Origin of the sequence: Clostridium sp. D5, from assembly GCF_000190355.1 — a bacterium.
GTDB lineage: Bacteria > Bacillota > Clostridia > Lachnospirales > Lachnospiraceae > Faecalicatena > Faecalicatena fissicatena_A.
Genome location: NZ_GL870809.1, coordinates 661,503 through 717,489 on the forward strand (window position 1 = coordinate 661,503; position 55,987 = coordinate 717,489).

Sequence of the window (55,987 nt, forward strand, 5' to 3'; positions counted from 1 at the left end):
TCCAAATGGTTTCTGATTTCCCGGGATATAGAGGTGCAGTTCTTGCCTACAGCGGTGGCAATCTGTTTAAAGGACTGCTGCTCGGAAAGCATTTGTGAGATTGTGATTCTGTCTTCTAATGATAAATGTGTTTTCTTCATAATGAAATCCTCCAATCGTATTCCCAGACACGACTGGAAGAATCATACAAAATTTGTCACACTTAATGCAACATTTCGGATTCTTAAAGTAAATGCAACCGATAATGGACATAGGGGTTGCATTTACTTTGAAAATTTACATTATAAACAAAAAAACAATTAGTTTCAAAAATAAGGTTGACTTTTTTAAAAGGAGTAATATAATGAGCTTAAAGTAATCAGTAGGTGCACACCTGAGAAAACTTATTTTTTTTGCCGTATTGTGGAACCCGTTCCATAATACGGCACTGGCAAACAGTAAAATTTTTTTTGGACAATGTGGAACGGGTTCCATATTGGAAACAACAAGGCAGGATTCATGATCAAGGAGGATAATTATGAAGACAAGAACTTTGAAAAGACTGTTATCAGTGGTTATGGCAGGAACAATGGCTGCAGGCCTTCTCGCAGGATGCTCCGGAGGTAAAAAAGAGGAGGCAAAGGCAGACGGCGGGGCAACGACTATTAAATTCGGCATCCATGTAGCTAATCCGCAGGAGCAGGAAGCTGTTACATATAACATTGTGCAGGCATTTAATGAAAAATATGACGGAAAATACAAGGTGGAATTCGAGGCATCAGACAAAGAGTCTCATTCCAAGAATATGAAACTGGAGGCTTCAGACGGAACACTCCCCCAGATCTTCTGGCTGGATGCCAGTGAGGCTCCCGAATACAGCGACTCTGGTGTTCTGATGGATTTATCCGATTTCTTATCAGAGAACGCTGATATCCAGACGGCTCTTGGCGGCATGGAGAATGCATTCCAGGATGATAATGGACAGTACGGTCTGCCATATCAGTGTAATGTCCAGGGAATCTTCTACAACAAGGATCTGTTCGACAAGGCAGGAGTTGAGTATCCTACAAACGACACTACATACGAAGATTTTATCGGGATGATTAAGAAGCTGAAAGAGAGCGGCGTGACTCCGCTGTCCATCGGAAGTAAAAACAGTGCGTATGCGATGTGGGAATTCAATGAGACGCTTGCCAGATATGGCTGGGCAGAAAATATTGACAGCATTCTTTCGGGAGAGAAAAAATTCAATAATGAAGACCTGACTGCCTGCTTTGAAAAGTTAAAAGGGATCGCGGAAGCAGGAGCATTCCCGGAAAACATGGCTACCATTGAATACTTCGATGCCAAGCAGCTCTTCAATGAGGGCAAGGCAGCAATGTTCGGCACCGGCCAGTGGGACTGTGCAGAGTTTGATGAGAACATTGGAGAGAACGTTGGTTTCTGGTGGGGACCGAAATTCACCGATACAGATTACAATCAGGATATTGCGATGAAAGTTCCTTCCGCGCCAATTGTTGTAAATGCGGAAGTTGCAGATGATGATGCGGTAAAAGAAGCAGTTTTTGAATTCCTGAAATTTTATTATGGAGAAGAGGCTGCAAAGATCTCCTATGAAGGTTCTATTTTCCCGGCAACAAATTATTCTGATGTAGCTGCAACAGACACACAGTATTCTATGAACGCCATGCTGGAAGCCCTGGGGGCAGGATGGGAAAGCCCGGAGGCGGCACCGGATCTGACGGTGGTATCTGCGGTACAGGAGGCACTTTATAACTCCATGTTTGGCGTAATGCAGGGAACATATGAACCGGCAGAGGCGCTGGATAAGATTGACGAGGCACTGTCCTACAGTAAATAAAAGGAAACAGGTTTATACGCGTGAAGCTCAGGTCCCTGCCGTCCTTGCGGCGGGGCGGGCTCTTACAGATGGATTCAGATGATTGGAGAAGGATATGCGCTGGTTGAGCAAAAGAAGATATAAAATAGGCCTTCTGATTCCGACACTGCTTGTCTACAGTGTATTTATTGTCCTGCCTATTATAATCGCAATCGGGTACAGCTTTACAAAGTATTCGGGTATTGGCAAGGCAAGATTTCAAGGATTTCAGAATTATATCAGGCTGTTTCAGGATAATGTGTTTTGGATTTCACTGAAGAATACAATGATTATTTTCGTACTGGCATTTATCCTGCTGTTGACACTATCATTTTTAATAGCACTGCTTTTAAATAACCGGTTGAAAGGAACTGATTTTTCAAAGGCACTGATATTTTCCCCCGCAATTATAGCCCCCATTATTGTGGGTATTATATGGGTATATATCCTGGACCCGAATATTGGCGTAATTAACAATATTCTGGATGCAGTGGGAGCATCGGGTCTGAAACAAAAATGGATCGGCGGGGAGACATTTTCACCCTACAGCATTGCCATCATTTACTTCTGGCAGCAGCTTGGATATCTGGTCACCATTTTTATTGCCGGGCTGAAGATGATTCCGGAAGACGTCCTCGAGGCAGTGAAGATCGATGGGGCCAGCGGAGTACAGAAGGTCCGCTATGTCATTATCCCGATGATGCGTACGACGATTTCAACGGTATCGGTTCTGATTATTACGGGAGTATTTAAGATTTTTGAGATTGTACAGCAGACAACAGGGGGCGGCCCGAACCATCTGTCGGAGACACTGGTGACTTACAGTTATTCCATGACATTTTCCAGCAGTGATTATGGCTATGGTATGTCGCTTGCGACCATTACATTTCTGCTGTCACTGCTGATTACAGGGATCTATACGTTCCTGACCAGAGAGAAAGAGAGGTAGCGGGATTATGATCAACAAAAAGAAGAAAACAGCGATGTATATTCTGATGGTTCTGATTACGCTGCTGGTTGTTTTTCCGTTTATCTGGATGCTTGTACTGTCCTTTAAAACAAATTCGGAAATACTGTCCGCTCCGCTTTCTCTGCCAAATAGCCTGAATGTGGAAAACTATAGAAATGCGTTTAAAACTTTGGATTTTTTAAGCCTGTATGGGAATACACTTTTTGTCTGTGTGATTTCGCTGGTCATTGAATTGATTATTACATTTTTCAGTTCCTTTGTGCTATCAAGAATGGAGTTTAAGAACAGAAAAGTTGTTTCCTTAATATATGGGTTTTTAATTATGGGGCTTTCGATTTCACCTTTTATTCTGCTTTTTCCGGTTTATAAGATTAATGTGGCTTTGGGATTAAGGGGATTGTTTGCTTTGATCTTCCCGTATGTGGCGACATCCATATCTTTTAATACACTGCTGCTGGTGGGATACCTGAAGTCACTTCCGACGGAAATCGATGAGGCTGCTGTGATTGACGGATGCAGTATCTGGGATCTGATGCTGAAGGTAATTCTTCCGATGGCAAAGCCGGTGATTGCGACGATCGTCATATTTAACGTACTGTATATCTGGAATGAGTATCCGTTTGCATCGGTCATGCTGAGAGATATTTCCGACTATACGCTTTCCATGGGGGCATCCTTCTTCAAGGGAACCTACACGGTGGACTATGGCGGAATTGTGGCATCCAGCGTTTTGATTATCATACCGGAGCTGATATTCTATGGCCTCTTCCAGAAGAATATTGTGGAGGGCATGACTGCCGGGGCTGTGAAGGGTTAACGGGGAAAGAAAAGATACAAGCTTTCCGTGCACTGATGATATGGTGTAAAAAGGATCAAACAGCAGGTAAGACAGATGGCTGGTAAATAAATTATGTAAAAAGAATTAGGAGGAGATACCATGAGTAAAGTATCAGGATTATTTCAGGATCTGACAACAATAAAAGAGGCCAGGAACGGAAGGCTGGCAAGCTGGGATCAGAGAGGTAAGAACCAGGATTACTGGGAGATTCCGGCAAAGGAGAGCATTACACTGGGAGAAATAGAAGGCCCCGGATGTATCACACATATCTGGATGACTTCATCCTGCCGTAAAGTAAAAGCGCCCAGCATCCTGGACCCGGTGCAGAATGCGTCCGCAGCACCGGTTATGGAAATTCATCCGGCACTGGGGGTAATCTGGGACGATTACGACCCCTTCTATTACAGAAAGGCACTGATCAAAATTACGTGGGACGACCAGGATACACCAAGCGTTCTGGCGCCCTTCGGAGACTTTTTCTGTATTGGGAACTGCTATCCGGGAAATTTTTCTTCCCTTCCGTTTAATGTGTCACTGAAACCGGAGGAGGCAGGACGCTACGGTGCACCCTGTTCCGTATCCTGTTATTTCCCGATGCCGTTTAACAAAAAGGCAAAGATTGAGATAATCAACGAGAACGAGCTTCCGTTTATCTTATACTTCAATATAGACTATGAGATGTACAAAGCCCCTCTTGATGAGAATACTGCATATTTCCATACAAGCTGGCACAGAGAGAACCCGTGTGACGGATGGGGGCCGGATATCCAGGTGAATTCGCCGGAGGTCAATAACGTAACGAATTTCAAGGGAGAAGGCAATTATACGGTTCTGGATGTGGAAGGAACCGGACACTATGTAGGCTGTAATCTGTCGGTGAAACATTACCAGGGAAGCTGGTGGGGAGAAGGAAACGACATGTTCTTTATTGACGGAGAAGAGTACCCCAGTCTGAACGGTACCGGGACAGAGGACTATTTCAACCATGCATGGGGGATGCAGCGCAATGCATTTCCGTTCTTCGGGACCATTGTGCACGAAGGAGACACGGATGGGTTCCATGTATCCTACCGCTTCCATATCACGGATCCGGTCAGGTTTGAGAAACGACTGCGTGTAACGATTGAGCACGGCCATGCCAACCATCTGTCCGATGACTGGAGCTCCACTGCGTATTGGTACCAGACACTTCCGACCGCAAAGCCATTGACCATACTGCCGGTGGAAGAGCGTCTTCCGAACGTGCCGGTACTGCCCGAAAGAAATCTCAAAATGCCTCAGTTAACAGAAGAGATGCAGGCAGCCAGGGAATCTTATAAGAAACGCTGGGAGGAATATTCCCCTGCAAGACAGGAGCAGTTCCGTATAAAAGAAGACAAGGCGCGCAGGGAATCAAAGCTTAATACAGAGTTTGCGAAAAAACTGAGAGAGGAATATAAGTAAATGAGAAAACTGGAGGCGTCTTATGTCTAAAGAATTAATGCAGCAAAACATCGATAAGGCCCAGAGGGAGATTGACGCTAAAAAGGAGCAGGTAAAGCAGGGGAGAATGCGCCAGTATTATCACTTTATGCCGCAGACCGGCTGGCTCAATGATCCAAACGGATTAATTTACTACAAAGGGAAATATCATTTTTTTTACCAGTATAACCCCTATGAGGGCTTCTGGTCCCGTATGCACTGGGGACACGCGGTAAGCGAAGATATGCTCCACTGGGAGTATCTGCCTCTGGCACTTGCGCCCAGCGAGAGCTATGATGACCACCATCAGGGGGGCTGTTTTTCGGGAAGTGCGATTGAGCACGATGGGAAACTGTTTCTGATGTATACCGGAACTACGAATAATGGGAGGGGATTTGAGCAGTCCCAGTGCATCGCATACAGCGAGGATGGCATCCATTTTGAAAAATATGCAGGCAATCCGGTGCTGACTGCTCCCGAAGGGATTCCCGGGGACTTCTTCCGGGATCCAAAACTCTGGAAGCATGAGGATACATATTATGTTATCTGCGGTGCGAACAAAGACGGGATGGCACAGGCGCTTTTGTACAGGTCAGACGATATGCTCCACTGGGAATTTGTGAATATACTGGCAGAGAGCCGCGGTGAGTGGGGATATATGTGGGAATGCCCGGATTTTTATCCCATTGGAGACAAGTATGTCCTGATGTTTTCCCCCATGGGGGCGAAGGAAAGAACCAGCGTATATCTGGTGGGAGATTTCGATTACCAGACCGGAAAATTTTACTATACCGTAACCGGGGAAATTGACTGGGGATTTGACTATTATGCGCCTCAATCCTTTCTTGCTCCGGATGGCAGGCGGATCATTGTAGGATGGGCCAATGCCTGGGACTGGATGCCGTTCTGGAAGGACTGGGGACCAACCTACAGGGAGGGATGGTGCGGGTTCTTCAATCTTCCGAGAGAGGTTGTGCTCTGTGAGGACAGTACACTGAAGTTTGTTCCCATACGCGAATTGGAGCAGCTGCGCCGGGATGTACAGTCAGAAGAAACGTGTATCGTAGAAGATAAAAATTCTTTTTCGCTGAAAGACGGTGCGGTCTATGAACTTAAAATGAAAATTAATCTGAAAGAGACGACTGCGAAGGTGATCCGGATGGATCTGAGGTGCTCAGGAGAACGGAAAACAGTCATCAAATTTGACCTGAATAAAGGGGAAATCAGCTTTGACAGAAACCAGTCCGACGGGTGGAGCAAAGGCATTGCGAAAAGCCCCATTAACCTGATGAGAAAAGATATCCTTGATATTCATATATTTTCGGACCAGAGTTCCATTGAGCTCTTTAGCAATGACTATAAGAATAATATATCCTGCGATGTATTTACGGATGATGAGGAACAGAAAAATTCTATCTTGGCCGAGGGCGGCCGGATATATTTTGAGGAGCTGAAATTCTGGGAGCTGGAAAGGGCATGCGAATAAAGGCAAGGCCTGGCTGGTGTTCCATCCGGAGAGTAATTATAAAAAGAAACTCCATCAATGATATACTGCTGAAGAAGCAGAAGCATACCCAGGGGTAAACCACGGTTATGCCCTGCGGGATCATGCATATCATTGATGGAGTTTTTCACTTTAAAAGTTACTTGCGGTATGCAAATCTGGGGACACCGTCCTCCGTTGGAACCTGGACTTCTCCCTGGATCAGCGGTTTGGCATAAGCAATAAATGCCTCTCCTACATCAGTGCCATCTTTGGTGATCCATTCCGCCGGAACTGTTTTTTCCCTGTTGCAGATCTGGTTGACATCGGCTGTTACGTAATCAACGGTGTAGGGCTCGTCCTTGATTTTTTTGAAAGCAATCATCTTGCCTGTCTCGCCTTCCAGAGCGGATTTTACGCCAAAAGCTCCGGAAGCAATGGCTTCTTTTTGGTCTGTACCGGAGAGCATGGTACTGGAGCACCGCTGAGATACATTCAGTTCAATGGAACGGACTTTAATGCCTAGCCTGTCCTTTATCAGGTTCTCCAGATACTTTCCGGAGCCGGTCAGCATCTTGTGTCCAAATGCGTCTACACCAACGTCACTGGCAAGCTCGCAGACGAAAGTGCCGTTTTTGTCGTGAATGCCTTCGGATATACATACGACAAGGTTGGGTGTCTGTTCCAGTGAGTCCTTTACTTTCTGAATGAATGCTTCCTGGTCAAATGCGGCTTCCGGGAGATAGATCAGTACCGGATTGTCTCCCTCGAACTTTCGGGCCAGAGCGCTGGCTGCGGTCAGCCATCCTGCATGGCGGCCCATGATTTCTACGATGGTGACTGATTTTTTATTGTCATAAACAGAGGCATCGAGGGAGATCTCTCTGACTGTAGATGCGATATATTTGGCGGCGCTTCCAAAGCCCGGAGTGTGGTCTGTCTCCACAAGATCGTTGTCGATTGTCTTCGGAATTCCGATGACTCTGATATCGCTGTTGGTTTTGACTGCATAGCGGGAAAGCTTGCTCACTGTATCCATGGAGTCGTTCCCTCCAATATAGAAGAAATAACCGATGTTTAATGCGTCAAACTTCTCGAATAGCTGCGGATATACCGGATCGTCCAGATCCTCGGGAAGCTTATACCGGCAGGAGCCGAGATAGCAGCCGGGAGTCACCTTGATCAGTTCCAGTTCACCGGAACGCTCCAAGGGGTCCATATCCATATAATGGCCTTCCAGGAAACCTTCGATACCGTTGATCATACCATAAACAGTGCCAAAAGAATCTTCCCGGTTCAAAGCCTCATAGACAACTCCGTACAGGCTCGCATTGATGACCGCGGTCGGTCCGCCGGACTGGCCGACGACAACATTTTTCTTCATAAATAATCCCTCCAAAGCAATTTTCGTTTTATGTCATATCTATAACTATAATAGATATAGATATATTTTACAACCGGTACAAAAACGGATTTTATGATAAAACAGTTGGAAATTTGGTAAATGTGCAGTATAATTGCTGTATCTGAGTAAAGAGGTGTTGTTATGAAGTATATATCATTTGCAATTCCATGCTATAATTCTGAAGCATATATGGAAAAGGCGATACAGTCAATATTAAAAGGCGGGGAGGACGTGGAGATTATTATTGTGAACGATGGCTCCACGGACAAGACGAAAAAGATTGCCAAGCACTATGCGGAACTGTATCCGACGATTATTAAGAATGTAAATAAGGAAAACGGGGGGCACGGCGATGCCGTCAATGCGGGGCTGGCCCATGCCACAGGCAGGTATTTTAAAGTCGTGGACAGCGATGACTGGGTGGATGAGGAAGCTCTTATGATGATTCTGGAAGCTGTCAGGGGATTCGTGCAGGCGGAGATTGAGGTGGACATGATTGTCTCCAACTATGTATATGAAAAGGTTGGAGTGGAGCATAAGAAGGTGATCCATTACCGCAATGTGCTTCCGCAGAACCAGATCTTTCACTGGGACGATATCGGGCACTTCCACCTGGATCAGTATATCCTGATGCATTCTGTCCTCTACCGGACAGAGATGCTGAAGCTTTGCCAGCTGAGGCTGCCCAAGCATACATTTTATGTGGACAATATATATGTCTACTATCCGCTGCCTCATGTGCGGACAATGTATTATATGGATGTTGATTTTTACCGGTATTTTATCGGGCGGGAGGATCAGTCTGTAAATGAAAAGGTGATGATCAGCAGGATAGACCAGCAGATATTCGTGACCAAGTGTATGATAGGCATGTATGAACTGAGGATGATATCCAGCAGAAAACTGCGCAGGTATATGATCAATTATCTCGCTATCATGATGACGGTTTCTTCTATTTTATGTATCCGCTCAAAGAAAAAGGAGAACCTGGATAAAAAGGCAGAGCTGTGGCAGTATCTGAAAAAGAAGGATTACGGTGCTTATATGAAGATACGATACGGAATCCTGGGACAGACGATTAATCTTCCTGGAAAATCGGGCCGTAAAGTGTCCTCTATGGCGTACAGCGTGGCAAGAAGGCTGATTGGGTTTAACTAGGGGACTTTTTGATCCTTCGTTATAAAAGAAGTATACGCACAGAAAATATTTTTAACTGAAAAAGAGCATAATTTACCAGCCATGGTACATACTAGTAATAAAAAAGAGGAGTGTGTATTATGGCTGTTAATTTTTCAGAAAGTAAGACAAAAGAAAACCTGATGAGAGCATTTGCCGGGGAGAGCCAGGCAAGGAACCGATATACGATCGCGGCAGACAAGGCAAAAGAGATGAAGATGTATACCATTTCCGATATCTTTTTGTATACTGCAGACCAGGAGAGAGCTCATGCAGAGAGATATTATGAGTTGCTGAAGGATCTGTCCGGTGAGACAATATTTATTGACGGAGGGTACCCGGTAGACCAGCAGGCAACATTGGCTGAACTTCTGCGTGCTGCGGAGCACAATGAAAAAGAGGAGTACGAGGACGTATACCAGGCATTTGGCGATACAGCAAAGGAAGAGGGGTTCCTGGAGGCTGCCTCAGCATTCTATCAGATCGCAGAGATCGAGCATACCCACCAGGTGAGGTTTGGAGAAGTAGCGGGAATGCTGGAAAGCAATCATTACTATGCGTGTGAAAATGAAAGTAAATGGATCTGTACCAACTGCGGATACATTCATGAGGGGAAACAGGCTCCGGCCGTATGCCCGGTATGCCGTCATGCGCAGGGATATTTTCTTCCTTATGCATTCGCTGCATATAAAGGGGAAGGCAAATAGCCAAAAATGACTGCCCTGGTAAAAGGGAGAAAAATTGTTAATTGAATAGCCTTAAAGGAGCCGAATATGAGCCAGAAAGTTGAAAATCTGCTGAACCTTGCATTAGATGCTACGGAAGAGGAGCGCGTGAAGTCACTGGAACTGGATGTGGGATATAACCCGATTGACAGGGAGTGGGACCTGGTTATTAAATATTCAGGCTCCCTGGAACTGGTGCGGGAGCTGGCCTCGGCCGTGACAGAACTGACAAATGAGTATGCGGTTATTACAATACGTGAATCTCTTATTGACAGGCTGGCGGCTATGCCGCAGATAGAGTATATCGAAAAACCAAAGAGGCTGTTTTTTCAGGTAGCCAACGGAAAGAGAGTTTCCTGCATCAACCCGGTGCAGCGAACTCCTTTTTCTTTGATGGGAGGCGGTGTATTAACAGCCATAGTAGACAGCGGAATAGATTATGCGAATGAGGACTTCAGAAATCCGGATGGAACGACAAGGATACGGGCCCTGTGGGATCAGACAATTCCAGGGAATCCGCCGGAAGGCTATGCCATCGGTACGGAATATACACAGGAGCAGATCAATGAGGCGCTGAGACAGGATACCAGGCAGGCAAGGGAGCAGATTGTGCCGAGCCGGGATATCTCCGGCCACGGTACGGCGGTGGCGGGGATTGCAGCCGGAAACGGAGCGGGCAGTCCGGGGCGCCAGTACGCGGGAGTAGCACCTGCCAGCGAGTTGTTGGTTGTTAAGCTTGGAATTCCCCAGGAAGAGGGATTTCCCAGGACAACGGAACTGATGCTGGGGGTGGATTTTGCCGTGCGCAAAGCCCTGGAATACCAGATGCCCGTGGCCGTCAATATAAGTTTTGGAAATACATATGGTTCCCATGATGGAACCTCTCTGCTGGAACGTTTCCTGGATGATATATCAAATTACTGGAAGTGCGCCATATGTGTGGGCAGCGGGAACGAAGGAACCACTGCCGGGCATACGTCGGGGCGGCTGACGGAAAATGTGGATGAATTTGTCCAGCTGGGTGTTCAGGTTAATGAACCTACGGTCAATGTACAGCTGTGGAAATCCTATGTAGATACGGTGGATATCTCTCTGATCAGTCCGTCAGGAGTGCGGGTGGGGCCGATTCAGGAGATTCTGGGGCCTCAGCGGTTTATTCTGGGCAATACTGAGATCCTTCTATATTATGGGGAGCCGAAACCGTACAGTGTCAAGCAGGAGGTCTTTATTGACTTTCTGCCGAGGCAGTCTTATATAGACAGCGGGGTATGGCAGATTGTTCTGTCACCGCGCAGGGTCGTGACGGGGGAATACGAAATGTGGCTGCCCAGCCAGAGTGCACTGAATATAGGGACCGGATTTTTATTTCCGAAGAGCGACACGACACTTACGATTCCTTCTACGGCACTTCGGGTGATTACCGTAGGCGCATACAATGCGCTGACTTTCAGCTATGCGGATTTTTCGGGGAGGGGGCCGGCGGCAGTCTATGAATATGCCGCGGTGCCGAAGCCGGATCTGGCGGCTCCGGGGGTGAATGTGACCACTACGGTGTCCGGCGGAGGCTATGCGGCTTTCAGCGGGACTTCATTTGCCACGCCATTTGTGACCGGAAGCGCGGCACTTCTGATGGAGTGGGGGATTGTGAGGGGGAATGATGCGTATCTGTATGGGGAGAAGGTGAAGGCATATCTGCGGAGAGGGGCGAAACAGCTTCCGGGATTTGACCAGTGGCCGAATAATCAGATGGGGTATGGGGCGTTGTGTGTGCGGGACAGTTTGCCGATATAAGAGTTGGTTTATTGTATTGATGAATTAACAACCAGGGAATATTGTTGCAATTATTATTACAAAGGATGTACCAGCTTCAACATACAATGAAGCTGGTATATTATTAATAAGCATTTATGATTTTCTACTGAATGAAGGTAGTATGGAAATGATGTGGAGAGTAAATCTAATATGATGGAAGATATCTCTAATACTTGTCTCAATCCAGAGTGTTTTGGTGCTGCGAATTATCCCTTACGGTTTGGCAGAACCTGACTGTAACCACTCCGCCAGAATCCCAGTTGCCGAATTCCATCTCTCCTGCGTGTGTCTCTACTACCTGTGCGGCAAACCAAAGGCCAAGCCCATGATGCCCATCAGAACTTCGGGCCGTATTCCCACGCCACAGACGTTCTGTTGCATGGAGTAACGCCGCTTTGCCAAAGCCGGTGCCCTCATCACACACTGAGATCTGCCATCCCTTATCTAACATACATCCTTTCAAATACACATTTCCGCCTGCCGGTGTATGCTCAATGGCATTTTGCACCACATTACCCAAGGTCCGTAGTAAATGGGCCTTTTGAACGTATACAGTACCTTTCAGGTCGTTTTGTGTTTGCAGGCAAACCATCTTCGCCTCTGCAATAGCTATAGTATTCTGGCAGAGTTCGTCAAACAAAGCGGACAGACTGGTGCTTTCAAATGCCTCATCCGTACCGGCAGAAGCTTCTAACAGACTGGCAACATACTGCTTTGCCCGCTGATTACTTGCGATAATTGTCTCCATTTTTTTGCGGCTGCTTGCGGATAGTTCTTCATCCAGTAAAAGCTCGGCATTGCCGCCTACCAGGGTAAGCGGGGTTTTAAGATCATGTGCGAGTGCGGCTATTTCCGCTTCACGTTCCTGCTGCGCCGCCCATTGAGCGGACAGCGAACTATACAATGCCTTCCGCATATCTTCCATGGCACCCAAAGCCTGATCATACTCCTGTATGCCGGCCTGGGGAATGATGAAATCCAGCTCCTGTGTGCCGATTTTTTCACTTACCTCAGAGAACAGCTGCAGTTTGGCGGCGAGACACCGGCGAAGCCACAGTGTATTAATCAGCAGACAAAGCACCAATGCCACACCAAGAGCCCCCCACCATAAGTATTCAAAAGGGGGCAGGGCAGCGCGCAGCACAGGGCTGGCAAATTCTTTCCGGTACTGCCAGCGGATGATTACAGTGCTGTCATCTTCATAAGTGTACCGTGAGACACTCACATCCTGGCTTCCCTCCTGCCAAAATCCGATTAAAGATTCCAGCTCTTTTCCCTCCACATTACTTTCCAGTACTATGCCGCTCTGGTCAAACAGAGCATATTCCGCCAGAAAATCGTCACCGGGGGAAACGAAAGTATTAGGTTTTGCAGCCAGCATTTTCTCAACTTGCTGGTTGGCAGTATATCCCGGATAAACAACGCCGGTGTTTTGGAGCAATGTGGCGGCAAAAAGCCATACCAGGCAGCAGAACAGCATACAGCCAAGCATCACGACGGCAAATCGGAAAAGTACAAAAGAAAGACTTACAGAACGCTGTCTTTTCGCCATTTATAGCCCACCCCCCAAACAGTTTCTATTGAGTTTATTCCTTCGGTCTTTAGTTTTGCACGGATATTCTTAATATGTTCGGCAATGGATGATGGATCACCTTCGGCGTCAAAGCCGAAGACCGCTTCGTACAATTGTTCTTTGGTAAAGACCTGACCGGCGTGCAAAGCGAGATATTCACAAATGGCATATTCTCCTTTGGTAAAGGGCAGGGGATTCCCCCCAGCAGCGGCCATTTTTGCCTGCATATCAAATCGCACACCGCCCCGGTTGAGGGTGTGGGCCGGCTGGCGGACTTCCCGTCTTAGATGGGCGTTTACCCGGGCACGCAGCTCTGCAATACTGAATGGCTTTTTAATATAATCATCGGCACCAAGGCCGAAACCCTGTACAAGTGCCGCATCTTCCGCCCTGGCGGTTAAAAACAGGATGGGACAATCTACCTCGGCACGGATACGGCCGCAAACGGAAAATCCATCCTCGCCCGGCATCATCACGTCAAGCAGTAAAAGATCATACTGCTGACAGCGGGAAGGCTGCAATGCGGTGCCATCCGTTTCGGTGTCTACCAGGTGGCCGTCCTTTTCCAGGGCGGCTCTCACCAAATCCAGCATATCAAGGTCATCATCGACCACTAATACTTTCCGCATAATCTATCCTCCTATTTTCCTCTTATATGAATTTCCCTTTATATGATTTTACCCTCCCGTTTGTCAAAACGGCGGATTGATAAAAAACAAAACATTGAAGCCATAATGTTTACAAAAATTGTTTTCTATATAGAAACACCCTTTCTATAGTATCACATTTTTTTACTATGTTTTAGATCTTTCAGCAAAAAGAGAGAAAGGCAGCCACATAGTAACAGGATGATCATACTCATCATTATTTTACCCGCAGAAGTCAGATGATAGCCTGAAAGATTAAATACAGCTGTAATGGGATAAAACTGCTTTAAGACGTCCGACATTCCCGCAAACAGCCCGGCAACGGAATAAATTTCAGTAAATACCAATGCAGGCCAATATCCTTTTTTCATACGTGGTACAAAAGCGATAATAGGAGAGACCGCAAAAAATACACCAACGCCATCCAGAAAATACTCTTTTAAAGCACTTAAAACCAGTTCTGCCGACAAAGTGTTAAAATGTAAAACAGCTTCAGCCAAAAATGTGACAGCGAAGAGCAGCAGGTAAAGAAAGATACTAAATGCAAAAGTAAGTATCATTTTTGCGGTGGTTAATTTTGCTTCATTTATGGGAATCAGCCGCAGAGATTTTAATGTGTCATCATCTTCTTCCCGACAGATCATATAACTTCCCAAAAGAGCAATGACCGCGGGCAGAATAAAAAATGTCGCCCACGGCTGGACCTCATCCATATACCAGCCCGCATTATCTATATACCGGGAACCGTCATAAACAGTTTTTAAACCATAATGTACATCCGGGCCTTTATACATATCCAGCCCGCCTGTAAAAACAATGGCCGCTATCAGAATCGCTGCAAACATTGTAATCCAGACAATATTTGAACGGCGGATCTTTTGAAGTTCTGCCCAAAGTAGTAATTGCATGCCACACACCTCATTTCTTTCTTCTAAGCGCCATGCCGGCAAATAATATGGAAATCAGATCCCAGATTATAATACAGAGAAATGCGAAAAATATATTAATTTCCTGTGTAAATACAAGCCCCGGAATCTCTTTATTTCTCATGATGATAACTGCCATGCTGGACAACGGATGCAGATACATATTTACTGACATAATGAAAAAGCCGGAAAAGGCATATACCAGTGTGATACAGGCCGGAAGGATGTATCCTTTCTGTGAAGCTGCGATTGCCAGAATGGGCAGCAATGTAAAAGCAGTAAGAATTCCCATCTCCAAACATTTTTCGAGTAGGAATAAAACGCTTCCCCATTCAAATACAACACATCCGGAAATTACGCTGAACATAATAGAAGCAATGGCATTGATCATCATAAAACACACAGAGTAAATCAAAATCACGAAAAATTTACTGAAAAAATATCCCATTTTGCTGACAGGTACAATCCAGAGCTGCGTAGTTACTTCATACTGATTTTCTTCGCGCATAAGCATAGCACAAAGTATTCCAAGAACAACGGGCAGAATAATCCAAACTGTATAGCCGAAGGCAGACCATTTATAAAACTGGATTGGATCAACACCTGTTCTCCCTAAATAATGGAAATACAAAAGTGCAAAAAACGGCATAATCAGGGCGGCCGAAAACGTGAGCCAGACAAATCTTCTGCGGCGCAGTTTAAGAAATTCTGTTTGAATAAGTTTAAGCAATGCCTTTCCCTCCTGTGATTTTTTTAAAATAGTCCTCCAGAGTATCTTCACAAAGCACGGAGCTGAACACAGTTACATTCTGCATGACAAGGGCTTTATTGATTTCTCCAACATCCAAAGCAGTGTCATAAAGATGCAGGGTATGCTTGTCTTTCACAGCGTAATTTTTTATGTTAAATTGGTCCTCTAAGATCAGTGCAGCCTTTTGAACATCTGAAACTTGCATCAGAATATATTTACTGTTCTTTCTTTCCAGTTCGCTCATGCTGCTTTCCTCCAAAAGAACGCCGCGGTGGAGGATTCCGATATCATCCGCTAATAATGAGATTTCCGAAAGGATATGGCTGGAGATCAGAATGGTCTTTCCGTGCAGGACACTCAAATTTTTAATAAAATCCCGCATCTCTGCAATACCGATCGGGTCAAGTCCGTTGGTCGGTTCGTCCAGGATCAGCAGCTCCGGATTGTGGAGAATCGCATTCGCTATACCAAGCCGCTGCTTCATACCAAGAGAATACTTACTGAATAACTTTTTATCTTTATAGGGCAGGCCGACAACTTCTAAAGCATTTTTTACAGCATTAGGGGAATTCAGTTCCCGAAGCTTTGCGAAAATCTCCAGATTTTCTGTCCCCGTCAGGTTGGGATAAAACCCTGGTGTTTCGATGATAGTACCGATATGGGGATATATGCTTTTCTCATGGCCTTTGATATTTTGTCTGAATACATCAACCTGACCGGATGTAATAGAGGTCAATCCCAGGATCATCTTCATAATTGTGGTCTTTCCGGCCCCATTGCGTCCTAACAGGCCATAAATCCTGCCCTTTTTAACATGAAGATTCACGGAGTTGACGACTCTCTGGTCACCATATTTTTTTGTCAATTGTTTTGTTTTAATCACAGAATCATAGTTTGCTGCGTTTGTCCTGCGGGATTTTTTAGAATCTTGATTGGTTTCTGCAATATTAATATTGTTCATAACTTCCTCCTTAATGATTATTGCTTAGTTACCGGCCATCTGTCTTTGGTACAGGAATGACATTGAGTATCCTTCTACAGGGTTACCTCTTCTATTTTTTATTGCTGTGGTATCGGCAATTTTTATGATAACAACAATTTTTAAGGAATTTATAAAGAAGCCATGAAAAAACAAATTGGGATAGAACAGGGGAAGTAACAAAATTATAGATTTTGCGCAGGATATTTTATGTTTCTTTCTAAAAAAATATGGTATTTTAATGTTATCAAATCAATGCCGGTGTTGATTAGCGATCAACAAACAAAACCAGTTTTCCAGGAGGGAAAGTAATGAAAAAAAAGATAATTGCGTTAATGTTAGTGGCCGCAATGTCTGCAGCGATGTTTGCAGGCTGCGGAAATAATAAAACAGAAAAAAATAATTCGGACGGGTCAGAGAAGACGGCTTCGTCAGAAGAGCAGGTCGACATAACATATTGGACGCTCGGAACCAGACAGGAGTCAATGGAACAGATTGTAAGCGAGTTTAATGAAGAATATCCAAATATAAATATTATATTTTCCTATTACGATACAGATGCCATCAAAGATGCATGCAAGGTAGCTGCACAGGCAGATAATCTTCCTGATATGTGGTATAACTGGGGCGGCAGTCTTGGTGCCTATTATCCTCAAAATGGGTGTTCCAAGGACCTGACAGAATATGCTGCCGCAAATGGATGGGATGAAAAATTTAATTCAGGCGCTTTAAGCCTTTGTGAATTGGGCGGACAGCTCAGCGGATATCCAATTGCCTATAATGTTGTCGGGATGTTTTATCGAAAAGATATCTTTCAGGAGTATGGTATTGAGGTTCCGACTACCTTTGAACAATTCGAGCAGGCATGTGCCACATTAAAGAAAAATGGCGTTACGCCAATTTCCACGGGCGGGCTTTACGGATGGCATACGATGAGGCTGGTAGAACAGTTTGTAGAGTATTATGCAGGAGCAGACGGCCACGATAAGCTTAATTCTTTTGACAGCAGATGGGATCAGGAGAATGTAATAAAGGCACTTGCCAAGTATCAGGAGTTCTGCGAAAAAGGATATTTTCCGGAGGGCTTTATCACATCAGATCCTAATGATACCCTGATTTCACTTGCAAATGGAAATTGTGCGATGGACATCCAGGGACAATGGTATGACTTTAATATCCTGGATAATGATCTGGATATGGATCAGTATGGATGGTTCCCATTCCCGAATGAAACAGGACGTATGTCAGCCTTTACGGAGATGGTTCAGTTTAATGCAGATATGGATGACGCGAAACTGGATGCATGTATGAAATTCATGGACTTTATGGAAACAGAGGAACATGCAGCGGCTGATCTGGTCAACAATCCACTGCCGTTTGCCAATGCAGTTATGCCGGGAGATGAAAGACCTCATGTCAGCGAAATGTATGAATACAGCAATGAAGGCGGTACTTTTACAATCACAGACCAGGCGTTCCCGACGGCAGTTGCGGATGTATTATTTGACGGACAGGCTGGTATCTGCAATGGAACAGAGACACCGGAGAAGGTTGCAGCAGCAATTCAAAGTGCAATTGAGGAATATAAATCTGCAGAGTAAATAGAGCGCAAAAAAAGGGCATGTGGACGGCAAAAACTGCATGCCTTTTGGTTTGCGGCAAAGTGAAAGGAATGTGATTTGTTATGGTGAAAAAACGAAAAATAGATTGGGGAGCTTATGCATTTTTACTTCCGGCATTGATTATTTATCTGTCAGTTATCATTTTTCCGGTTTGCTACTCGATATATATCAGTCTCCATAATGGTACCGGAATAGGAAAGATGGATTTTGTGGGTTTGGAAAATTATGTACAGATGTTTTCGGACAGTATTTTCCTTACCGCATTAAAGAATAATATTTTATGGATTATACTTACGGTAGTGCTTACGACCAGTATATCGCTGCTTTTGGCGGTGGCTTTGAATAATAAGTTCAGGGGCAGAACATTTTTTAGAGCATTTTTCTATTTTCCGTGTGTCGTCGCTCCGATTGCAGTAGCCCTTATCTGGAGATGGATTTACAATCCAAACATAGGTTTTATTAATGAATTCTTAAAGATGATTGGAATTAATTATACGCAGACATGGATATCTGGGGAAAACAGTGCCTTTTTCACAGTGCTTATTGCAAGTCTCTGGCAGGGGATCGGGCAGCCGATGATCTTATTCCTCGCGGGGCTTCAGACAGTGCCGGCCGATATTCTTGAAGCGGCATCTATAGACGGGGCCGGTTCATTTACCCGGTTCTTCAAGATTACGGTACCTTTGATGAAAGAAACATTTATCATGGTTATTGCCACACTTATCATATCATCCATGAAGGTTTTTGATGTAGTAAAAGGGTTAACAAACGGCGGGCCGAATAATGCAACACAGATGTTGTCCACCTATATGTATTCCCAGACTTTTTCCTATAACAATGTTGGGTACGGCACGGCAATTGCAGTATTTATGGTGCTTATGATGCTGGTGATTGTTATACCGTATATTGCATTTACCGCAAGAGAAAAATAAGGAGAAAAGATGAATAGCAGAAAAAAGAAAAGAATTATTAAATATGTGTTATTAATTTCATTAGCAATTATCTGGGTAATTCCTATATTTACGCTGTTTGCAACGGCAGTAAAGTCAAAATCTGATTTTTACAGCGGGATCAGTTTATTTGAGCTTCCCGAATCATTTGCATGGAGTAATTTTGTGAATGCTTTAACTGAGGGACGAATTCTGCATTATATGAAGAATGATCTGCTTGTCAGCTGTATCAAAGTCCCATTGGGGATTTTTGTGGAGGCATTGGCGGCATATGCGATTACAAGGCTGAATATAAAACACCGCACCGCAATTTTCGCGTTTTTTCTGATCGGTATGATGATTCCGATGCAGATAGCACTTGTTCCAATTAATATTGTGTTTAATAGTCTCCATCTGACAAATACCTTTTCCGGGCTGACATATGTATATATTGGTTTTGGGATTTCCTTTGGGATACTTGTACTGAGGGGATTCTTTATGGGGATTCCCAGGGAAATTGACGAGGCGGCACGTATTGACGGTGCTAATAAATGGAGGCTTTTTATCAGTATTATTCTTCCCATGGCAAAACCGGCGGTTGCAACCCTGATGATTACGGACTTTCTCGCGACATGGAATGAATATTTGCTGGCAACTATTATCATTACGGATAATCAGTATAAGACGGTCCCGGTAGGACTTATGACGTTTGTCGGTGAACATGGAATGGATTATGGATATCTGTGTGCCGGCGTGTGCGTTTCCATAATACCGGTGTTAATCGTGTATCTGGTTTTCCAGAGACACTTTGTGGAAGGTATGGCTGGCGCAGTAAAAGCATAGGACAAGGAGTATAAGGATGAGCAGCTGGATTAATTATAAATTTGAAGTGCCGAAAGAGCGCAGAGTAAGGTATATCGTACATACTGACTGTAAAAATGAGGCGGATGATCAGTTTACATTATGTCATGCACTGATGACAGACAAGCTGGACGTAAAAGGGATTATAGCCGGTCATTTTGATAAGGGGAATGGGAACAGATTCCCGGAAAAGAAGACTGCCTGTGCAAGTTATGATGAGATAAAAAAGATAATGTCACTCATGGATCTGACCGATCATTATCCCGTATTTTTAGGAGCACCCGAGGGTCTGCCGGATGAAACAACGCCGATTATAACAGAAGCGGCGGAATTTATTGTAAAAGAAGCCATGAAGGATGACCCCAGGCCTCTTTATATAGGAATGCAGGGAGCGATTACGGATCTTGCAAGTGCGATCTTAATGGAACCTGAAATCTGCAGCCGGATGACCTGTATCTGGATCGGGGGAGGAGATTATCCGCTTGGGGGACCGGAGTTTAATCTCGCAAATGACATTTGCGGAGCCAATGTTGTCTTTCAATCAGAGATGCCGGTATGGCAGATCACAAAGAGCGTATATAAAAAGTTTGCAGTATCCCTTGCCGAACTGCAGACAAAAGTGATGTGCCGGGGGAAAATCGGACGTTATCTTTTTTCACAGATGGCGGAGTTCAATAAAAACAGTCTTCAATTCCGGGACTGGCCGCATGGAGAGATCTGGGCATTAGGCGATGAAGGCTGTATCTGTGCACTGCTGGAGGAGCATGAAAAAACAGATGGATATGAGATGATACCCGCGCCCCGGATAGAGGCGGATATGAACTACTCTGAGGGTGGAAAAGGAAAAAAAATCAGAGTATACAGGGACATGGATGTCAGACTTGACCTGGAGGACTTGTTTGCAAAACTGGAGATCAATTATCCGCTATAAGAAGATAAGGAGAATAACATGGAATCATTTAGTACACACGCCCCCCTGTTTCGGGACCCCATATATGATGGTGCGGCGGACCCGGCTGTTATATATAACAGAGAGACGGCAGAGTGGTGGATGTTTTATACGAACAGACGCGCGTTTGCACCGGTCGGCGGCATTGCTTTCATGCACGGTACCGATATTGGTATTGCCGTCTCAAAAGACGGCGGGAAAGAATGGGATTATAAAGGGATTGCGGCCGGTCTGGATTTTGAGGAGGGCAGAAATACATTCTGGGCTCCTGAAATTATAGATGATGGCACCAGATACCATATGTATTGTTCCTATGTAAGAGGGATAGCGCAAACATGGGAAAGAGCGCGTGACATTGTACACTACACATCGTCCGATCTGTTCCATTGGGAATTCCAGGCCATTCTAGAACTGTCATCGGACAGAGTCATTGATGCCTGTATTTATCCGCTCAGGTCCGGGGGATGGAAAATGTGGTACAAGGATGAACGGGATGATTGTCATACTTGGGCGGCAGTCAGTGAAGATTTGTATCAATGGAGAGTAACGGGAGCAGAGATTACAGATTGCAGGCATGAAGGACCGAATGTATTCTTTTATGCAGATTATTATTGGATGATTACAGATACCTGGAGCGGGCTTGCAGTATACAATTCGGCTGACGCAGCAAACTGGGAAAGAAAAAATGTGATATTAAGCGGGGCAGGGACAAGGGCAGATGATGGATTTTTTGGCAGCCATGCAGATGTTGTGGTCTGTGGTGACGTGGTATACATTTTCTACTTCGTTCATCCTGAAATGACAGCGGAGAAATGGCAGACGGATTCTGCATGGCAGACGTACAGTAACCGCAGAAGTTCTATCCAGGCCGCCAGGCTGAAATTCGATGGAAACACTTTCCAATGCGACCGGGATTCCGGGTTTGTGCTTGAACTTCGTACATCGAATCATAGTATTTCGTAACTGGGACTAGCCGCCGCGCCTGCATCTTGGTACAATCTGTAATATAGATGAATAAATTTTTCGGCTGCAGAGGGAGTGAAAGAAATATGAAAACACAGATGAATACGTGGAATTTGAAGAAAAAAATTATCTTTTTCCAGACACTTATGATAGCGGTTACATCCATGATTATTCTGGTGGTTTCTATGACTTCGGCTGTTTATTATATGAGGGAACAGGCAAAAGAGATGGCAAGAGGTAATTTGGAAACGCTGGCGTCCAATTACAATGATACCCTTCTGCAGTATCAAAAACTTGCTATGGCTCTTGTTATCAGTAAAAGTGCACAGGATTACTGTAAAAGCAGTGAGAGTTCAGGCAGCCAATACGAGGCTCTGGCGGAAAAATTGTATGATGATATGCAGAACATGCTGAATATGCAGGGAAATATGAATTTTGCAGTCGTGATGCAGGGGAAAGCAGACGGTTATGTTTATAAAGGCAACAGCAGTCTTTTAGATACAAGATTCATTTCAGAATACCAAAAAGATTATGCAGGAAGCATTCCAATGAAAAAAGACAGCTCCATACGGATGAGTTTTGGGGAAGGATACTTCAAGAGAAGTATTCATACGCTTACAATATATCATCCAATATACTCAACCTCCACATCATCTGTATCAAACGGAGAAATAGGAATGCTGATTCTTAATTTTAAGGATAATATGCTGGATCAGCTTTACAGTAAAGAGAATCAAAGCGGCGGCCAGAGAAATTTTTTAACTGATGAGGCGGGAAACGTAATATTCCAGGATAAAAATGAACAGGTTTCTTATCGCGAAAAAATGAATGGTACAACCGGCAGCTTTCAGAAGTCTGGAAAATTGATCAACTATCAGAAGATTGGAAGCTGGGGGTACTATCTGGTAGATGAAATCCCTGCGAAGGAATTGTATACAGGAAGCTTTGGCATTCTGCTGATTCTGCTTCTTGTGATTGTCGGAATGATGCTTTTTTCTATTTTTACACTGCGAAAGATGATAATGACATTCTACCAGCCCATGGACAGAGTGCTTCTTGCAATGGATGATGTGGCAGAAGGACGTTTGGAGAAGCGTTTGGATGAGGATAGTATCGATGCGGACAGCAGGAAGCTGGCAGCATGTTTTAATACCATGATGGACAAAATACATATGCTGCTGGAGCAGGTAAAGCAGGAACAGCATCAGTTGGAGCAGACAAGGTTTAATGCGCTGTACTCGCAGATCAAACCGCATTTTCTATACAATACGCTGGATTGTATTCACTGGCAGGCGGTGACAGACGGAAACAGGGAGATATCCGTGATGGTAAAAGCGGTGGCGCAGTATTATAGATTATGTCTGAGTAAGGGGAAGGAGATAATACCGCTCAGTCAGGAGTTAGAGCATATCAATGCCTATTTGATTATTCAGAATATGCGCTATGACAATATAATTGAGCTGGAGAATCGGATTCCGGAGACGTACTTTAATCTGAAAATACCCAAAATGACACTGCAGCCGCTGATTGAGAATGCAATCTATCACGGCATACGCGTGAAAGAAGGCAAAAAAGGGAAAATCATTCTGGGAATCGAAGAAATAGAGAGCGCTGTTAATATACTTGTTTCGGATGACGGTGCGGGTATGGAAGAAGCAAAATTACAGGAAATGAATCTTGGAATATCCGAGTATAATGAAAAACTTGGCTATGGTGTCGGAAATGTTAACAAAAGGATAGAATTGATGTTTGGATCCCAATATGGTATATCGTTTGCACAGAATGAACCGGAAGGGATTACAGTGAAGATACATCTGCCGGCAGAACAGTAGGGGAGAGCAGGAGGAACCGTATGTACAAGCTTTTAATTGTTGATGATGAAGCGATGATCAGAAAAGGAATACAAGTTGGAATAACCTGGTCAGAATTGGGAATTAGTGAGGTATATGCGGCGGCATCTGCTGCCGAGGCACTGCGTATTATTCATGAAGTTCATCCGCAGATTATGATTACGGATATCAGCATGGCTCAGGTAACGGGGCTGGATCTCATTCATCATATCAGGACAGAGATGCAGGATGAAGAGATGCGGATACTGGTCCTTACGGGATACGATCGGTTTGACTATGCGCAGCAGTGCCTTAGAATGCGGGTTCAGAATTTTCTCCTGAAGCCGGTGGATGAAGAGGAGCTGGAGGGGACCGTATCGAAAGAAATCGCAGAGCTGGAACTGCTTAGGAAGCAGAGAGAAGCCGAGAGTAAAATGATCCGAACCGAAGGCACAAAGCGGCAGATGGTATTGGAGGACTGCCTGCGTGCCCTTGCTCATAACAAGACAATTTCAAAAGCACAATACCCAAAAGAACTGCAGAATACAGGGAAAAGACAGATGCAGTTAGCGGTCATTCTCCCGCAGCTGGAACTGAAGGATACCAGGGACGGTGAAAAGGAATTCCATCAGCTTACAATTAAAAATATCTGTATGAACCTGATTGATGAAAAAGGAGCCGGATTTACTTTTATGGATTTTGATGGGAATATTCTGGTTGTTTTTTTAGGAAGCGAAATAACGAATGATGATACAAATATGACAGTCCTGGAACAAAGTTTTACAGAACGAATTCACGAATTGGAAAGAATACTTGAGGATGAATGTGATGCAAAAATAAAAGTGGTTTTGGGCAGTGAGATAGATGTAATTGAGAAATTGTACATATCTTACAATGATGCATTTTATCTGTTAGAGCAGGAAGAAAAAAACTTTCAGGATATTCTGCGCCCGGAACAGGAGCAGAACCGGGAAAAAATAATATCCGATGTATATGAAAGCTTTAAGCAGGCCGTGATTGCGAATGCGGCAAATAGAAATTACGTCATGCACATTTTTGATCAATTCAAGCAGGCAGTGGTGTCCTATAACCTATCCAGAAGGCAGACCCAGAAATGGTGCTATGAGCTGTTTGCGGACTTGTATTTTTCTTATGTGCAGGAGACGGGGGAGCAATCCGGGGGAAGATTAGACGTTCTGGTAAAAACGCTGATTAGCGCAGACCGGGAGGAAGCGACAGAGATAACCGGAAGATTCATAGAAGACCTGCTTTCAAAAGAAGACGGGCATCAGCATGAAATTATTACAAAAGCGAGAAGATATATTGATGAGAACCTGGAAGAAAACTTATCTGTGGCAGCCCTGGCTGAAATGTACTTTATGTCGCCCAACTATTTTTCCAGGCTTTTTAAAAAGGTTATGGGGGAAGGCTGCAATGAATATGTTGTAAACCGCAGAATCGAAAAATCTAAATTACTGCTGGAAACAACATCCATTAGAACCAGCCAGATCTCTGAGGCGGTGGGCTATAAGGATACGAATTATTTCTCATTGGCGTTTAAAAAGAATACGGGGTTATCGCCTACAAAATACCGCGAAATGAAACAGAAATTTAGGTCAGTATAACAGTAAGTTAATTATTATTTGATGTACTAGCATCTGGAAACGTATTATGCTAAAATATGTTAAAAGCATGAATGCATTTCTAAAACTTCTAAACGGGCAAGCCCGAATCTGGTATCATTTCTAATGACAGATATCAACAAAAGAAATCTCAATGCTTTGGATTCTATTTTAAACAGCAGAGAGGTTTCGGCTATGGACAGCAGGGTATTTGGAGCCTCCTGCGCAATTACGAAGGAGGCAGATATATGCAGAAAGACACAAAAAACACAAGAAGCAAGGAAACAGTACAGCAGATCAAAGATGAGCCGGTAAGTGAAATTGAGAGTGGGACGCACGTGAAGCGTACTTATAAGTCCAGGCTGTTCGAAATGTTATTCAGCGAAAAGAAGGCATTACTGGAATTGTATAATGCAATGAACGGAACAGATTACGAGGATCCCCAATTGCTGGAAATCAATACCCTGGAAAATGCAATATACATGTCAATGAGGAATGACCTGTCATTTATTATAGATTCCCGTCTGGCGTTATATGAGCATCAGTCCACTTACAGTCCCAACCTTCCGCTGCGCTGCCTGATGTATGTGGCAGACTTATATTCAGTCATCACGAAAGATGCAAACTTATATGGGACAAAGGCTGTAACGCTCCCAACGCCGAGGTTTGTGATCTTTTACAATGGTACCGGGAAAATGGAGGATGTGAGAGTATTGAGGCTTTCCGATACATTTACAATTCCGGAACAAGAGTATGCTCTTGAGCTGACGGCAGTCATGTTCAATATAAATCAGGGGCACAATAAGAAGTTATTAGATACATGCAAGACATTGAAGGACTATTCAGTGTATGTAGCGAGAGTAAGGGAATACGCCGGAAGTATGAGTCTTGAGGCGGCAGTGGAAATGGCAATCACAGAATGCATCAGGGATGATATTCTGGCAGAATTCCTAAGAAAGAACAGAGCGGAGGCGAAAAGTGTGAGTATCTACGAATATGATGAGGAAAAACACATGCGGCATGTGAAAGAAGAAGGCCGTCAGGAGGGCTTGCAGTCAGGCCGCGAGGAGGGCTTGCAGGCCGGTCGCCAGGAGGGGCTGCAGGAAGGCCGTCAGAATGGCTTGCAGGAGGGAATACGGGTATTGATAGAGTTTTGTAGGGAATTGAATTGTTCCAGGGAGTCTTCCAAAGATCAGGTAGCAGAAAAATTTGGATTGGATCTGGTCCAGGCTGAGAAATATATGGTTAAGTACTGGAAAGGCCAGCGTTAGGCAGCAGTGAGATCCGGGCAGGTTATAAGGACGAATATCAATACGGCAGTGCACCAGAACAAATATACGGTGAACAGGAATGTCATGTATAATGCTGGATAAAAAGAACATCCCCACAAGACAAGCAAGTGTAAAGCTTCTTGATTGTCCTGCAGGGATGTTTTTATTTTGTGCTATAGGGTACTCCCAGTTAAGGGGGTGTAGTTTGGTGGGTGAAAGTCTCCCGCTCTAACGCAGCAAGCGAGTCCTGAGTGGACAGCAGAGCGGGTGTCTGCTTGAGGTGCAGCAACCTACTAAAATTTTTTGTGATTTCCAACAAAATGGTCTTGCAAAAAAGGTGGGGAAAGCCGAGTTCTATCATAAATGCCTGCAGGGGATCTGCAGGGCAAAAAAGCAGATATAAATATTGACCTCTTTGGGCCGGCAGAAAAAAATGGTCAAAAAAGACCTGCAATTATGATCGATAAGAGGACAGCCGGCCGGCAGATAATAGGATAGAATACTATCATAAGCAAAATGGAGCAAAAAATAAAGAAAAAAGAGGTCAATCATGGAAAAATTAAGAATATCAAAAAATGGCCGGTATTTTGTGAATGATAATGGTCAGCCATTCTGCTGGCTGGCAGATACGGCGTGGACCCTTCCGCAGCGGTTGAAGTGGGATGATATCGAATACTATATGAAAAAAAGAAAGTCGCAGGGATTCACAGTACTGCAGATTGTTGCGCTCGATCCGGAGCGTGATGAAGAGATGCGCAGCCCGGCTGGAGTAAAGGCACTGAAAGAAAACGATCTGAATAAACCGAATGAGGAATACTTCCGCTATCTGGACTGGATTCTCGACAGGGCAGAGGCGTACGGATTTTATGTTCTGCTGCTTCCGGTATGGGGGCAGCTTGTTGTAGGTGAGAACTGGATGGGTGAGACTTTCGGAAAAACGGTGACAGCAGAAAATGCCTATCAATATGGCCGGTGGATTGGAGACAGATACAAAGAGAAAAATAACATTCTCTGGTGCCTGGGAGGAGATCGGCAGCCGATCCATAAAGGGACGGACTACCGGGATGTCTGGCGCCGTCTTGCAGAAGGGTTGGCAATTGGAATAACCGGGCGGGAGCTAAAATATAACCGGGAGCCTGAGGTCTGGAAAGAACTGCTTATCACGTATCATGCCTGCTACGAGATGGAGACTGGCGAGTGTTCCACCATGTCATATTGGACAGATGAAGAAGCCTGGATAAGTTTTATTATGCTCCAATCAGGCCATGGAAAAGGGATCAGAAACTATGATCTGGTGAAAAAAGAATATGACCGGCAGCAGACAATGCCTGTGTGGGACGGGGAACCGGCCTATGAGATGATGCCGACGAGCTGGCCTGTGATGACGGAATTTCACGGTTCCTGGATTGTGCGGAAAAGGGCATACTGGAGCCTGTTTTCGGGGGCGTTCGGATACACCTATGGCCACGCGTCCATGTGGTGCAGTATTTCGGAGGCAGAAAGAAATGAGGGGACAACATACACATGGGCAGAGGCACTGGAGGCAGAGGGGGCAAAACAGATGAAATATCTCAGGGACTTTCAGGAGAGCTATCCTTTGCAGAGATGTGTTCCGTGCCGGGAAGTATTGGTGTCGCAGGCAAAAAAGCCGGAAGATATTCCAGATGAACATAAGCAGGCCTGCTGGCTCGAAGATTCAGGGCTGCTGTTTGTCTATTTTCCGCAGGGCGGTTCAGAAGAGATTGACATCAGCCGTCTGGAGCCGGGGAACGTGTATATTGGCTGGATGAATCCGCGCAGCGGCAGGATGGAGCAGGTCCGGGAGACAGAGCGTAAAGATGCCGCCCTTCATTGTCAGGCACCGACAGAGGGCGTTGAGGAAGATTGGATTCTAATTCTTTCCAAACATAAGGACGCCGTCAGAGTCGACTGCAGATCTTATGGCTGCGGGGAAGAGGAAAGGGCAGTCCAGAAAATATTTAACTGGAAAGAAGAAACAGAATGACAAAAATATATGCCGGATATTTGCTGTTTTAAACCAGACCGTATAAAAGAATTCTTTTATATAAAAAAATAAGGCCATGTAAAACAAAAAAGGAACAGAATCAAAGCATTGAGGACTGTATACTTGCCATAACGGATCAAAAATAATATGAGGTGAAGATATGGCAAAAAAAGTATTAGGTGTTTCATTTGGCAGGAAAATGAGTAATTGTGACATTATGGTAAAGCAGGCACTTATGGAATGTGAGAAAGCCGGATGTGAGACTGCATTTATCCGGGCCGATGATCTGGAAGTTGAAAATTGTACGGGATGCATCGCATGTACAATTGGAACCATGACTGGCCGAGGGCGCGGATATTGTATAAAGCACGATGATTTTGATATTCTGGATGAATGTGTTATGCAGTCGGATGCTGTTATTCTGGCTTGCCCTACATATGAGACATCTGTAACCGGAAGGTTTAAGACAATCTGTGACAGAATCGGACCAAGCCATGATATTACCTTCCGTAAAGCAGCCTATGAGGAAGGGCGGGCGGCAGGAAAACCAGAATCAGAATTACCGGATGCCAGATCATTTAAGAAGAGAACCGCAGCTCTGATTTCCGTGGGCGGGGCGATGACGGAGAACTGGATTGCCCTGACACTACCGATGATGTTTGAATTTACATTCCCATTGGCCATCGATGTGATTGATTCGGTCGAATATTACGGCGCTATGGCACATGAGTCTGTTCTTGGATATCCGGAAATGATGGAGCGCATGTCAAAGGTGGGACAGCATATTATGGAATCTTTAAATGCTGAAACGGAAGAAGAGAGAGTCCGGTGGAGAGGGGAGGAGGAAGGCGTCTGCCCTCTCTGCCATACGCGTATTTTGCAGGTCTCCCATGATGCAAAGACTGTGGATTGTGTTGTCTGCGGCAGCCATGGCGATCTGTCTGTCGAGGATGGGAAAATAAAGGTACATTTTACAGAAGGGGAATTAAACCGTTCCCGCCTGAGATGGGGCGGAAAGGCAGAACATTCTGAGGAGATTAAAACCCGGGCACAGCCTTCCGGAACCATAAAAAATCTAAAGGCATTGAAGGCCCCATATGCTGCATTTGACAGACCCCCGTTTGAAGTGGACAGGGACAGCTATGGAAACTGTAAGGAGAGATATGGAGAATTGGATGGAAAAACTGGAGAACAATGAAACTGATAATTATATTCTTCCCTTTTTATGGATGAAGGGGGAAGATCAGACGATCATCCGCACGGAAATAGAAAAAATTTATGAATGCGGTATCCGTGCAGTTTGTGTAGAAGCCCGGCCCCATCCGGAATTTGGAAAAGAAGGATGGTGGAAGGATCTCGGCGTTGTGATTGAGGAAGCAGAACGCCTTGGAATGAAAGTATGGATTCTGGATGATAAGCATTTCCCAACGGGGTATGCAAACGGACTGATTTCGGAAAAATATCCGGAGAGGAAGAAACTCTATTTAAACTATGAAGTGTGTGATGTTAATGGAACCGGGGAAGAACTGTCTTTTGATATCAATCAGATGAAGGCTCCGGGAGTGGTGTTCTGGGAGCCGGACAAAAAGATTAATTTTGAAGAGCGCGCCGAAAATAAAGTGAAAAAGGTACTGCTAATCAAGCTTGGACATGATAAAACGATCTGTGAAGGGTGCCGGGATGTGACGGGACTTGTGGATGAAAATGGGGAACTGACGCTTCAGATCCCGGCAGGCGCATACCGGATTATGACAGTATATACAACCCGAACCGACGGGGGCAGCGAGGAGTATATTAATCTTTTGGATGAGCAGTCCTGCTATACACAGCTGGAGGCAGTATATATTCCACATTACGAGCACTTTAAGGACAAATTCGGGACAACCATTGCGGGATTCTTTTCGGACGAACCGCAGTTCGGCAATGAGCCGCTCTTTCCCTGTGACTCTGTTGTAGGTAAAGAGAAGATGCCGATTCCGTGGAGTGAAGATGCCGAAAACTGGCTGGAGCAGATATTTGACGGCGAATGGGGCGTTTATCTTCCCTATCTGTGGATGGACACAGAAGAGATGGAGGAATGCCCGCGCATGCGCTATGAATATATGAATATGGCATCCAGGCTTTATCAAAGGAACTTCAGTAATCTGCTTGGAAACTGGTGCAGTGAACATGGTGTGGAGTACATCGGGCATGTGGTGGAAGACAACAATGCACATTCCAGACTGGGAATGGGAACGGCACACTATTTCCGGGCCATGGACGGACAGCATATGGCCGGGATTGATGCAATCGGCGGGCAGATCGCCTTTGGTGCACCCGTACAGACAAGGCACAATATGGTGGATATCGATGGAGAATTCTTCCAGTACCTTCTTGGCAAGCTGGGGGCTTCCAGTGCACATCTGGATCCGAAGAAAAAGGGCAGGCTGATGTGTGAGCTGTTTGGGGCAGCCGGGTGGAGGACAGGCGTGAAGGAGATGCGTTTTATACTGGATCATCTTCTTGTACAGGGAGTAAACTGCCTTGTACCGCATGCATTTTCTATGGCGGAATATCCTGATCCGGACTGTGCACCTCACTTCTACGCCAGGGGAAATAACCCGGAGTACCCTTATTTCAAAGAACTGATGCTGTATGCCAACCGGATGTGTGAATTATTGAATAACGGGAAGCACAAGGCATCTGTGGCGGTACTGTATGATGCAGAGCTGGAGTGGGGCGGGTCTTATATCCCCATGCAGAAAGTATCCAGAGCGCTGACAGAGCATCAGATTGATTTTGATATAACGGCCATTGATATGCTAATTGAAACAGAACGCTATCAGACGGAGATCAGAGACGGGAAGCTGACGATTCATGACGTAAGATTTGAAGCTTTAGTAGTACCGCCTGCACAGAGGATACCTCTGGTATTTGCCGAGTGGATGATTAATCACCCGGAAGTAGAAGTGATCTTTTTAAACAAGGTGCCGGAATGCATTGTGGATGCATCCGAATCAGATAGCAGGGCACTGCTTCAGAAAATAACTGCGAATACAGAAGTGATGCCTCTTGCAGAGCTGGCTGCGGGGCTGAAGAAAAAAGGATATTATGATGTGGAGCTGAAAGAAGAATATGCAATGCTGAGTGTATATCATTATGAGAAAAAACAGGATGTATATATGTTTGTAAATGAATCCGCAAAACAGACATATCATGGCACGGTGATCCTCCGCTCTGAGCAGCCCCTGGCCGTCTATGAGGGACTGGAGAACAGGTTCTTATCACTGGAAACAGTAAAGGAAGAGGAACGGCAGGCATTTGAACTGGAATTACTGCCCGGACAGTCAATTGCAGTGATAGAGGGAATAGAGGGAAGCGGACTTCCGGTATATAAACCCCTGTCTCAAGTATTAGGACAAGATATAGTAACGCTGGATATTGCAGCGGACTGGGAAGTTTTTACGGCAAGAGCAATTGAGTATCCCCAATTTTCGGACGGCCAAAAGATGGACAAGCTCATACCTTACTCCAGATTAGACAGCAGGTTTTCCGGCATTATTGCATATGAGAAGACGATAGAGATAGACGCGTCTGGCAGGGTATATTTTCGGGCACAGCATGTCAATGATGTCATGCAGCTATGGGTAAATGACATTGCCTTTGAAAAAAAGATTGCAGACCCCTTTGTATATGATATAACAGCGGCTGTAAAACAGGGGGAAAACCACATGCGTATTGAAGTTGCAACAACACTGGAAAGAGAGCAGGTCAAATATCCTGCGCCGCCTTTTACCTTCAGCTTTGAAAGCAAACTTCCGACGGGGATGCATGGGGATGTTCAGCTTATCATAGAAAAATGAGGAGGGCAGCATGCAGAGCGAAAGCATTGTGACGTGTCAGTTTTCAACAAAACCGAATAAAGAAATGCACTTTCATCAGGACATAGAGATTATCTATGTCCTTGATGGCGTTTTAGAAGTTATTTTTGAAAAAGAGAAAAAGCTGTTAAAAACGGATGAGTTTCTTCTGGTAAACACAAATGTCCGGCATTGTTACAGGTCAAAAGGAGAGGTGCTGGTCGGCAGCATATTTATTGACTATATACAGCTGATGGGGATGTTCGGCGGCGGGAGCGTGTATTTCCTGTGCAATTCTGCAGAAGAAAAATCAGAGAGCTATGACAATCTGCGGTATTTTATCCGGCAGCTTTTTAATTATTACCATACGGATGAGGGGCAGGGAAATATTTTAAGAAACAGCATTGCATACCAGCTCCTTTATATTCTGACCTCGGAATTCATCGTGAAAAAAGGGATGAGGCAATACGAGTCCCTCAGGGGAATCTCGGATGAGAGAATGAATGACATCCTAAATGAGCTCATGACGAACTTTCGGGAGCAGATCACGCTGCAGGGACTGGCGGATAAACTGTATCTGTCCAATGCTTATCTTTCCAAATATATCAAAAAGAATTTTGGAATGAGCTTTTTGAAGCTGTTAAATAACATCAGGATGGAGCATGCGGTTAGTGAATTGATCTACAGTGACAAAATGATTGTGCGTATTGCGCTGGACAGCGGATTTCCCAATCTTACAGGATTTAATCGGACGTTCCGGGAAATTTATCATATGACACCCGCAGAATACCGGAAAGAAACACTGGAAAAAAGGGAGACGGTTAAAAAAGAAGAGGCAGATAAAGAAACTTTAAAAAGAGTCGAAAACTATCTGACATATAATAAGGTGGAAGTAAAACCGGCAGAAGATCTGGCGGTGACCTCTGTGGAGGCGGATGCACAAATAAGCAGGGCCATGGATTTTAACTGGAACCAGATGCTCAATGCCGGGAGAGCAGAGGATCTTCTGCGCTTTGATTACCGTGAGCATGTCCGGTACCTGATTGATAAATTAAAGATAAAATATGTAAGAATCTGGAATGTGATCTCTGATGAGATGATGATTCAGCTGGATGAGAATAAATCAGAATACAATTTTAACCTGCTGGATAAAGTCTTTGATTTTATACTGCAGATCGAAGCAAAACCGTTTGTCGAGATGGGATTTAAGACAAAGGAAATCTATGAAAACATCCAGCACAATATTACGGGCGGCGGGGATTTGAATCAATTTAAAATCTTAGAGAAAAGCAAAGGTTTTCTGATAGAATTTGTGAAGCATCTTGTGAAACGGTACGGTGTGGAAGAGGTGGAAACCTGGTATTTTGAACTGGAAAAAAATCCGGTGCTGAAAACGAAGGTAGACCCTTCTTCCTACGCAGAAACCTTCCAGAACCTGTATCACATTTTTAAGAGTTATATCCCCAATGTTAAAATCGGCGGCGCGGGCCTGTGCCTGAATTATGTGGAAAAGGATTTTGTGGAAAATATCAGAATCTGGAAGAAAAAGAATCTGAAACTGGATTTTCTGTCCATTTATTCTTACCCGTATATTATGAATGAAGATCTGCTGGACGGGGGACGAAATGCATATTCTTCGGATGAAAGTTATCTGTATAATCAGATCCGGGAGGCGAAGCGAATCTGCGCGGAGGAGGGCTTTGATATCCCCAGGTTTTTTGTGACAGAGTGGAGCAATACCCTTTCCAACCGGAATCCCATAAATGACAGCTGTTATAAGTCTGCATATGTCATGAAAAACCTGATTCAGAACAGCCAGGAGGCGGATATGATCGGCTACTGGGTTGCGACAGATTTATTCTCTGACTACTACGATACAAAGCGCATTCTTTTTGGCGGCTGCGGGCTGATTACGCGGGACATGATCCGAAAATCGGTCTTTTATGCATACAGTTTTTTAAACAAATTAGAGAAAAACCTGCTCTCTAAAAGCAGGAATGCGATTATAACAGGCGATAATAAGAAAAGGTTTTCCATTTGCTGCCATAATTACAGGCATTTTAATTTCAGGTATTACCTGCAGGAAGAAAACGAGATTCCCTTTGAAAGGCTCAATACTTTATACGAGAATAATGAGTCCCTGCAGATCAATTTTAAAATTAGAAATGTACAGAATGGCACTTATCAGGTGAAAAAATACTATGTGAACAGAGATCATGGCGATATTCAGGCGGAATGGGGGAAAATTGGGTATTACGATGATCTGTCTGCCACAGAGATTGAGTATTACAGAGAGATCACTCAGCCGGGAATGCAGATTGAATCGCTGGAAGTGACAAATGAGGTGCTTGAAATAGAGACAATTTTGAAGGCGCAGGAGGTTCAGACAATCATTATTACCGAACAATAGAGAGTAAAAGACCGGTGAGGGCAAAAATGAAGAGCTTATATTTGTCCGTAGAATAAAAAAGCATGTATGGCCGGAAAACAGAACAAATTATAAAGAAATTATAAACAAATAGAAATAAGTGGGAAATAAGCCTGCGTGTTAAGATTTCATTATCAAGAAATAAACAGCACGGGAGGAAATTATGGAAAACGAAAAACAGGCACCAATACAGGAAAGAACCGATAAAAAGTTAGGATTTTTCTATAGCTTTGGGGAAGTTGGTTCGCAGCTCAGCTGGTATATGATTAATACATATCTCACATTATTTTATACGGATATTGTCGGCTTATCGGCATCGGCCATTTCGCTGATTATGCTGGTTGCCCGCATATGGGACGCTGTAAATGATCCGATGATGGGAGCGGTTGCGGACCGCACGAGGTCAAGATGGGGGAAATTCAGGCCCTATCTAATGTTCGCGCCGCCATTTTTGGCTATTTTCAATCTCTTAACCTTTACGGTTTTCCCGGTAACCGGAGTCTTGAAAATTGTAATCTGCCTGATCTGCTATATCGGCGCAGGCATGGCTTATACGGCGGTCTATGTGACATACGGCGGTCTGGTAAACCTGATTGCCAGGGATTCACAGGTACGTATGAATTACACCTCGGCAAGAGCGGTTGGATCTGGTGTGGTTCAGATGATTCTGTCGGCAGTGGCGATGCCAACGATATTATATTTCAGCAAAGGTGACACACCAAATGCACACGGTTATTTTATGACCACGTTAATTTGCTCCATTATATTATTACCCTGCTTTTGGCTTTGTGCATGGAAATGTAAGGAAACGGTTTACGTACAGCCGGTGGTGGAAAAAGCAGAAAGAAAACCGGTCTGGGTTTCCCTGAAGCTTTTATGTAAAAACAAGATGCTGATGATTACGGTGTTCTGTGTATTTCTGGGTGCGATGGCAATCATGGGACGCATGGCAATGCTCACATATTACGTAATCTATGTGGTAGGATCTTTTACAATGATCGCGCCAATCTACACCACTATGACCATCTTCCAGCTGATTGGGTGCGTAATGCTTCCCTGGGCTACGGCCAGATTTGGAAAGCGCAACTGGCTGCTGATGCTGAACTTTATCCAGATCATTGCATTTGTCATTATGTTTGTCGTACCTGCGAATAATAATCTCTTTTTGATCGCGGTAAGTGCTTTTATCGGACTTGCAAATTCTGCAAGCAATATCTGTACAGGAATGCTTTCCGACTGTATTGAATACGGGGACTGGAAATACGGAATCCGTGAAGAGGGGCTTACCTATTCTTACATGAGTTTTGGCGTAAAACTGGCGACGGCGGTGTCCGGTTCCGTATGTGTACTCCTCCTTGCGGCATCAGGGTATGTTCCGAATGCAGATCAGACGGAAGCAGCGAAGATGGGAATCAATGCAGTGGTCAACCTTGTGCCTGCAGCATGTATTTTGATTTCAGCCATTCCGCTCTTCTGGTATAAGCTGGATAAAAAGAAGATGGATCAGATTCGAATCGAACTGGACGAGAGAAATTCCAAATAAAAAGTTGAAATACATCAGGTCAAAAATCACACAGTCGGATTTTGACCTGATTTTTTAAAATCCAAAAAGCGGACAAAACAGGTCAAAAACGCACCGATATTTTGGTGAATCATTCGTAGGTAATCCGGTGAAAAAAAGAATACAATGGGCACAGAATAAAGTGTATAAGGCGAAACAGGAGGAAGATATGGATAAATTAAAGATTGGAATTATAGGCTGCGGAGGCATTGCGAATCAGAAACATTTTCCGGCATTAAAGAATAATGCGGAATTAAATGAAATGACTGCATTCTGCGATGTGATTGTGGAGCGGGCGGAAAAAGCGGCGGAAGAGTTTGGAGCCGAAGGTGCAAAGGTATATACCGATTACCGTGAGCTCCTGGCAGATCCGGATGTGGAAGTGGTACATATCTGTACGCCGAATGTGTCGCACAGTGAAATTGCAATTGCGGCATTTGCGGCAAAGAAACATGTATATTGTGAGAAACCGATGTCTCATAATACGGAAGAAGCTGAAAAGATGACAGAAGCATGGAAACAATCCGGCATGCAGTTCACGATCGGCTATCAGAACCGTTTCAGGCCGGAGGTACAGAATCTTCATGCGGCATGTGAAAAAGGCGAGCTTGGCGACATCTATTATGGAAAAGCACATGCAGTCCGCCGGAGGGCGGTCCCAACATGGGGCGTATTTATGGATAAACAGCAGCAGGGCGGCGGCCCGCTGATTGATATCGGGACCCATGCGCTGGATATTACTCTGTGGTGCATGAACAATTATGAGGTGGACAGTGTATCGGGTTCCGTATTCTACAAATTAGGCGGACTTCCTCAGGCGGCGGAAGGGAATCTGTTTGGACCATGGGACCCGGAAACTTATGAAGTGGAAGATTCTGCCATTGGATATATAAAAATGAAAAATGGGGCGGCGATTCATCTGGAGGCAAGCTGGGCATTGAATATGCTGAACTCCCGGGAGGCATCCACGACACTCTGCGGTACAGAGGCCGGGGCCGAGATCCATTCCGGAATGAGTTACCAGAAGAATGAACTGATTTATAACCGCGGCAGAAACGGACAGCTGATGGAAGAAACAATCTCACCGACCGGAAGCGTCGCATATTTTGGCGGTGGCGGCGGAGAAGAGGGGACCATCGACTGCAGACAGTGGCTGGAAGCAGTTCAAAATGGCACACAGCCGCTCGTAAAACCGGAAGAAGCGCTGGAAGTGACAAGGGTACTGGATGCCATTTATAAATCAGCGGCAGAAAACAAAGAAATTAAGTTTTAGCAGAGGAGGAGCCATAAAATGGGATTCGCAATGAGAATGAATTTTGTGGATGTGGTCGTAGACGACAGCCTCAAAAATTATCATGTTGACGGGAAGAACATGGGGTATCAGTTTGATATCCGTTTAAGCTACTATCGGGGGCATTTCTTATCTGTAATTGATGAGTTTGCGGTTAAGGTTGACGGTTTTGAGGTCCCGTCCGAGAGAATTAAATTCTGTCTGAATGGAAAAGAGTTCAGTCCGGTGGAATTTGATAAATGCTATACAGAATTCTGGCAGGCAATCAAGCCTGCGACCATCCGTGTATGCTTTCCCGGCGGGCTTCCAAAAGGAGAACACGATATCGACGTGGTACTGTTTTTCCGCTCACCATACATGCCGATCGGGCCGGATCATCAGTATATGCCGGTTGACAGCTGCGGAAGCAAAAGATTAACAATCACAGATTAGGGGGAAAAATTATGTCCAGAGTAAAAACAGGTATTACATTATTTTCGTTAGGTTCCCCTTATCTGAAGGGCGAACTGGATTTGGAGGGAGTGATACGCAAGGCAGCCGAAATGGGGGCGGAGGGGTATGAAATCGTGGCGGCCCAGATGATCCCCTCTTATCCGTATGTATCGGATGAATTTGCAGCATTTATCAATGAATGCAAAGAGAAATATGGGATCGGGCCGGTTTGTTATTCTGCCAATATGGACCGCGGAATGCTGAAAGACCGTGATCTCACAGAGGATGAGATGGTGGCACGGGCGATTACAGACATCATCTCAGCCAATAAACTCGGGTGTACTGTTATGCGTGAGCAGTACCTGCTCTCACCCCGGGGACTGGCAAGGATTGCCCCGTATGCCGAGGCTTATGATGTACATGTAGGAATCGAAATCCACAACCCGGAGAGTCCGATTACACAGTCGATTCTGGACTATGTGGATGTGATTGAAAGATCGGGAAGTACATACATAGGATTCGTGCCGGACTTTGGCTGCTTTGCAACAAAGCCCAATAAACCATACTGGGACAGAGCGCTTGCGGCAGGGGCAGAAGCAAAGCAGCTGGAAAAATGTGCACAGCTTCGATATGATGAGGTGCCGATGGAGGGGGCCATGAAAGTCATGGGGCCTGATATAGAAAAATGCCCTGCACTCGGCGCTGCATTAAACAGTATGTACGGATTCGTTCAATTCAAAAAGAGCTGTGCGGCCGAACTGGAAGGATTAAAGAAAATCATGCCGTACTGCTTTGAGATGCATGGGAAATGCCATTATGTAGACGAGAATCTGCATGAAGCATCGATTCCTTATGAGGAGATCATTCCGGTGATTGCAGATTCTGAGTTCGATGGTTATATTGTGACAGAGTACGAGGATGAAGGCGGTTATGACAGTATCGAACAGACGGCAAGGCATGTGGCTATGGTGAAAAAACTGCTTGGGCAATAAAGGACTTAAAACCGGCAATGCCGAAATAATCAGGCAGGCAGGCTGTATTAAAATTGTGACGGCTGGTATATATAAGGAAAGGAAAATAGTATGAACAAATTAGGAAAGTACAACAGAAGTGTTTCAATTATCGGTGTTGGATGCACACCATTTATGTACACGGTGGACGATCCAAAGACAGACGGATTGACGGAGGGGGAACTGTTTGGCTATGCAGCATTAAAAGCCATGGAGGATGCCGGTGTAAACCCTCAGGATGTTGATTTTTATTTTCATGGTCAGGCAAGCCCCTTAAATGGTTCCAATTACCTGACACCAAATATTCAGATCGGGAACTGGTTCGGTATGAAAGGAAAGGGCTCTATTCATCACTCGGAGGCCTGCTGTACCGGATATCTTGCGATTGAACAGGCGGTAAATGCGGTTGCTTCAGGGAAGTACAACTGTGTTTTATCGGGCTGTGTAGAGTTTGGCGACAGTACCCCGTCTCCGGCGGACAGCGTGGAAACCCCAAAACATCCGTACAGGCGGGATAAGATGAAAATGGATAAGTTCCTCGCTACAACGGCCTGGCTTTATGACCGGACCTATGCAAGAAGCCTGATGGCGCCGATTGAGCTGATTTACGATGATGCCGCGGAGGATTATGTGCGTACACGGGGAATCACAAGTGAGCAGATGGACGATGCACTGAACTGGATGGCGATCAACAACCGCCGGAATGCGGCAAAGTGCCCGCTTGCCCTCGAAAGAACCGAATTTGCGGATATTGCAAAGGAGAAGGGGTTTGGCAATGTAATAGATTATATGAGATCACCTTACAATCCTAAAATGGGGGATTTTCTCCGTATGGAAGGGGTGGAGCGTAAATGCGACGGCGCGGCCGCTGTGATTGTATGCGCGACAGAGATGATTCCTGAAATTGCCCAAAACCTGAGCCATACCCCGATAGAAGTACTCGGTGTCGGCAGTGCGGCATGTGAATCTACGACTCCTCACTTTGAAATTCGTGCAACAGAGGAGGCGGTACGCCAGGTATATGAAGTGACCGGGGTAAAACCAGAAGAACTGGATCTTTTCTATGCAAATGACTTTATTATCACATCACATCTGATTTCAGCGGAAATTGCAGGATATCTTCCGTATGGGGAGGGCTGGAAATATATCTGTGACGGGCGGACTGCCTATGACGGAGATAAACCAATTAATACAAATGGCGGAAGAACTTCGTTTGGTCATGCTCATGCGGCATCCGGCCTTGCAGATGTCTATGAAGCATGCATGCAGATGCGGGGGGAATGCGGGGAGAGACAGGTGAAAAAACTGCCTAAGACTACAATGCTCAGAGGATATGGCGGTGCACAAAACGTTGCGGCTGTACTTCTAAGAACAATGGATGAATTGGGAGGGAAATAGAATGAGTATTAAATTGGAAAAAGCAGTACAAAAATTTTATGATGGTCTTGAAGAAGGGAGATTATATGGACGTAAATGTACCAAATGCAATGCGGTAGAATTTCCGCCGGTCTATGCATGCAATACGTGCGGATGCTGGGATATGGAGTGGGTGGAAGTCAGCGGCAGGGCGGTCATGAAATCCATCGTTATGCCGGCGGCACTTTCTTCGAAACCGGAATATTCGGCTTTGGGGCCATACGCATATGGTGAAGTGGAACTGGAAGAGGGCTCCACATTCAATGCGGTTGTAAAGGGAATGACAAAGAAAAAGAGAAGGGAACTTCTCGATAAACTTCCGCTTCCGGTCCATGCCGAGATCTTTCAGCGGGACGGGTATAAAACAGTCGTATTTGCATTAGATGAAGAAGCGTAAAAAAATGAAGCGGCTGTCCATTATTCTGGACAGAGGACGAATAAAAAACATACAGACAAAATAAAAGGAGAGCCAAAAATGGAAAGAAAAGAATTGGAAGCAAAGATTATAGGTTTAGTAGCAACATCATATGACGTAGAGGAAAGCACTCTGACAGCAGAGACAAGTATCAAAGATGACCTCGGCGGAGCATCCATTCAGATGGTGGGCCTTGTTTCAGAGATTGAGAATGAGCTGGATGTTCTGGTTCAGCTTCAGACTGCGGCGGCATGCAATACGATCGGTGAGCTTGTGGATAAAGTGGAAGAACAGTTGTAGGCCATCGTAACAGTTCAGGCTTGTCTGAACTGTTACAAGCCATTTTATTTTGGGAAGGGAACAAGGATGAGTATATTAGATCAGATTTATGCGAAAGCAAAATTGAATCCTCAGAGGGTTGCATTTCCGGAAGCGGAAAATGAGAAGATGATGCAGGCCGCATTTGAAACGGGACAGGAGGGGTATATCATCCCGGTGCTCGTGGGAAATGTGGAAAAATTAAAGGTACTCAGTGAAGAACGGGGATATGATACCCGGGTATTCGAATTTGTGGATCTCAGGGACGAGGAATATAAACATAAATTAATTGAGCGCTATACAGCGTTTCCGGATACTCGTCTGAAAGAAAAGGCACTGGCCCGCCGCATGGAGGATCCATTGTATTATGCCATGGTAATGGAGGCGGTCGGTGAGGCGGGAGTCACCTTTGCGGGAATCGACAATACGACAGGGGATGTACTTCTGGCAGGGCAGATGATCATTGGGCTAAGGCCGGGGATCAGTACGATCTCCAGTATCGGCCTTTGTGATATTCCCGGCTTTGAGGGGAGTGAAGGAAGCCTTCTCGCAATCGGGGACAGTGCCGTGTGTACGAATCCAAATGCGGAACAGCTTGCAGCTATTGCGGTTTCGGCCTGCGATACAGTGAGGGAACTGCTGGATTGGGAGCCGAGATGTGCAATGATCAGCTATTCTACACTTGGGAGCGGTCAGGGAGAGTTAATTGACAAGGTTGTACAGGCGGTACAGCTTGCAAATGAATTAAGGCCGGAACTCGCTATTGACGGAGAATTTCAGTTTGATGCTGCAATTTCACCCTCAGTCGCTGAAAAGAAAGTGACAAGAGAGAGCCAGGTTGCAGGAAAGGCGAATGTGATCATCTGGCCGGATCTGAATGTCGGCAATGTGGGCGTGAAACTGATTCAGCAGTTTGGTCATGCGGATGCGTACGGGCCTATGCTTCAGGGATTCAACAAGGTTGTCTGTGACTGCTCCAGAGGAGCACCGGTCTCTGAAATCAAAGGAAATGTGGTAATCAGTGCAGTGAGGGCGGCAGGAAACAGAAAAGGAGAATCAGTTTGAAACAATATAAAGTATTTGCAGTCAACCCCGGTTCTACCTCCACAAAGATTGCATTGTTTGAGGGGGAAACGACCGTGTTTTCTGCAAATGTAAGCCATGATGCGGCAAAACTCGCAGAATTTGCAGGGATTTCGGACCAGCGTCCTTACCGTAAGGAAATGATCTTAAATCTTCTGAAAGAAAACAATATTTCTCTGGAGGGCACAGATGCATTTGTCGGGCGCGGCGGCGGGCTTCTGCCGATGGAAGGCGGAACATATGAGATTGATGAGACGCTGCTGGACCATGCCATAAAGGGGGCCAATGGGGTCAGTCATCCGGCGCAGCTCGGAAGCCAGCTGGCGGAAGAATTTCGAAAAGAATTTGGCGGAAGGGGATTCGTAGTCAATCCCCCCGATGTAGATGAAATGCAGGATGTGGCAAGAATGACCGGAATCAGGGGCGTGTACCGTACGATTCACCTTCATGCCCTGAATCTGAAAGAGACGGCAATCCGCCATGCGGAATCCATGGGTAAAAAATACGAGGAATGCCATTTTATCGTATGCCATATCGGCGGAGGCATTTCCATTTCTGCCCACAGAGAGGGACGGATGATTGACGGTTTTGATATTGTCGGCGGAGAGGGGCCGATGGCGCCGACCCGGTGCGGCAGTATCGCTGTTTCAGATCTTATAAAATATGCGCAGGATAAGGAGCTTGCAGAGGTCAGGAGCCTTTGCACCAGAAACGGGGGATTTGTAAGCCATCTGGGAGTTTCCGATGCGCGGGAGGTATACAGCCGCGGACAGGCAGGAGACAGGTATGCCGGTATGTTATGGGACGCCATGATCTATCAGATTGAAAAATGCATCGGTTCTATGGCAGCAGCTCTTCACGGAAAGACTGACGGAATCCTCTTAGGCGGCGGAATGGTCCATAACAAAGATCTTGTATCCCGGATCAAAGCATCCTGCGAATGGATTGCTCCTGTGACTGCTTACCCAGGGGAATTTGAGATGGAAGCAATGGCAGCCGGAGCAATTCGTGTGCTCGACGGGAAAGAAAAAGTAAAGAACTATACCGGTAAGAGAATCTGGGATGGTTTTGAGTGGGAGTAGAAAACGTGGAAGAGAAGAAACTCAAAAGAATCAATATGCTGACACTGGCGTTTGGTATTGCTTTACTTCCGCCGATCTGGGCGGTACTCAGTCCGTACATGGGAGTCTCGGTGGGAGCAGTTGCGCTGATTTGCGCCGGACTGTATGTGGCAAACGGAAATAACAGATCAAATGCGCCAAAGATTACAATCGGTTTTCTGCTGGGGGATGTCTGGGCGTTTTTCGCGGTCTGGATCATGGAGACCCTGCAGGGAAATCCAAATGTAGAACTCTATTTTACATTGTTTGTTCTGGGGGGCTTAGCCGTTCTCATAGGCGAGACATTTTCGAAGATCATCTTCGTACCGTCCTGGCTCTGCGGATGGGCAATCGGGCTGACCATCATGGGCCCAATGCAGGTGGCGGAGATTGGGACACTCCCGATTCAGATAGGCGCTGCGATGATCGCGGGAGTTGTGTATGTCGGAATTGGCGTGGATGCACTGCAGAAATTTTTGGTCAGATGTTTAATGAAAGAAGAAAAACCAGTGAAAAAGCTGATAAAAAATATTTAATAGTTCAGATCAGACAGAAATGAAAAAGTGCCTTTAACGGGCACTTTTTCGGTATGTTCTAAAGGAATAGGAAGGTTTTTAACATGCAAAGAGAGATGACAAAGGGAAATCCCTTGAAAATAATTATGTTGTTTGCGATACCCATGTTTGTGGGGAGCGTATTTCAGCAAGTCTATAATATGGTGGACTCCATAGTGGTCGGAAGAAATGTGGGCGCAGGGGCACTGGCGGCAGTAGGAGCCTGTGCTCCTGCATATAACCTGATCCTTGCACTGATAAGCGGTCTTACAACGGGAGCCTCGGTTGTCATTGCACAATACTTTGGAAGCGGAGACCAGGAGCAGGTAAAAAAGGCATATATTACGTCTCTTGTTCTCGTTTTCCAGGTTGGTACGGCCATGACGATGATAGGATTGGTGCTGTCAAAGCCCCTGCTCCGTATTTTGGGGACTCCCGAGGATGTGATGGGGGATGCAGCCATGTACCTGATGATTATGTGTGCGGGTATTCTGGCTACAAGCCTGTACAATGGAATGGCCGCATTTTTGAGAGCGATCGGAAATTCCTTAATTCCCCTGGTGGCACTGATCATTGCCAGCATCCTGAATGTGGGGCTGGACCTGCTGTTTGTCATTGTATTTAAAATGGGGGTCATGGGTGTTGGGATTGCGACCATTATATCCCAGCTCATTTCCGGGCTTTACTGCCTGTGGTATATCAATCATAAGATGAGTGAATATCAGATTCTCAAGGGGGAATTCCATGCAGTGAAATATATGGAGAAGGAGATGATAAGGATAGGAGTGCCGGCAGCCATATCTACATCAATCGTTTCGCTTTCAACCATGCTTCTTCAGGCTGCGGTCAACGCATATGGAACGACTGTCATTGCGGCATATACGGCGGGCAGCCGCACAGAACAGATATTTATGTGTTTAAGCTTTGCGATTGGATCCGCAGTCGGAACGTTCTGCGGACAGAACATCGGTGCAAATAAGATAGAACGTGCAGTGAAAGGGCTGCATGCGGGATACATCATTAATATTATTTATACCTTTAGTATGGGGAGTGTGATGTTTCTCGGTGCAAAGTGGATACTGAGGCTCTTTACAAGTAATCCGGAAGTCATCAGCATCGGGGTTGGAATCGTACATGTCACAGCGATCTTTTCGCCGGTTTTAGGCTTTGTGTTCATATTCCAGAATTTCCTGAGGAATGCATCTGATATCCGGCCCACAATCTGGATGAGCCTTTCGGAAGTGACGGCAAGGGGCGCCCTGGGTTTTGCCTTTTCTGCGCTGTTCGGATATGCAGGAATCTGGTGGGCGACACCGGTCGGCTGGATCGGTTCCATGCTGATCGGCTATGGGAGATATCGTTCCGGCAAATGGAGGGATAAATGCAGTCTGGTAAAAAATAAATAACGTAAAATAAGATATATGTATTGCTTACAGGTACCTGCATGATATAATTTATGCAGATGCTGAAACTCAATTCTGCATCTGTATATAGTTAAAAAGAGAAGAAATGAAACTAAAAATCTTACATAAGCAGGAGCGATTATGGCGGACAACAGACGTAGAGAGAAAATCAGAGTACTGGTACATAACTCGGCAAAAGAGGCGGAACATTTTCATCAGGATATAGAACTGCTCTATATTATGGAGGGCAGTCTGGACGTGAAAGTCGGGGAGCAGATGACGCACATGTTCCCGGAGGATATTCTGGTCATCAACGCAAACAAGATGCACACTCTAAAAGGGTCGGAGGATATCCTTTACGCACAGCTGCTGATAGAGTACAACATGGTCAGTGATTTATTTGACAGTATGAACATCATCTTTTGGTGCAACTCCACAAAGGATGAAAGTGAACGTTATGATAAATTAAGGGCGGCAATAAAAGAACTTCTGAACCATCATCTGTCAACCAGGGGCAACTCGGCCAGTTTTGCCCATATTTCCCTGTGTTACCGCGTGCTGGATCTTCTGTCCGGCTATTTCCTTGTGCAGACTGCGGATAAGGAGTTAATGGATGACGGGGATAAATTTGATGAACGTATTGACCAGATTAATAATTATATCCGCGCCAACTACAGCCAGCCGATCAGCCTGAAAGAACTGGCAGATAAGCTGTACCTGTCAAATGGATATCTTTCACGGTTCTTTAAGAAAAACTATGGTATGAACTTTGCTGAATATCTGACGAATATCAGACTGTTCCATGCGGTCGATGAACTGATGTATACGAATACACCAATTACCATGATCGCTTATGATAATGGTTTTGCCAGTGTGGCGGTGTTCAATAAGGCATTTAAGAAGGCATATGGGGAAACGCCTTCCGCCCTGCGGAAAAGATTAAAGGAACAGAAAGAAGAGCCGAAGCAGCAGACGGAAGACACGGTGATTGAGGAGCGGCTGGAGCAGTATCTGATTACCAGCCAGACAGAGAAGAAAGAAGTAAATCAGGTTGAACAGCAGGAGAACAGTCATTCGGTTAAGAACACGGAACAGATGAAAAACTGGGGGCGCACCCTCAATGTGGGTATGGCTTCAGACCTGTTGAAATCGGAGATTCAGGAGCATGTCATGCTTCTGAAAGAATCGCTGGATTTTGAGTACGCCCGGTTCTGCAATCCGTTTACAAGAGAGATGCTGCTGGATCCTGAAAAATCGGAGGGGCATTATAATTTTTCCAGAATAGATACAATTCTTGATTTTTTAATTCGGTTTGGAATTAAACCGCATATTGAGATGGGGCCAAAGCCGCGTATGATCACATACAATGTGCAGAAGGTGGAAGTAGAGGGAACCCGCAATGTGGAGTTTGCAAACGTGAAAGAGTGGGAAGAGCTTTTAGAGGCGCTGTTCCGTCATCTTACCCAGCGGTATGGAAGATCGGCATTAGACTTCTGGAGAATTGAGCTTTGGTTTAATGAAAATAAATGGGATGATCCCGAATCCATGGTGGTTTATTTTGACCTGTTCCGTACACTGAAGTCTACCGTAAAAAAATATAACAGCAAGATAGAAGTAGGAGGATGCGGTATCCGGTTAGATAATTCAGAACAGTCCAGAATTGTTTTCTACCAGAACTGGATGAAGCAGGCGAGTAAGCCGGATTTTATATCAATGATAATCTTCCCGTATGACAGGGGCGTGGATGGGCAGGATCACTATGCGAAGAGGTGTACGGATAATGAATGCCTGAAACACCGGGTCGAAAGCGAAAGGGAATTGCTGCGGATTACCGGTTTTGAAAATACAACACTTTATGTTACAGAATGGAATATGACGATCTCGGCCAGAAATTTTATCAATGACAGCTGCTTTAAAGGTGCCTATATTATTAAAAATCTCCTGGATGTATATGGGATCGCAGATGATCTGGCATATTGGCTGGGCAGTGACAGGAATTCCGAATATTATGATTCCAATGAACTCGTCAATGGCGGAACCGGATTAATGACAAAAGATGGAATTCTAAAACCGGCGGGATTTGCCTTTGAATTCATGAAACGTCTTTATTCCAACTGCGCAGGAAAGGGCGAGAACTACCTGATCTCAACGGATGGGGCGGATTCCTATGGAATCGTCTGTCATAACCAGAGGACGCTTGGGTATAATTATTACTTTACAAAAGAGGATGAACTTGAAAAAGAACATCTGTGGAAGTATTACGAAGACAGAGACGAGCTGGATCTGAAGCTGGAACTGAGGGATGTGGCAGATGGCAGATATAAGATAAAAATGTATCGGATCAACGAACAGAACGGAAGCGTACTGAACATCTGGCAGGAGCTGGATTTCGAACCCGAGCTGTCGAGAAATGACATCAAATATTTCAGGAGGATGTGCGAGCCAAGGCTGATTATTCAAAAAACGGAGGCAAAGGATCATACATTAAAACTGAATATACTAATGCAGGCGAATGAAATTGTATTTGTGAGAGTGAGGCGGCTTCCATAGAGGTCAGAAAAGCAGGTGTTATAATTGCCTGAGGAAGACAGCGTTAAAAGAAAGAGGTCAATATTGTATTGTAAAAAGTTGCACAGGAATGAGATTCCTGTGCTTTTTTTATATAAAATGATAGACATCAGCAAGAAGAAGTAATTCGGAAAGGAGAAGATAATATGAAAGTAAAGCAGATTACCAATGTAGATGGATTTTATAAAGCACTTGCAAAATGCAGGGGCAGAGTGGAACTGATCACAGAGGAAAGGGACGTTTTGAACCTGGCATCTACATTGGCGCAATTCATAGGGCTGACCACTGTGTTCAGCAATCCGGATATCAAATCCTATGAAATAGTATGTTATGACCCGAATGATTTTCAGTATATAAAAGAATTCCTTGTAGAAGCAGACCAGTAAGAATGTGGCAGAAAGACAGGACAAAAATTAACGGCATATTTTTGACTAGATAATTTCAGGAGAACGAAAGAGGTCATTATTATATGCAAAAAGTGGACGGTATCAGGCATGCAGAGAGTGAGGCGTACTGTTACACTGGAACCACAAAGAAAGAGGAGGAAATGAATATGAAATTGAGAAAGTTAACAGCAGTTTTACTGGCGGGGGCAATGACACTTTCGTTAGCTGCATGCGGTGGGGCAGAGTCTTCGGATACAGCAAAAGACTCAAAAGCTGCGGACAGCACAGCCGTAAAAACAAAGGTATTAACTCCGGGCACAGATGCCGCTAATACAGAGACTTCCGATGAGACCCTTACAGTCGGACTTGCATCAGAACCGTCAACTCTTTACGCTGTCGCAGCAGGAAAGACAGAAAATGAGGAGCAGATCATTGGGGGAACTTTAGTGGATACGCTGGTATCCGTGGATTACAGCACCAATGAAGTGCTTCCGAATCTGGCGACAGAGTGGGAATGGATCGATGACACACATTGCAGATTCAAACTTCGTGATGATGTAACGATGACGGACGGAACTTTGCTGGAAGCAGAGGATGTTGTATATGACTGCAACGAGCTGTGGGTAGGATTAAATGCGACAAACGATATTGGCAAGTACCTTGTCGGAGCGACGGCAGAGGATGAACATACAGTCGTAATCGAGTTCAATACAGCTGCACCGGATTTCCTTATCATGCTGAGCTGGTCAAGCTGTGGTATCGTTACAGAAGATGAAATCAATGCGGCAGGCGGAATTGAAGGAGTACAGACAAATCCGATGATTGGCTGCGGAAAATATAAGTTCAAAGAATGGAAGAACGGACAGTCTATTACTGTGGAACGAAACGACAATTACTGGAATAAAGATTATGCGGGATACTATAAGACCATCGTATTTACCTTCACCAGTGATGCAGCGGCCCGGGAGATGGCAGTAGAATCAGGGGATGCAGATGTGGCATATGATATGCCGGTAAGCCAGGCGGCTACCTACGCGGAGAGCGATGCAGTAAATACGGCAATCTATTCCTTTGGACAGGAGATCCATCTGTGGTATAACATGGGGGATAATGCAGGGGCGACAAAGGAACAGAAGGTTCGGGAAGCCATTGATAAGGCATTGGATTTCGATGCAATTGCACAGGTTGGAACAGCCGGATTTGCAGGGGCAGCAGATTCTTACTGGGATTCAGGATGTACGTTCTATGCTTCCGCTTATACTTCAGAGGAGAGAGCCGTTGATGTAGAAGGTGCAAAAGCACTTCTGGAAGAAGCAGGCTATGCAGACGGGCTTGAGATTACGGCGCTTGGACTGCAGGATATTACTCCGGTACTTACCGTTATGCAGGCAAACCTAGCAGAGGCGGGCATTAAGCTTACGATTGACACACCTGACACAGCACAGTTTGTAGAAGGGGCATTTGGCGGAGATTACGATCTGATCTGTATTGGTGATACACCAAACGTCAGAATCCCTGCAAATGTAATGCCGTTCTTACAGAAATTAAATGTGGAAGGACCGGGAATGGTGATCGGCGGGCCAAAATGGACTACCGACGAGATCGACACTACAATCCAGAACATGGTGAGTGAATCTGATGCAGATAAGGTTGCAGAATATGCAGCGGAACTGGACAAGATTGTGAAGGAGCAGACGATCTGTTCAAACCTGTATTCAGAGATGAAAGCATCAGTACTGGCAAAAGACCTGAAGGGATTCAACGTAAGAGAACGCGGTTTCATTGATGTAACACAACTTTATAAATAATATGTGAAGAGCAAGTATGGATTCATATTGCCCGGAGATGTAAAATCTCTGGGCAATATTTGAAAAGAGGAAAATAGGAGACAGCAGATGTTTAAATATATTATAAAACGAATTCTGTACCTGATACCAATTTTGTTTGGGGTAACAATTATAATCTTTGCATTAAAAACATTCACCCCCGGAGACCCGGCAAGACAGATCCTGGGCAACAGCGCTTCGGAAGAACAGGTACAGGAAAAGAGAGAAGAGTTAGGCCTGAATGATCCGGTCGTGACCCAGTACTTTCATTATATCAAAGATATTGTGACAAAAGGGGACTTTGGAGACTCGTACCGCACGGGCAAACCGGTACTGCAGGAAATCCTGCCCAGGCTTGCCACTTCGGCAAAGATTACGCTTGGCGCAGTGATAATGGGTGCGCTGATCGGCGTCCTTCTGGGAATTATATCGGCATTAAAAAAATACACGGTGGTCGATTCCGGCGTGCTCGTTGTATCGATGTTCTTTCAGTCTGTTCCGGAGTTTGTGATTGCGCTGGTGCTTATCATGGTCTTTGCAGTAAATTTACATATCCTGCCGGCCAACGGAATTGACACATGGCAGGGCTATATTATGCCTATGCTGTGTATCGGACTCGCATCCGTTGCAAGCTATACCCGTATTACCCGTTCTTCTATGCTGGAAGTTCTGGGAGAGGATTATATCAGGACCGCCCGTGCAAAAGGACAGTCAGAAAAAAATATTACACAGCACCATGCCCTGAGAAATGCCATGATCCCGGTTGCACAGTCGGTAGGTACCAGTCTTGGCAATTCGATCGGCGGCGGAATGGTTCTGGAGACAGTATTTGGTGTGCCCGGTGTGGGGAAATATATTGTAGATGCGATCACACAGCGCAACTACCCGTCGGTTCTTGGAGGCGCGCTTATCATTGCAATGGTTCTTACAATTATCAACCTGCTTGTAGACATCAGTTTTGTTATGATTGATCCGCGATTAAAAACAACAATTATTTCAGGCGGGGCAAAGAAAACACCCCGAAAGCAGAAAAGTCTGAAAGCGGCGTAGGAGGGGAAAAGAATGGCTAAAATGCATACTCCTGCAATGGAGAAAATAGAAAAGAGAAATGCAAAAAGAAAAAAACCTGTCAAGTCAACACCTGCATATGAATCCTGGAAAAGATTCAAACGTAATCCAACGGCACTTCTTGGACTGGCTGTAGTCTGTATCCTGATCCTGATTGCAATATTTGCACCCCTGATCGCACCGTACGGCTATCAGACCCAGGATTACAGCGCTATGATGCAGGCACCGAGTTCCGCACACTTCTTCGGAACAGACCAGTTCGGAAGAGATATATTCAGCCGGGTAATCTATGGTGCGAGATATTCGCTTATTATTGCGCTCTTCTGTACCATCGCAGCTTTTTTCAGCGGCGGCCTGCTGGGAATTATCGCGGGATATTGCGGCGGAATTGTAGATACGCTTATTATGCGTGTCATGGATATCTTTCAGTCCATTCCGATGATCATGATGGCAATGTGTATCGTTGCGGTGTTAGGAAACGGTATCCCCCAGCTGGTTGCGGCAATCATGTTCGCTTCCATGCCGACCATGGCAAGAAACAACAGGGCGGCAATCCTTCGTGTCCGTGGCAGTGACTATATTGAATCTTCAGAAGCAATCGGAGTGAATCAGGTGCAGATGATTATCAAACATATGATTCCGAATGCGGTTGGTGTCATGATTATTTACTTTGTCGGATTCCTGGCGGTATCTATCATGATGATGTCATCCATGAGTTACATTGGTGTCGGACTCGCAGCACCGACCCCGGAATGGGGACTGATCCTGAATGACGGAAAGGCATATCTGACCTCGGCGCCATACATGATGCTGTTCCCGGCGATGATGATTATGATCACATGTTTTGCATTCAATCTGATGGGTGATGGTCTTCGCGATGCATTTGACCCAAGGCTGAAGTAAGGAGCGTAACTATGAGTACGAATATATTAAATGTAAAAGATCTCGTGATTCACTATGAGACGGATGAAGAAGTAGTAGAAGCGGTAAACAACATCAGTTTTGAAATAAAAAAGGGAGAAGTCCTGGGTCTTGTAGGGGAGACCGGAGCGGGAAAAACAACAACCGCACTCGGAATTATGGGACTTTTACCGGATAAAGTAGGACATGTGATCCAGGGAAGCGTTGAACTGGAAGGGGAGAATTTATTTGACAAATCCGCCAGAGAAATGCGGAAAGTGCGCGGAAAAAAAATATCTATGATCTTCCAGGATCCAATGACAGCCTTAAATCCCGTAAAGCCGGTTGGCGATCAGATTGCCGAAGTCATCCTGCTCCATGACCGCTGTTCAAAGGCAGAGGCACTGCAGCGGGCCCAGAAGATGCTGGCAATGGTGGGAATCGTTCCGGAGCGGTATAAGGATTATCCCCATCAGTTCTCCGGCGGAATGAAACAGAGGATTGTCATCGCAATCGCACTGGCCTGTGAACCGGAACTGCTGATTGCGGATGAACCGACGACGGCGCTTGATGTAACCATCCAGGCACAGATCCTGGATATGATGAGATCTCTTCAGCAAAAGCAGGGGACCTCCATGATCTTGATTACCCATGATCTGGGAGTGGTTGCCGAGATGTGTGACCACTGTGCAGTTATGTATGCCGGTGAACTGGTAGAATACGGAACCGTGGAAGAGGTATTTGATCATCCGAAACATCCATATACAAAAGCCCTGTATCAATCGATTCCATCTCTGGACAAGGATGTAAAAAGGCTGAGGGTTGTGCCGGGGATGGTAACAGATCCGTCGAAGCTTCCATGCTGCTGCAGCTTTGCGGACCGATGTACGGAAAAATGTGAGCAGTGTGAATCGGGAGATCCCCGGATTGTAAATGTGAATGAAGAACATTGGGTAAAATGTTTTAACTATAGAGCAGAAAAGGAGGAAAAATAGATGGATCATTTAATTGAAGTAAAGAATCTGAAAAAATATTTTTCTACTCCGAGAGGCGAGTTACATGCGGTTGACAACGTAACCCTGAATATTGAAAGGGGGAAGACCATCGGTATTGTCGGCGAGTCGGGATGCGGGAAGTCAACGCTTGGAAAGACGCTGATGAGGCTGCACGATGCCACATCGGGGGAAGTGCTCTACAACGGAACCGATATTGCAGGCATGCCGATCAAGGAATTTAAGAAAAACTACCGTTCAAATATACAGATGATCTTTCAGGACCCTTACGCATCCCTGGACCCAAGAATGAATGTCCTGCAGCTGGTAGTAGAACCGATTAGGGTAAACCATAAAGAATTTTCAAAAACGGAAGTGACAAAAAAGGCACAGGAAATGATGGAGCTGGTAGGGCTGGCAGCGCGTCTGGAAAGTTCTTACCCTCATGAACTGGACGGCGGCAGGCGCCAGCGTATCGGAATTGCCCGGGCATTGTCCCTGGACCCGGATTTCATTGTGTGTGATGAACCTGTCTCTGCACTGGATGTTTCCATTCAGGCACAGATCCTAAATCTTCTTCAGGACTTGCAGGAAGAAAGAGGACTGACCTACATGTTCATTACCCATGATATGTCGGTCGTCAAACATATTTCCGATGACATTGCAGTGATGTATCTGGGACAGGTGATTGAAAAATGCCCTGCAAAAGAAATCTTTAAGAATACGATTCATCCATATTCCCAGGCACTGCTGTCTGCGATCCCGATTCCGAACGTACATATCAGCAAGCAGCGGATGGTGTTGAAGGGCGAACTTACCTCTCCAATTGATCCGAAAAAATGCTGCCGGTTTGCGGAACGCTGTCCTTACGCAGAGGATAAGTGCAGAGCAGAAGAACCCGTGCTTCGTGAGCTGAAACCGGGCCATGCCGCGGCCTGCCATTACGCGGAAAAATTTATACCCCAGGGCACACCGTAACTCATGCCCTGCGGGCGGATCTGCAGCAAGCTGCAGAATAAAGTATATAATGGTAATCCGACATAGAGTATGATAAGCTAACTAATAGAGTGACAAAGGCAGGGGAAGAATTGGTTTATGCTCCCGAAAAGGAAAAAGAAAAATGAGTGAAAATAATGCGCTTAAAACGGTTGACGTAAACCGGAAACTTCCATTAAAGACGAAACTCGGATACAGTTTTGGCGAAATCGGGTCACAATGTTCGTGGACGTTGATCAGTTCTTATCTGACGATCTTTTATACTGATGTTGTGGGACTGGCGCCGGCCGCTATATCGATCATCATGTTGGCAGCACGCATCTGGGATGCTGTCAATGATCCAATGTTTGGTGCAATCGCTGAAAATACAAAGTCGAAATGGGGGCGTTTCCGCCCGTACATTTTATGGGGTGCACCGGTTCTTGCACTGTTTAACTGCCTTACATTTTTGAACCTGGATATACCCGGCGGCTGGAAAGTGCTCTGGTGCGGATTTACTTATATCGCTACAGGCATGGCTTATACAGCTGTTAATATTTCTACGCAGTGTGTGGCAAATACAATGACAGCCCTGAATGAAGAACGGGTAGCTTTGAATGCGTTTAAGGGTGTTGGTTCCGGGCTGATCCAGATGGTCATCAGCGCTGTGACAATGCCGATGATTCTTTTCTGGGGCGGTGGTTCCCTGACCTCGGGAACAGGATACTTCATGTCGGCGCTGATGTTTTCAATTGTGTGTATTCCATGTTTCCTGGTATGTTTTTTCTCTACGAAAGAAATAATCGGCAGAAGAGATGGTGAACCTAAGGAGACAATTGGCGATACCATGAAGAAACTGCTGAGATCCTTTAAAATTACATTCAGAGACCGTAACGCGGTGTTTGTAATGCTTGCAATGCTGACCTTCCTGACAGGGCTGTTCGGAAGAATCGGCATTATGGCGTATTATTTTATCTATATCTTGAAAGAGCCTGTTCTAATGGCAGGATTTGCAACCGCGATGTCAGCCGGACTGCTGGCGGTGAATTTCTATGCCCCATTTTTATTAAACCGTTTCAGCAAAAAATACGTGGGTGCAGCAGGATGTATCGCACAGGCGCTTTGCTGTGTCTGGTTCTTTATCATCGGGGAGAATGGCCTCACAGGCATGGTGATATTATCCGGTTTTGTATATGGCTTTACGAATCTGGTATCAATTACCTGCTTTACATTGAGTGCCGAGGTGATCGATGACAACTGGCTTAAAACAGGTGTCCGGTCTGACGGAGTCATCCAGTCCTGCGTATCTTTCTCTACGAAACTGGGGAATGCAATCGGAGGGTCCGTTGGGATTCTTGCATTAAGTGCAGTAGGATATGTGGCAAACTCAGAGACGATGAGTCCTATGGTGCTGACACATATGGATATGGTGATTAACTTTGCACCGGCTGTATTTTACATAACGGCGGCAGTTCTTTTCCTGTGTGTTGGGATGACGAGGGAGAAGGCAAAAGAAAATGAGAAGACGATTGCGAAGAAAATCGCAACTGGAGAGATTGGGATTTAGCTTACGAGCTTTAGACCCGGGAGCGGATGGAGGGGGGACGCTTACCGTGAGCCGGGACGGACTGTGAAAAACACCTGTCCTGTTGGAAATACAGCCGCTGCGCCAAGCAGCAGTAAGAGGAAATCCGCAAAATCAGCGCGAACCGAACACATTCACCGCTTAATCTGGTGATTAAGCGGCTCAGGTGTTCTAAAAAGCTG

General features: G+C 45.3%; 46 protein-coding genes. 39 read left to right on the forward strand and 7 right to left on the reverse strand.

Going from position 1 to position 55,987, the window contains the following annotated elements; all coding sequences use genetic code 11:
- Nucleotides 1–140, reverse strand: a 140-nt coding sequence (locus HMPREF0240_RS23735) for a helix-turn-helix domain-containing protein (protein ID WP_083806107.1), incomplete at its 3' end; no start/stop codon positions are given.
- Nucleotides 141–517: 377 nt separating this feature from the next.
- On the opposite strand from HMPREF0240_RS23735, the gene HMPREF0240_RS02900 reads away from it, so the two are divergent.
- The 5 genes from HMPREF0240_RS02900 (at nt 518) to HMPREF0240_RS02920 (ending at nt 6,613) form a co-directional block, all read left to right on the forward strand.
- A complete protein-coding gene (locus HMPREF0240_RS02900; protein WP_009001951.1) occupies nt 518–1,840 on the forward strand; it encodes an extracellular solute-binding protein in 1,323 nt (440 codons plus the stop codon).
- A 94-nt stretch (nt 1,841–1,934) separates the two neighbouring features.
- Nucleotides 1,935–2,807 (forward strand): sugar ABC transporter permease, encoded by an 873-nt coding sequence (locus HMPREF0240_RS02905; protein ID WP_035312305.1) that lies wholly within the window; start codon nt 1,935–1,937, stop codon nt 2,805–2,807.
- A gap of 7 nt (nt 2,808–2,814) precedes the next feature.
- Nucleotides 2,815–3,645, forward strand: coding sequence for a carbohydrate ABC transporter permease (locus HMPREF0240_RS02910; protein ID WP_009001953.1), 831 nt, complete (start codon nt 2,815–2,817; stop codon nt 3,643–3,645).
- 120 nt (nt 3,646–3,765) lie between these two features.
- Nucleotides 3,766–5,109, forward strand: a complete 1,344-nt coding sequence (locus HMPREF0240_RS02915) for a glycoside hydrolase family 172 protein (protein ID WP_009001954.1) — start codon at nt 3,766–3,768, stop codon at nt 5,107–5,109.
- Between the two features lie 22 nt (nt 5,110–5,131).
- Nucleotides 5,132–6,613 carry a glycoside hydrolase family 32 protein gene (locus HMPREF0240_RS02920; protein WP_009001955.1) on the forward strand — a complete coding sequence of 494 codons (1,482 nt, stop codon included), beginning with the start codon at nt 5,132–5,134 and terminating at the stop codon, nt 6,611–6,613.
- Between the two features lie 157 nt (nt 6,614–6,770).
- On the opposite strand, the gene HMPREF0240_RS02925 is transcribed toward HMPREF0240_RS02920, so the two are convergent.
- A complete protein-coding gene (locus tag HMPREF0240_RS02925; protein WP_009001956.1) occupies nt 6,771–7,994 on the reverse strand; it encodes a 6-phosphofructokinase in 1,224 nt (407 codons plus the stop codon).
- 162 nt (nt 7,995–8,156) lie between these two features.
- Here HMPREF0240_RS02925 and HMPREF0240_RS02930 point away from each other — a divergent pair, with 162 nt between their 5' ends.
- From HMPREF0240_RS02930 to HMPREF0240_RS02940, 3 genes are all read left to right on the forward strand, one after another.
- Complete coding sequence (locus HMPREF0240_RS02930; RefSeq protein WP_009001957.1) at nt 8,157–9,173, forward strand: glycosyltransferase family 2 protein; 1,017 nt, start codon at nt 8,157–8,159, stop codon at nt 9,171–9,173.
- 119 nt (nt 9,174–9,292) lie between these two features.
- Entirely contained in the window at nt 9,293–9,898 is a 606-nt protein-coding gene (rbr, locus tag HMPREF0240_RS02935; RefSeq protein ID WP_009001958.1) for a rubrerythrin, read from the forward strand.
- Between the two features lie 66 nt (nt 9,899–9,964).
- On the forward strand, nt 9,965–11,707 hold the full coding sequence (locus HMPREF0240_RS02940) for a S8 family peptidase (protein ID WP_009001959.1): 1,743 nt from the start codon (nt 9,965–9,967) through the stop codon (nt 11,705–11,707).
- A 199-nt stretch (nt 11,708–11,906) separates the two neighbouring features.
- On the opposite strand, the gene HMPREF0240_RS02945 is transcribed toward HMPREF0240_RS02940, so the two are convergent.
- The 5 genes from HMPREF0240_RS02945 to HMPREF0240_RS02965 form a co-directional block, all read right to left on the reverse strand.
- Nucleotides 11,907–13,280, reverse strand: coding sequence for a HAMP domain-containing sensor histidine kinase (locus HMPREF0240_RS02945; protein ID WP_009001960.1), 1,374 nt, complete (start codon nt 13,278–13,280; stop codon nt 11,907–11,909).
- Nucleotides 13,256–13,930 carry a response regulator transcription factor gene (locus HMPREF0240_RS02950; RefSeq protein ID WP_035312306.1) on the reverse strand — a complete coding sequence of 225 codons (675 nt, stop codon included), beginning with the start codon at nt 13,928–13,930 and terminating at the stop codon, nt 13,256–13,258. The genes HMPREF0240_RS02945 and HMPREF0240_RS02950 overlap by 25 nt, the downstream gene beginning before the upstream one ends.
- Nucleotides 13,931–14,082: 152 nt before the next feature.
- Complete coding sequence (locus tag HMPREF0240_RS02955) at nt 14,083–14,856, reverse strand: ABC transporter permease (RefSeq protein ID WP_009001962.1); 774 nt, start codon at nt 14,854–14,856, stop codon at nt 14,083–14,085.
- Between the two features lie 10 nt (nt 14,857–14,866).
- Nucleotides 14,867–15,604 carry an ABC transporter permease gene (locus HMPREF0240_RS02960; protein WP_009001963.1) on the reverse strand — a complete coding sequence of 246 codons (738 nt, stop codon included), beginning with the start codon at nt 15,602–15,604 and terminating at the stop codon, nt 14,867–14,869.
- Nucleotides 15,597–16,586: an ABC transporter ATP-binding protein gene (locus tag HMPREF0240_RS02965; RefSeq protein ID WP_009001964.1), complete on the reverse strand. Its 990-nt coding sequence runs from the start codon at nt 16,584–16,586 to the stop codon at nt 15,597–15,599. The genes HMPREF0240_RS02960 and HMPREF0240_RS02965 overlap by 8 nt, the downstream gene beginning before the upstream one ends.
- A gap of 329 nt (nt 16,587–16,915) precedes the next feature.
- Here HMPREF0240_RS02965 and HMPREF0240_RS02970 point away from each other — a divergent pair, with 329 nt between their 5' ends.
- From HMPREF0240_RS02970 to HMPREF0240_RS03120, 31 genes are all read left to right on the forward strand, one after another.
- Nucleotides 16,916–18,205, forward strand: a complete 1,290-nt coding sequence (locus tag HMPREF0240_RS02970; protein ID WP_009001965.1) for an ABC transporter substrate-binding protein — start codon at nt 16,916–16,918, stop codon at nt 18,203–18,205.
- Nucleotides 18,206–18,288: 83 nt separating this feature from the next.
- Complete coding sequence (locus HMPREF0240_RS02975; protein WP_009001966.1) at nt 18,289–19,158, forward strand: sugar ABC transporter permease; 870 nt, start codon at nt 18,289–18,291, stop codon at nt 19,156–19,158.
- A gap of 9 nt (nt 19,159–19,167) precedes the next feature.
- On the forward strand, nt 19,168–19,998 hold the full coding sequence (locus HMPREF0240_RS02980; RefSeq protein WP_009001967.1) for a carbohydrate ABC transporter permease: 831 nt from the start codon (nt 19,168–19,170) through the stop codon (nt 19,996–19,998).
- A gap of 16 nt (nt 19,999–20,014) precedes the next feature.
- Nucleotides 20,015–20,947, forward strand: a complete 933-nt coding sequence (locus HMPREF0240_RS02985) for a nucleoside hydrolase (RefSeq protein WP_009001968.1) — start codon at nt 20,015–20,017, stop codon at nt 20,945–20,947.
- Nucleotides 20,948–20,965: 18 nt separating this feature from the next.
- Nucleotides 20,966–21,928: a glycosyl hydrolase gene (locus tag HMPREF0240_RS02990; RefSeq protein ID WP_009001969.1), complete on the forward strand. Its 963-nt coding sequence runs from the start codon at nt 20,966–20,968 to the stop codon at nt 21,926–21,928.
- A gap of 86 nt (nt 21,929–22,014) precedes the next feature.
- Nucleotides 22,015–23,760: a sensor histidine kinase gene (locus HMPREF0240_RS02995; RefSeq protein WP_050794472.1), complete on the forward strand. Its 1,746-nt coding sequence runs from the start codon at nt 22,015–22,017 to the stop codon at nt 23,758–23,760.
- Between the two features lie 20 nt (nt 23,761–23,780).
- On the forward strand, nt 23,781–25,382 hold the full coding sequence (locus HMPREF0240_RS03000) for a response regulator (protein ID WP_009001971.1): 1,602 nt from the start codon (nt 23,781–23,783) through the stop codon (nt 25,380–25,382).
- A gap of 245 nt (nt 25,383–25,627) precedes the next feature.
- Nucleotides 25,628–26,650, forward strand: a complete 1,023-nt coding sequence (locus HMPREF0240_RS03005; protein WP_009001972.1) for a hypothetical protein — start codon at nt 25,628–25,630, stop codon at nt 26,648–26,650.
- Between the two features lie 550 nt (nt 26,651–27,200).
- Nucleotides 27,201–28,655: a DUF4038 domain-containing protein gene (locus tag HMPREF0240_RS03010; RefSeq protein WP_242833286.1), complete on the forward strand. Its 1,455-nt coding sequence runs from the start codon at nt 27,201–27,203 to the stop codon at nt 28,653–28,655.
- A gap of 160 nt (nt 28,656–28,815) precedes the next feature.
- On the forward strand, nt 28,816–29,853 hold the full coding sequence (locus tag HMPREF0240_RS03015) for a flavodoxin family protein (RefSeq protein WP_009001974.1): 1,038 nt from the start codon (nt 28,816–28,818) through the stop codon (nt 29,851–29,853).
- Nucleotides 29,819–32,497, forward strand: coding sequence for a hypothetical protein (locus HMPREF0240_RS03020; RefSeq protein ID WP_009001975.1), 2,679 nt, complete (start codon nt 29,819–29,821; stop codon nt 32,495–32,497). Before HMPREF0240_RS03015 ends, HMPREF0240_RS03020 begins: the two co-directional genes overlap by 35 nt.
- Nucleotides 32,498–32,507: 10 nt before the next feature.
- Nucleotides 32,508–34,904 carry a helix-turn-helix domain-containing protein gene (locus HMPREF0240_RS03025; RefSeq protein ID WP_009001976.1) on the forward strand — a complete coding sequence of 799 codons (2,397 nt, stop codon included), beginning with the start codon at nt 32,508–32,510 and terminating at the stop codon, nt 34,902–34,904.
- Between the two features lie 181 nt (nt 34,905–35,085).
- Nucleotides 35,086–36,465 (forward strand): MFS transporter, encoded by a 1,380-nt coding sequence (locus tag HMPREF0240_RS03030; protein WP_009001977.1) that lies wholly within the window; start codon nt 35,086–35,088, stop codon nt 36,463–36,465.
- Between the two features lie 187 nt (nt 36,466–36,652).
- On the forward strand, nt 36,653–37,756 hold the full coding sequence (locus HMPREF0240_RS03035) for a Gfo/Idh/MocA family oxidoreductase (RefSeq protein ID WP_009001978.1): 1,104 nt from the start codon (nt 36,653–36,655) through the stop codon (nt 37,754–37,756).
- An 18-nt stretch (nt 37,757–37,774) separates the two neighbouring features.
- On the forward strand, nt 37,775–38,206 hold the full coding sequence (locus tag HMPREF0240_RS03040; RefSeq protein ID WP_009001979.1) for a DUF6379 domain-containing protein: 432 nt from the start codon (nt 37,775–37,777) through the stop codon (nt 38,204–38,206).
- A gap of 11 nt (nt 38,207–38,217) precedes the next feature.
- Nucleotides 38,218–39,198 carry a TIM barrel protein gene (locus HMPREF0240_RS03045; protein WP_009001980.1) on the forward strand — a complete coding sequence of 327 codons (981 nt, stop codon included), beginning with the start codon at nt 38,218–38,220 and terminating at the stop codon, nt 39,196–39,198.
- A 90-nt stretch (nt 39,199–39,288) separates the two neighbouring features.
- Nucleotides 39,289–40,614, forward strand: a complete 1,326-nt coding sequence (locus tag HMPREF0240_RS03050) for a thiolase family protein (RefSeq protein ID WP_035312308.1) — start codon at nt 39,289–39,291, stop codon at nt 40,612–40,614.
- Between the two features lies 1 nt (nt 40,615).
- A complete protein-coding gene (locus HMPREF0240_RS03055; RefSeq protein ID WP_035312309.1) occupies nt 40,616–41,029 on the forward strand; it encodes a zinc ribbon domain-containing protein in 414 nt (137 codons plus the stop codon).
- 78 nt (nt 41,030–41,107) lie between these two features.
- A complete protein-coding gene (locus HMPREF0240_RS03060; protein ID WP_009001983.1) occupies nt 41,108–41,347 on the forward strand; it encodes an acyl carrier protein in 240 nt (79 codons plus the stop codon).
- Between the two features lie 66 nt (nt 41,348–41,413).
- Entirely contained in the window at nt 41,414–42,430 is a 1,017-nt protein-coding gene (locus tag HMPREF0240_RS03065) for a phosphate acyltransferase (RefSeq protein ID WP_009001984.1), read from the forward strand.
- On the forward strand, nt 42,427–43,530 hold the full coding sequence (buk, locus tag HMPREF0240_RS03070; protein WP_009001985.1) for a butyrate kinase: 1,104 nt from the start codon (nt 42,427–42,429) through the stop codon (nt 43,528–43,530). The genes HMPREF0240_RS03065 and buk overlap by 4 nt, the downstream gene beginning before the upstream one ends.
- Entirely contained in the window at nt 43,521–44,084 is a 564-nt protein-coding gene (locus HMPREF0240_RS03075; protein WP_347462543.1) for a DUF1097 domain-containing protein, read from the forward strand. The genes buk and HMPREF0240_RS03075 overlap by 10 nt, the downstream gene beginning before the upstream one ends.
- Nucleotides 44,085–44,167: 83 nt before the next feature.
- Nucleotides 44,168–45,508: an MATE family efflux transporter gene (locus tag HMPREF0240_RS03080; RefSeq protein WP_009001987.1), complete on the forward strand. Its 1,341-nt coding sequence runs from the start codon at nt 44,168–44,170 to the stop codon at nt 45,506–45,508.
- 138 nt (nt 45,509–45,646) lie between these two features.
- A complete protein-coding gene (locus HMPREF0240_RS03085; protein ID WP_009001988.1) occupies nt 45,647–48,055 on the forward strand; it encodes a helix-turn-helix domain-containing protein in 2,409 nt (802 codons plus the stop codon).
- A gap of 164 nt (nt 48,056–48,219) precedes the next feature.
- Complete coding sequence (locus tag HMPREF0240_RS03090) at nt 48,220–48,459, forward strand: hypothetical protein (RefSeq protein WP_009001989.1); 240 nt, start codon at nt 48,220–48,222, stop codon at nt 48,457–48,459.
- A gap of 167 nt (nt 48,460–48,626) precedes the next feature.
- Nucleotides 48,627–50,267 (forward strand): ABC transporter substrate-binding protein, encoded by a 1,641-nt coding sequence (locus tag HMPREF0240_RS03095; RefSeq protein ID WP_035312526.1) that lies wholly within the window; start codon nt 48,627–48,629, stop codon nt 50,265–50,267.
- A gap of 87 nt (nt 50,268–50,354) precedes the next feature.
- A complete protein-coding gene (locus HMPREF0240_RS03100; RefSeq protein ID WP_009001991.1) occupies nt 50,355–51,335 on the forward strand; it encodes an ABC transporter permease in 981 nt (326 codons plus the stop codon).
- Between the two features lie 12 nt (nt 51,336–51,347).
- A complete protein-coding gene (locus tag HMPREF0240_RS03105) occupies nt 51,348–52,256 on the forward strand; it encodes an ABC transporter permease (protein WP_009001992.1) in 909 nt (302 codons plus the stop codon).
- 11 nt (nt 52,257–52,267) lie between these two features.
- Complete coding sequence (locus tag HMPREF0240_RS03110) at nt 52,268–53,248, forward strand: ABC transporter ATP-binding protein (RefSeq protein WP_035312311.1); 981 nt, start codon at nt 52,268–52,270, stop codon at nt 53,246–53,248.
- Entirely contained in the window at nt 53,249–54,223 is a 975-nt protein-coding gene (locus HMPREF0240_RS03115; RefSeq protein ID WP_035312312.1) for an oligopeptide/dipeptide ABC transporter ATP-binding protein, read from the forward strand. It abuts the gene before it with no gap.
- A 142-nt stretch (nt 54,224–54,365) separates the two neighbouring features.
- Nucleotides 54,366–55,787 carry a glycoside-pentoside-hexuronide (GPH):cation symporter gene (locus tag HMPREF0240_RS03120; RefSeq protein WP_009001993.1) on the forward strand — a complete coding sequence of 474 codons (1,422 nt, stop codon included), beginning with the start codon at nt 54,366–54,368 and terminating at the stop codon, nt 55,785–55,787.
- Nucleotides 55,788–55,987 lie beyond the last annotated feature (200 nt).

Bases quoted from the DNA above. Each gene is read 5' to 3' on its own strand.
- HMPREF0240_RS02900 (WP_009001951.1), top strand. From the start codon at position 518: ATGAAGACAAGAACTTTGAAAAGACTGTTATCAGTGGTTATGGCAGGA.
- HMPREF0240_RS02905 (WP_035312305.1), top strand. From the start codon at position 1,935: ATGCGCTGGTTGAGCAAAAGAAGATATAAAATAGGCCTTCTGATTCCG.
- HMPREF0240_RS02910 (WP_009001953.1), top strand. From the start codon at position 2,815: ATGATCAACAAAAAGAAGAAAACAGCGATGTATATTCTGATGGTTCTG.
- HMPREF0240_RS02915 (WP_009001954.1), top strand. From the start codon at position 3,766: ATGAGTAAAGTATCAGGATTATTTCAGGATCTGACAACAATAAAAGAG.
- HMPREF0240_RS02920 (WP_009001955.1), top strand. From the start codon at position 5,132: ATGTCTAAAGAATTAATGCAGCAAAACATCGATAAGGCCCAGAGGGAG.
- HMPREF0240_RS02925 (WP_009001956.1), bottom strand. From the start codon at position 7,994: ATGAAGAAAAATGTTGTCGTCGGCCAGTCCGGCGGACCGACCGCGGTC.
- HMPREF0240_RS02930 (WP_009001957.1), top strand. From the start codon at position 8,157: ATGAAGTATATATCATTTGCAATTCCATGCTATAATTCTGAAGCATAT.
- rbr (WP_009001958.1), top strand. From the start codon at position 9,293: ATGGCTGTTAATTTTTCAGAAAGTAAGACAAAAGAAAACCTGATGAGA.
- HMPREF0240_RS02940 (WP_009001959.1), top strand. From the start codon at position 9,965: ATGAGCCAGAAAGTTGAAAATCTGCTGAACCTTGCATTAGATGCTACG.
- HMPREF0240_RS02945 (WP_009001960.1), bottom strand. From the start codon at position 13,280: ATGGCGAAAAGACAGCGTTCTGTAAGTCTTTCTTTTGTACTTTTCCGA.
- HMPREF0240_RS02950 (WP_035312306.1), bottom strand. From the start codon at position 13,930: ATGCGGAAAGTATTAGTGGTCGATGATGACCTTGATATGCTGGATTTG.
- HMPREF0240_RS02955 (WP_009001962.1), bottom strand. From the start codon at position 14,856: ATGCAATTACTACTTTGGGCAGAACTTCAAAAGATCCGCCGTTCAAAT.
- HMPREF0240_RS02965 (WP_009001964.1), bottom strand. From the start codon at position 16,586: ATGAACAATATTAATATTGCAGAAACCAATCAAGATTCTAAAAAATCC.
- HMPREF0240_RS02970 (WP_009001965.1), top strand. From the start codon at position 16,916: ATGAAAAAAAAGATAATTGCGTTAATGTTAGTGGCCGCAATGTCTGCA.
- HMPREF0240_RS02975 (WP_009001966.1), top strand. From the start codon at position 18,289: ATGGTGAAAAAACGAAAAATAGATTGGGGAGCTTATGCATTTTTACTT.
- HMPREF0240_RS02980 (WP_009001967.1), top strand. From the start codon at position 19,168: ATGAATAGCAGAAAAAAGAAAAGAATTATTAAATATGTGTTATTAATT.
- HMPREF0240_RS02985 (WP_009001968.1), top strand. From the start codon at position 20,015: ATGAGCAGCTGGATTAATTATAAATTTGAAGTGCCGAAAGAGCGCAGA.
- HMPREF0240_RS02990 (WP_009001969.1), top strand. From the start codon at position 20,966: ATGGAATCATTTAGTACACACGCCCCCCTGTTTCGGGACCCCATATAT.
- HMPREF0240_RS02995 (WP_050794472.1), top strand. From the start codon at position 22,015: ATGAAAACACAGATGAATACGTGGAATTTGAAGAAAAAAATTATCTTT.
- HMPREF0240_RS03000 (WP_009001971.1), top strand. From the start codon at position 23,781: ATGTACAAGCTTTTAATTGTTGATGATGAAGCGATGATCAGAAAAGGA.
- HMPREF0240_RS03005 (WP_009001972.1), top strand. From the start codon at position 25,628: ATGCAGAAAGACACAAAAAACACAAGAAGCAAGGAAACAGTACAGCAG.
- HMPREF0240_RS03010 (WP_242833286.1), top strand. From the start codon at position 27,201: ATGGAAAAATTAAGAATATCAAAAAATGGCCGGTATTTTGTGAATGAT.
- HMPREF0240_RS03015 (WP_009001974.1), top strand. From the start codon at position 28,816: ATGGCAAAAAAAGTATTAGGTGTTTCATTTGGCAGGAAAATGAGTAAT.
- HMPREF0240_RS03020 (WP_009001975.1), top strand. From the start codon at position 29,819: ATGGAGAATTGGATGGAAAAACTGGAGAACAATGAAACTGATAATTAT.
- HMPREF0240_RS03025 (WP_009001976.1), top strand. From the start codon at position 32,508: ATGCAGAGCGAAAGCATTGTGACGTGTCAGTTTTCAACAAAACCGAAT.
- HMPREF0240_RS03030 (WP_009001977.1), top strand. From the start codon at position 35,086: ATGGAAAACGAAAAACAGGCACCAATACAGGAAAGAACCGATAAAAAG.
- HMPREF0240_RS03035 (WP_009001978.1), top strand. From the start codon at position 36,653: ATGGATAAATTAAAGATTGGAATTATAGGCTGCGGAGGCATTGCGAAT.
- HMPREF0240_RS03040 (WP_009001979.1), top strand. From the start codon at position 37,775: ATGGGATTCGCAATGAGAATGAATTTTGTGGATGTGGTCGTAGACGAC.
- HMPREF0240_RS03045 (WP_009001980.1), top strand. From the start codon at position 38,218: ATGTCCAGAGTAAAAACAGGTATTACATTATTTTCGTTAGGTTCCCCT.
- HMPREF0240_RS03050 (WP_035312308.1), top strand. From the start codon at position 39,289: ATGAACAAATTAGGAAAGTACAACAGAAGTGTTTCAATTATCGGTGTT.
- HMPREF0240_RS03055 (WP_035312309.1), top strand. From the start codon at position 40,616: ATGAGTATTAAATTGGAAAAAGCAGTACAAAAATTTTATGATGGTCTT.
- HMPREF0240_RS03060 (WP_009001983.1), top strand. From the start codon at position 41,108: ATGGAAAGAAAAGAATTGGAAGCAAAGATTATAGGTTTAGTAGCAACA.
- HMPREF0240_RS03065 (WP_009001984.1), top strand. From the start codon at position 41,414: ATGAGTATATTAGATCAGATTTATGCGAAAGCAAAATTGAATCCTCAG.
- HMPREF0240_RS03080 (WP_009001987.1), top strand. From the start codon at position 44,168: ATGCAAAGAGAGATGACAAAGGGAAATCCCTTGAAAATAATTATGTTG.
- HMPREF0240_RS03085 (WP_009001988.1), top strand. From the start codon at position 45,647: ATGGCGGACAACAGACGTAGAGAGAAAATCAGAGTACTGGTACATAAC.
- HMPREF0240_RS03090 (WP_009001989.1), top strand. From the start codon at position 48,220: ATGAAAGTAAAGCAGATTACCAATGTAGATGGATTTTATAAAGCACTT.
- HMPREF0240_RS03095 (WP_035312526.1), top strand. From the start codon at position 48,627: ATGAAATTGAGAAAGTTAACAGCAGTTTTACTGGCGGGGGCAATGACA.
- HMPREF0240_RS03100 (WP_009001991.1), top strand. From the start codon at position 50,355: ATGTTTAAATATATTATAAAACGAATTCTGTACCTGATACCAATTTTG.
- HMPREF0240_RS03105 (WP_009001992.1), top strand. From the start codon at position 51,348: ATGGCTAAAATGCATACTCCTGCAATGGAGAAAATAGAAAAGAGAAAT.
- HMPREF0240_RS03110 (WP_035312311.1), top strand. From the start codon at position 52,268: ATGAGTACGAATATATTAAATGTAAAAGATCTCGTGATTCACTATGAG.
- HMPREF0240_RS03115 (WP_035312312.1), top strand. From the start codon at position 53,249: ATGGATCATTTAATTGAAGTAAAGAATCTGAAAAAATATTTTTCTACT.
- HMPREF0240_RS03120 (WP_009001993.1), top strand. From the start codon at position 54,366: ATGAGTGAAAATAATGCGCTTAAAACGGTTGACGTAAACCGGAAACTT.